This window comes from Nocardia sp. NPDC050713, assembly GCF_040654315.1.
Taxonomy (GTDB): domain Bacteria; phylum Actinomycetota; class Actinomycetes; order Mycobacteriales; family Mycobacteriaceae; genus Nocardia.
This window is the reverse complement of sequence record NZ_JBFAHS010000007.1, coordinates 114,557-171,518: the sequence shown is the minus strand read 5'-3', so window position 1 is coordinate 171,518 and position 56,962 is coordinate 114,557. Positions and strand designations below refer to the sequence as shown.

The window sequence follows — 56,962 nt, the reverse complement described above, 5'->3', positions numbered from 1 at the left end:
TGTCCGGCCTCGCCTTCGCGCACGCGGGCTGGGTGGGTCTGGTCGGGATCGTCGGCGCGCTGCTCGCGGCCGGGGCGGTCCTGTTCGCCGTCGCGACGATCCGTTCTCGCGACGCCGTTCCGTCCGCCGCGGCGTCGCCGGTGGAGTCGCGCGCCACGGCGAAACTCTGCCGATAGACCCGCAGACATTCTTCGACAACGGATTCGACTCCGGCGACCGGAGCGATCGTCAGGTCGACTCCCGATTCTCCAACCCAACCGCATCGGCCAATTCGGCTCGGTGGCGGCGCAATTCGGGGTGGTCGGCGCTGAGCTCGTCCATCAGGTCCGCCATCGCGTCGGCGATCGCGTTGAGCTTCTGCTGTAGTGCTTCGTCGGAGCGCGATTCGGTGTTCTGCAACAGGGCCACCATGAGGAAGGTGATGATCGTGGTGGCGGTGTTGATCACCAGCTGCCAGGTGTCGATCGAGGGCAGCACCAGGAACGTCGGCGCCCACAGCACCACGAGCAGCACGCAGAACATGAAGAATCCGGCCCGCGACGCCACACTGCTCGCCGCGGTGGCGAACTTGTCGAACACCGACAGCTTGCCGCTCACCTCGGACGGCATCGCGCCCCGCTCACCCTTGGCTTTCGCCTTCTCGTCCACTACGGAAACCAGCCCTTCCACATCCCGGTGCGGCCACGTCGGCTACCTGCGGGATATCCCCCGCCGTTGAGCCCAAACGGGGCGGATCGGCGATGCCACGGCGCACGGGCCAAAAGGCAGGAGGCCGAACACGATCCGGCCGCTCACCAGCGCGCGGTCAGCGCCCCCAACGCGCCGAGCGCGACCGCGGCCGCGGTGGACGTGCGCAGCACCGTCGGCCCGAGCAGTACGACATCCGCTCCGGCCGTACCGAGTTCGGCCAGCTCGGCGTCGTCGATTCCGCCTTCGGGGCCCACGATCAGCACCACCTCCGGCGCGTCCCCGAACGGCAGCTCGGTGAAACGACCGCCGCCGGATTCGTGCAGCGCGGCCACGATCCCGCCTTCGGCCTTGGTCTTGCGCACCAGCTCGAGCAGATCGCGGGTGCGGTGCAGATCGGCGACCTCAGGAATGTAGGCGCGGCGGGACTGGCGGGCCGCCGAGCGCGCCGCGGCACGCCACTTGTCGACGGCCTTGGCGGCCTTGCCCTCCCAGTTCGCCACGCAGCGCGCGGCCTGCCACGGCACGATGACATCGGCGCCCGCCTCGGTCATCAGCTCGACGGCCAGCTCCGATCGGTCCGACTTCGGCAGCGCCTGCACCACCGTCACGCGCGGCGAAACCGGCCGCGCCACGGACTTGTTCAACACCTTCAGGTCGAGCCGGTCGCGCTGGGCGGCGACGACCTCCGATTCGGCGAGCACACCGCGTCCGTCGGACAGGGTGATCGGCTCGCCGACCCGGATGCGCCGCACGGTCGCGGCGTGCCGCCCCTCCGGACCGTCGAGCACCGCGATCGCTCCGGGCTCGGGAATGTCGTCGAGGTAGAAGACCGTGGCGGCCAACGACTCAGCGCCCGCTGAACGAGGCGCGCAACCGCGCGAACAGGCCGCTGTTGTGCTCGGACTGCGCCGTCATCACCTCGGCGCGGTCGCGTTCGCGCATGCCCTTGTACTTGCGCAGCAGGTCGGTCTGCTTGCTGTCCAGCTTGGTCGGCACCACGATGTCCAGGTGCGCGATCAGGTCACCGCGGGCGCCCGAGCGCAGCCGGGGCATGCCGTGTCCGCGCAGCACGGAGACTTCGTTGGGCTGGGTGCCAGGGGCGATGGTCAGCTCGGTGGGGCCGTCCAGGATCGTGTCGATGACCACGGTGGTGCCGAGCGCGGCGTCCACCATCGGCACCCGGATGGTGCAGTGCAGGTCGTCGCCGTCGCGGACGAACACGTCGTGCGGCTGCTCCACGATCTCCACGTACAGATCGCCCGCGTGGCCGCCGCCCGGACCGACCTCGCCCTGCGCGGCCAGCCGGACCCGCATGCCGTTGGCCACACCCGCCGGGATGGGCGCGGCGATCTCGCGACGGGCGCGAACCCGGCCGTCGCCGCCGCACTTGTGGCAGGGGTCGGGGATGGTCTCGCCCGCGCCGCGACAGGTCGGGCACGGCCGCGAGGTGAGCACCTGGCCGAGGAACGAGCGCTGCACGGACTGGACTTCGCCCGCGCCGCCACAGGTTTCGCAGCGAACCGGCTTGGAGTTGCCGTTGGTGCCCGCGCCGTGGCAGTTGTCGCACAGGATGGCGGTGTCGACGGTCAGGTGCTTGGTGACGCCCACCGCGCATTCGGCGAGGCTGAGGCGGGTGCGCAGCAGCGAGTCGGCGCCGGGCTGCACCCGGCCGCGCGGCTTGCGCTGACCGCCGCCCGCGCCGCTCATGCCGCCGAAGAACGCCTCGAACACGTCGCCGAGGCCGCCGAAGCCCGCGCCGGAGAACCCCGCGCCGCCACCGCCGGACTCGAGCGGGTCGCCGCCCATGTCGACGATCCGGCGCTTCTCCGGATCGGAGAGCACCTCGTAGGCCGCCGACACGTCCTTGAACTTGGCCTGGGCGGCCTCGTCGGGGTTGACGTCCGGGTGGAGTTCGCGGGCCAGCTTGCGGTAGGCGCGCTTGATCTCCTGGTCCGTCGCGTTCTTCGCGACGCCGAGCAGTCCGTAGTAGTCCCGTGCCACTTGAGTTCTCTAGTCCTTGGTCGCTGTGACTCGCCTGTGCCGCTCCAACCGAATGCCGACACCATCGGCATTAGTCGGATGCACTCAACTTTATCCGGCCAGAGGTTCGAGGGTAGCAGCGCCGTTGGCACGGTTCGGCGTCAGCGCTCGGCCAGCACCTCGCCGATGTAGCGCGCCACGGCCGCGACCGAGGCGATGGTGCCCGGATAGTCCATCCGCGTGGGGCCGAGCACACCCATACCGCCGAGCAACGTGCCCTCGACGCCGTAGCCGGTCGACACCACCGACGTGGTGCGCATCTGCTCGACTTGAGTCTCCTCGCCGATCCGCACCGTCACCGTGCCGGGATGCTGTGCGGCGGCGAGCAGTTTGAGCACGATCACCTGCTCCTCCAGCGCCTCCAGCACCTGACGCAGCGAGCCGGGCAGACCGAAATCGCCGGCGTTGCGGGTGAGGTTCGCGGTGCCGCCGAGCACCAGCCGCTCCTCGGGATGTTCGACCAGGGTCTCCACCAGGACGGTCGACACCCGGATCAGCACGTCGCGCAGCTGGCGCGGGGCGCGCTCGGGAAGTTCGGCGACCGAGGCCGAGGCGGCGGCCAGGCGCTTGCCGTCCATCGCGCCGCCGAGCATGGCGCGCAACGCGGCCAAGTCCTCGTCATCGATCACCGCGCCTAGCTCGACCAGGCGCTGATCGACGCGGCCGGTGTCGGTGATCACCACGAGCAGCAGCCGCGCCGGATTCAGCGCGACGACCTCGATGTGGCGCACCGTCGACGCCGACACCGTCGGGTACTGCACCACCGCGACCTGCCTGGTCAGCTGAGCGAGCAGCCGCACGCCGCGGCGCAGCACGTCGTCGAGATCGACGCCGGATTCCAGAAACTCCATGATCGCGCGCCGTTCGGCGGGCGAGAGCGGCTTCACCTCGGAGATCCGGTCGACGAACTGCCGGTAGCCCTTGTCGGTCGGGATGCGCCCGGAGCTGGTGTGCGGCTGGGTGATGTAGCCCTCGGCCTCGAGCACCGCCATGTCGTTGCGGACCGTCGCGCTGGAGACACCCAGATTGTGCCGTTCCACCAAGGTTTTCGAGCCGATCGGCTCCTTGGTGGCGACATAGTCCGCGACGATCGCGCGTAGGACCTCGAAGCGCCGATCCTCGGTGCTCGACATCGGCCCCACCTCCTCGCCTTCTCGATACTCCGCGGGCCCGCCGACGCATCCGGGGGCGCGTGAAACGCCGCGGCCGCCCGGTCGTCTGAGTATCCAGTTTAGTTGCCGACCCGCCAATCGCCCGTCCCGCGGGGCACGCGACAGGGCCGCAGGCAGGCATTGTCGGCGAAGATGTCGCGAACCGCAACGGGCACGGTCGGACAGCCCGGCCGCCCACGCCGGGCATCGGACGGTAGTGCCGCCCGGTTCGCGACGCTCAGCGGCTGTCGAAACCCTTGGCGCGCTTGCCCGCCATGGCGTCGAGCCCGAGCATGGCGAGCAGGGACTCGCAATCGGCGGCATCTTGGGCGTATCCGGCGACCGTGCGGGCGGCGATGGCGTGCTGGCGTGCGCTCTCCGCCTTTTCGGCGGCCCTCGCCTCGGCGAATTCACCATGAACCGGAAACTGATCGACGTCTCGTGCCTGTGGCATAGGACTCCTCGGTGTCGAGCCGGAGCCTACGCGGGTTCTCCGATCTGCGATAGTTCTCACAACAGGACGTTCTCGGACACGTGTCACACCTCGGGTCACCACATCGTCGTCTCGGCGTAGGAATCGACATGGAGGAGTCACCGGATGCGAATCGCAGTAGTGGGCGCGAGCGGGCGGATCGGCCACGAAGTGGTCGACGCGCTGAGGGACCAGGGCCACGAGGTGGTGGCGATCAGTCGTGGTGCGGGCGTGGACGTCTACACCGGCGCGGGATTGGCCGGCGCGCTGGCCGGGGTGGACATCGTGGTCGACGCGGTCAACGCGAACACCACCGACACCGCGGCCGTGACGGACTATTTCCGCACCATCGCGCGCAACGTGCAGCAGGAAGCGGCCGCGGCTGGCGTGCGGCGGATCGCGGTCCTCTCGATCATCGGCATCGATGAGTTCACCGCGGGGCACTACGCCGGGAAGCTCGCGCACGAGGCGGCCTACCGCGAAGGACCGGTGCCGGTGCGGGTCCTGCGCGCGGCGCAGTTCCACGAGTTCACCGAGATGATGCTCGACTGGACCACCCGCGACGACGCGGCCTACGTGCCGCGCTACCGCGCACAGCTCGTCGCGGCGCGCGTCGTCGCCGAAGAACTGGCCGCGCTCGCCGTCGCCGACGAGTCGTCCGACCTAGTCGAGATCGCGGGCCCCGAGGAGTTGAACCTCGCCGCGGCAGTGACGAAACTCGCCGCACGCCTGGGCAAACCGTCCCGCGTCGAGGAGATCGTCGACACCGAGGACCCCGACCACGAGCTCCAAGCCGCGGGTGCGCTGCTCCCCGGACCGAACGCGATCCTGGCGGGGCCGACGTTCGACGAATGGCTGGACCGCAAGTACCCGGCGCGGTAGTCGCCGCGAAATGCACTGCGGCCATGCAGGTTTGAAGCCCTAGTCCAGTCGAACAGCTGCGGCCCTTCGGCTTCCGGCATCTCTACTGCTGCGCGTCCAGGCTTGTGGGAACGCTTGCGCGAGCGAGTGATCGGCGAGCCTGTCGCGCAGGCGGAGCGGAAGGTGTTGTGGCCGCGGGGTTCAGGCGAGGAGGTCGCGCACCACACCGTCGGCGAGCAGGCGACCGCGGTCGGTGAGGACCAGGTGGTCGTCGGATCGGAAGGCCAAGCCGTCGGCGATGACTCGGTCGACGGCGGGCGCGGCGGAGGGGGCGAGATCGGCCAGTGGGAGGCCGGTGCGGAGGCGCACTGTCAGCATGACGCGTTCGAGGTAGCGCTCGTCGTCGGTGAGGGCTTCCCAGCCTGCGGCGGGCAGTCCACCGCGGGCGACGCGCTCGGCGTACCGGGCCGGATGCTTGATGTTCCACCAGCGCACCCCGCCGAGGTGGCTGTGCGCGCCCGGACCGGCGCCGAGCCAGTCGCCGCCGTCCCAGTAGCCGAGGTTGTGCCTGCACCGAGCGGAATCGTTCGCCGCCCAATTGGATACCTCGTACCAGTCGAGTCCGGCGGCGGTGAGACGGGAGTCGATGCGTTCGTAGCGGCCGGCGAGCACGTCCTCGTCCGGCGCGGGCAGTTCGCCGCGGCGCACCTTGCGGGCCAGCGCGGTGCCGTCCTCGACGATGAGCGAATAGGCGGAGACGTGATCGACTCCGGCCTCGAGCACCGCGTCCAGGCTGGCGTCGAGATCGGCGTCGCGCTCGCCGGGCGTTCCGTAGATCAGATCCAGGTTGACATGTTCGAAGCCCGCGGCGCGCGCCTCGTGGGCGGCGGCGACCGCGCGGCCCGGCGTGTGGGTGCGGTCCAGCACGGCGAGCACGTGCCGGGCGGCCGACTGCATCCCCAGCGAGACGCGGGTGTACCCGGCCGCCCTGATGCGCGCGAAGAACTCCGGCGACGTGGATTCCGGATTCGATTCGGTGGTCACCTCGGCGTCGGGCGCGAGGGTGAACGCCGAGCGAACGGCGTCGAGCACCTCGGCGAGACCATCGCCACCGAGCAGCGACGGCGTGCCGCCGCCGACGAAGACGGTCGAGACCTCGGGCGTGGCCGAGGGCAGCCTGCCGAACTGCTCGGCGGCTTCGATCAGTTCGCCGCGCAGCGCCGCGAGCCACGACTGCGGCGAGGCCGAACTGCCCAGCTCACCGGCGGTGTAGGTGTTGAAATCGCAGTATCCGCAGCGCGTCGCGCAGAACGGCACGTGCACGTACACGCCGAACGGGCCGCCGCCGAAGTCGCGCAGCACGGGCGCGTCGGCGTCGATCTCCGAGAGGGGTACGGCGGAACTCACCTGTCCAGTGTGCCCGCCGAACCGCGAGACCCTCCGGCCGGGGACCATCGGGCGCCCCGGATGTGCCGACGATCTCCGGTATCCGCCCGGTAACCGACTGACAAAAAAGTGCCTTCTTCCCAGTTCAGACGCGGTGCCCGAAGATCATCTCGGTTACCAGGAGTAACCGAGATGCTCATCAGGAACCGAGAAAGGACCGGCAATGCACGGCGACAAGAAGGCAGTGGTCACGGGCGGCACCCACGGCATGGGCTTGGCCATCGTCGAGGCCTTGCTCGACCAGAACGCGGAGGTGGTGCTGACCGGCCGCAATCAGAAGACGATCGAGCAGGCGCGCGAGCGGCTGGCCGGACGGAAGGCACACGTGGTCGCCTCCGACGCGGCCGACATGGGCGACATCGAGGCGCTCGGCGCCCTGGTCGAGGAGCGGCTCGGGCGCGTCGACGCGCTGTTCGTCAATCACGGGACCGCCGAGTTCCAGACTCTCGAGGAGGCCACCGAGGAGTCGTTCGACCGGCAGTTCGCCATCAACACCAAGGGCGCGTTCTTCACGGTGCGCAGGCTGGCCCCGCTGCTCGCCGACGGCGGCTCGATCGTCTTCACCACGGTGGCCAACGACGTCATCTTCCCCGGCCTCAGCGCGTACTCCGGGTCGAAGGAGGCGCTGCGCGCGATATCCCAGGTGCTGGCCGCCGAGCTGCTGCCGCGCCGGATCCGGGTCAACGCCGTGGCGCCGGGCTTCATCGAGACCCCCACGATGGGCGTGGTCGGCCTCACCGCCGAACAGCGCGCCGATTTCCTGCGGCAAGGCGAGCAGAGCACGCCGCTGCGCCGTAACGGCACCGTCGACGAGGTCGCCAAGGCAGCGCTCTTCCTCGCCTTCGACGCCACGTTCACCACGGGCGTCGAACTGCCGGTCGACGGCGGCTGGGGCCAGGGCCTCGGCGGCACCCATCAGGACGAGGCGGCCTGAGCGCACGGCGGCGCGAAACACCTCGCGCCGCCTCCGATTCGAAAGGCCTTGCGGCACCGCGTCGCCGGGCTGGCGCGGACAGCGCCCCGGCGGATGCGGCACCGAAGACTACGCGAAGCGAACGTCCGCGGTGGCGAGACCGAACACCTTGCGCCCCGCGGACTTCGCGACGATGACCACGACAGCGCTCCTGCTCTCGGGGTCGACCGACTTGATACGCCCGGTGAACTCGACGCTCCCGGCGGAACCGGCTTCGACGACGGTGTAGTTCGACAGCCGGACCGCGTACTTGGTGATCGCGCCCGGGTCACCGAGCCAACCGGTGACGAAGCCTGCTCCCAGGCCCATGGTGAGCATGCCGTGCGCGATCACATCGGGCAGACCCGCGAGCGCGGCCACCCCGTCGTGCCAGTGGATCGGGTTCGCATCTCCGGAGACTCCGGCGTAATTCACCAGATCGCCCCGCGTCAGCCGCACGATCCGACTGGGAAGCTCGTCGCCGACGGCGATGTCCTCGAATCGGATCGCGGTATGCGGGACGCGCGTCCGCGAGATCGAGGACAGGAGTGAGCCGGTCTCGGAAACCGGGTTCGCCCCGGTTTGCGCTGGTGCCGCCGAGGCCGCGGGACGAGAAGCCATGTCGATACCGTGCATGACCACACGATCGATCGCCTCGCCGATACCGGCGTCGATGTCGTCGCCGGTGATGCCGACGATGGTCGTATGCATGATCTGCACGACCTCGCCGGTCTGATCGACGAAGGTGTTGGTGACGGTGAGCAGGTCCTTGCCCGCGATGCGGCGAACACCGGACAGTTCGACATCGCTGACCAGCCGGTCGCCGGTGAGCACCGGCTTGTACATCTCGAAGACCTGATCGGTCTGCACGAACACGTCGTAGCCGGTGATGACCGTTTCGAAGAGCTTGCGGTTGGCCAGCATCGCGGGAGTCGAGATGAACGTGGTCGGCGCGACCAAACCGGCGTACCCGAGATCGCCCGCGGCGTCCTCGCTCCAGTGCGCCGGATGGAAGTCCTGCACGGCTCGCGCGTACTCGCGGATCTTCTCCCGACCCACTTCGTAGTAGTCGTCCGTACGGTAGCGATGCCCTACCAGTCCGGCCACATCGAACGTCGCTTCCACCAAGCCGCTCCTCGCTCCGAGTTCCCGACGCGCGCTCAGCGTCCTGACGACCGAACTCACGCGACACCACCCTCCCACATGACACGGCGCCGTGGCCGCGCGAACCGAACGACGCCGCGCGACCACGAACGAACCGGGTTCACTCCGCCATGATCGGCGTGTTCTGGTTCGCGGTGAGCAGCCAGCGGCCGTCTTCCTTGGCCATCACGTACATCGGGGTGCCCTCGCTCTCCAGAACGCCATCGTTGGTGAAGTACCGCTGGCGCACCTTCACCGCGGCCACGTCGGGGCGGATGAACAGCACGTGCTCGAGTTCGTAGGTCGCCTTGCCGTGCGCGGTCGCGCCGGGCAGCACCGCGGCGGTGAACTCGGCGATGGCGTCGCGGCCGAAAAGGCGCTTGCCGTGACCGGTGGTCCAGATGGCATCCTCGCGGAACAGCGCGACGAATTCGTCGACGAGTTCGTGCTGCTGCACGTGCTCCACGGTGGCGACGATCTGACGGATGGCGGCTACTTCGACTTCTGCGTCGACAGGTGCGGTACTCATGGGACACACACTCGTACCTCGAGGTAACTCGAGGTCAATGGAGCGTGCCGCGGTTCACATCGGACACTTCGGGCGAATCACCGGCCGCATTCGCGCCGGGAAATATGACGACCGTCACAAATAGACCCCGCGGTCCAGGGAATTTCCCCCTATTTCGCGGGGAATACCGGGATGACGGTCTGAACGCCCTTTCTGACGTGGCACAATGGCCTTCATGCGCGCATCGGGAGTACGACTTGTGGCACGTCGCCACGTCGACTACAAGCGCGTCTGTAGCGCCTGCTGTCTGCCCGGCTCTCACCGGTAGCTCAGCGGCGCCCTTCTTCCGGTCTCCCGGCGATCCCATCGCATCGGTCCGCTGATACCGCGGACGCGAGTTCCGCCCAGCCCCTACCCGCCCCGCCGGCTTCGCCGGCTGCCATCCCCGATGCGCCCTCAGCACGGATGTACCACCCACCCAGCAGGAGCGACCTCATGACGTCGAGCACCGACGCCGGTCCCAGCGATCAGCCGACCCCCCGGCAGGCGCGTCCCGAACGCCCGGCCACCGAGCGCCGCGTACGGCCGGACCGCCCGCGTCCCGAGGCGTCGACGGCGCCGCGCGCCCGCACCGGCAAGCCCGTACGCCGCAAGTCGGAGGGTCAGTGGGCCCTCGGCTACCGGGAGCCGCTGAACCCGAACGAGCAGAGCAAGAAGGACGACAACCCGCTCAACGTCCGCGCCCGCATCGAGAACATCTACGCCAAGGGCGGATTCGACAGCATCGACAAGGCCGACCTGCGCGGCCGGTTCCGCTGGTGGGGCCTCTACACCCAGCGCGAGCAGGGCTACGACGGCACCTTCACCGGCGACGAGAACATCGACTTGCTCGAGGCCAAGTACTTCATGATGCGGGTGCGCTGCGACGGCGGCGCGCTGAACGTCGCGCAGCTGCGCACGCTCGGCCAGATCTCCACCGAGTTCGGCCGCGACACCGCCGACCTGTCCGACCGCGAGAACGTCCAGTACCACTGGATCGAGATCGAGAACGTGCCGGAGATCTGGCGGCGGCTCGAGGAGGTCGGCCTGCAGACCACCGAGGCGTGCGGCGACTGCCCGCGCGTCGTGCTCGGCTCGCCGCTGGCCGGTGAATCGCTGGACGAGATCATCGACACCACCCCGGCGATCCAGGAGATCGTGCGCCGCTACATCGGCGACAAGAAGTACTCGAACCTGCCGCGCAAGTTCAAGACCGCGATCTCGGGTCAGCAGGACGTGGTGCACGAGATCAACGACGTCGCGTTCATCGGCGTCGAGCACCCGGAACACGGTCCCGGACTGGATCTTTGGGTGGGCGGTGGCCTGTCCACCAACCCGATGCTCGCTCAGCGCGTCGGCGCCTGGGTTCCGCTGGACGAGGTGCCGGACGTGTGGGAGGCCGTCGTCTCCCTCTACCGCGACTACGGCTACCGTCGCCTGCGCACCAAGGCGCGGCTGAAGTTCCTGGTCAAGGACTGGGGCATCGAGAAGTTCCGCGAGGTGCTCGAGGAGAAGTACCTGAAGCGCAAGCTGATCGACGGCCCCGCGCCCGAGCAGCCCGCCAAGCCGATCGATCACGTGGGCGTGCAGCGACTGCGCAACGGCCTCAACGCCGTCGGCTTCTCCCCCATCGCGGGGCGCGTCTCCGGCACCGTCCTGACCAAGGTGGCCGACGCCGTCGAGAAGATCGGCGCCGACCGGATCCGCTTCACCCCGTACCAGAAGCTGATCGTGCTCGACGTCGCCGACGACAAGATCGAACAGCTCATCACCGAACTGGAACCGCTCGGCCTGCAGGCCCGTCCGTCCATCTGGCGGCGAAACCTGCTGGCGTGCAGTGGCATCGAGTTCTGCAAGCTCTCCTTCGTCGAGACGCGCAAGCGCTCCCAGGTGCTCGCGCCGGAGCTCGAGCAGCGGCTCGCCGACGTCAACGCCCAGCTGGACGTGCCGATCACGGTGAACATCAACGGCTGCCCGAACTCCTGCGGCCGGTCCCAGATCGCCGACATCGGCTTCAAGGGCCAGCTGGTGGACGACGGCGAGGGGAATCAAGTCGAGGGCTTCCAGGTTCACCTCGGTGGCAGCCTCGGACTCGACAGCGGCTTCGGCCGAAAGCTGCGCCAGCACAAGGTGACCAGCGCCGAACTCGGCGACTACATCGAGCGCGTGGTGCGCAACTTCGTCAAGAACCGGAACGCGGACGAGCGGTTCGCCCAATGGGCGGTGCGCGCCGACGAGGCCGACCTGCGATGAGCAAGATCGTGACTCGGCTGACGGGAGATCAACTGTGACAACCAAACTCGCGAACAAGCTCGCCGAAGACGAGCTGCGGGCGATCGCCGAACGCGGTGCGGCCGAACTCGGCCCCGACGCCTCGGCGGCCGACCTGCTGCGCTGGACCGAGGAGACCTTCGGCTCCAGCTACATCGTCGCCTCCAACATGCAGGACGGTGTGCTCGTGCACCTCGCCGCGCAGGTCCGTTCCGGCGTCGACGTGCTGTTCCTGGACACCGGCTACCACTTCGCGGAGACCATCGGCACCCGCGACGCGGTCGAGGCCGTGTACGGGGTCAACGTGGTCAACGTCCGCCCGGAGCACACCGTCGCCGAACAGGACGAGCTGCTCGGCAAGGACCTGTTCGCGCGTGACGCGGGCGAGTGCTGCCGCCTGCGCAAGGTCGTACCGCTGAAGAAGTCGCTGGCGGGCTACAACGCCTGGGTCACCGGCATCCGCCGGGTGGAGGCTCCCACCCGCGCCAACGCGCCGCTGATCTCCTACGACGAAGCCTTCGGCCTGGTGAAGATCAATCCGATCGCGCCGTGGTCCGACGACGAGATGCAGTCCTACATCGAACAGCACGGCATCCTCGTCAATCCCCTGGTGGAGGAGGGATATCCGTCCATCGGCTGCGCTCCGTGCACACGGAAGCCGGAGCCGGGATCCGATCCGCGAAGCGGCCGTTGGGCCGGCCTCGCCAAGACCGAATGCGGGTTGCACCAATCATGACCGAGATCATCAGTGAACGCTCCCTTGGCATCACCGACTTCGACACCCTCGCGGCGTTGGAGTCGGAGGCCATCCACATCTTCCGCGAGGTGGCGGGCGAGTTCGAGCGGCCGGTGATCCTGTTCTCCGGCGGCAAGGACTCCACGGTGCTGCTGCACTTGGCGCTCAAGGCCTTCTGGCCCGCGCCGCTGCCCTTCGCGCTGCTGCACGTGGACACCGGCCACAACCTGCCCGAGGTGCTGGAGTTCCGTGACAAGGTGGTCGAGAAGTACGGGCTGCGCCTGCACGTCGCCAGCGTCGAGGACTACCTGGCCGACGGCAGGCTCACCGAGCGCCCGGACGGCATCCGCAACCCGCTGCAGACCGTGCCGCTGCTGGACGCCATTACCGAGAACCGTTTCGACGCGGTGTTCGGCGGCGGCCGCCGCGACGAGGAGCGCTCCCGCGCCAAGGAGCGAATCTTCTCGCTGCGCAACGCCTTCGGTCAGTGGGACCCGAAGCGCCAGCGCCCCGAGCTGTGGAACCTGTACAACGGCAGGCACGCTCCTGGCGAGCACGTGCGCGTGTTCCCGCTGAGCAACTGGACCGAGCTCGACATCTGGCGCTACATCGCCAGGGAGAACGTCGAACTCGCGACCATCTACTACGCGCACGAGCGCCCGGTGTACCAGCGCGACGGCATGTGGATGACGCCGGGCGTCTGGGGCGGCCCGCGCGAGGGCGAGGTGCTGGAGACCCGTTCGGTGCGGTACCGCACCGTCGGCGACGGATCCACCACCGGCGCCATCATTTCCGACGCGGCCGACAACGAGGCGATCCTCGCCGAGGTAGCCGCGTCCCGATTGACCGAACGTGGCGCCACCCGCGGTGACGACCGGGTTTCCGAAGCCGCGATGGAAGACCGCAAGCGAGAGGGTTATTTCTGACATGTCCGACCTATTGAGGCTGGCCACCGCCGGTTCTGTCGACGACGGTAAGTCCACCTTGGTCGGACGGCTGCTCTACGACACGAAGTCCGTGCTGGCCGACCAGATCGACGCCGTCACCCGCGCGTCGGTGGACAAGGGTCTGGCCACCCCGGATCTCTCGCTGCTCGTGGACGGGCTGCGCGCGGAGCGGGAGCAGGGCATCACCATCGATGTCGCCTACCGCTACTTCGCAACGCCGAAGCGGTCTTTCGTGCTCGCGGACACCCCCGGGCACGTGCAGTACACCCGCAACACCGTTTCCGGCGCGTCCACCGCGCAGCTGGTGATCCTGCTCGTCGACGCGCGCAAGGGCGTCATCGAGCAGACCCGCAGGCACGCGGCGGTGCTCGCGCTGCTCGGCGTGCCGAAGCTGGTGCTCGCGGTGAACAAGATCGATCTGGTGGACGACCCCGCCACGGTGTTCGCCGAGATCTCCGCCGAGTTCAACAAGCTCACCAGCACCCTGGGCTGGGCGGCCGAGGACGTGCTGGAGATCCCGGTCTCCGCGTTGCACGGCGACAACATCGCCAGCCGCTCCGAGAACACCCCGTACTACGACGGGCCGTCGCTCATCGAGCACCTGGAGTCGGTGCCGGTCGACGCCGACAGCACCGGCGCGCACTCGCTCGGTCTGCGTTTCCCGGTGCAGTACGTGATCCGCCCGCGCACCGCCGAATACCCCGACTACCGCGGCTACGCGGGTCAGATCGCGGCCGGTTCGGTGGCGCCCGGCGACGAGATCGTGGTGCTGCCCTCCGGTGTGCGCACGACGGTGGAGCGCATCGACACCCCGGACGGCGAGCTCGCCGTCGCGCAGGCCGGGCGCAGCGTGACGCTGATCCTGACCGACGAGGTCGACATCTCCCGCGGCGACATCATCGCCGCCGTGGCCGACGCGCCGGAGCCGATCGACAGCTTCGACGCGACGGTCTGCTGGCTGGGTGACAAGCCGCTGCGCCCCGGCGCCCGACTGCTGCTCAAGCACGGCACCCGCACCACCCAGGCCATCGTCGGGGCGCTCATCGAACGCTTCGACGAGCAGCGGCTCGCCGCGGACCCGAACCCGGAAGCGTTGGAGCTCAACGACATCGGGCGCATCTCGGTGCGGGTCGCCGAGCCGATCGCGGCCGACGACTACCGGGCAAACCGGCACACCGGCAGCTTCCTGCTGATCGACCCCGCGGGCGGCAATACGCTCGGCGCGGGCCTGGTCGGCGATGTGCTGACCGCGGTCGAGGTCGGCACCGGAGCCTGAGGATGACCGACGTGTTCGCCGCGCGCGGCATCGGCGCGCCGCCGGTGCCGCCGCGCGGCGACCGTCGATTCACCGCTCCAGCGCGAATCGCTACCGCACCCGCGTTGATAGCGGTCGCGCACGGCAGCCGTGATCCACGCTCGGCCGCCACCATGGCGGCCGTGGTCGCCGAGATCGCGGCCGCCCGGCCCGATCTCGATGTCCACCTCGCTTTTCTCGATCTGAGCGCGCCCTCGGTCGAGCAGGTGGTGGACGCCGTCGCGGCGCAGGGGCATACCCATGCGATCGTGGCGCCGCTGTTGTTGGGCAGCGCCTTTCACGCGCGGATCGACCTGCCCGGTCTGCTGGACGAGTGCCGCGCCAGGCACCCGCGCCTGCGGCTCACGCAGGCGGACGTTCTCGGCCCCGATCCGCGCCTCATCGAGGCGTTGAAGGATCGCGCGGTGGAAGCCCTCGGGACAACGGACGGTCACAACACTCCGGCGGCACCGGACGTCCCGAACACCTCTCGGTCCCAGGCTGTTCCGGAACAAGACACACGCCTCGGCATCGCGGTGGCCGCCGTCGGCTCCTCGTCCCACGCCGCCAACGCACGCAGCGCCGACGTCGCCCGCCACCTGTCCGCGATGACCGGCTGGCCCACCGAAATCTGCTTCGCCACCACGGAACCCACCGTCCACGAAGCGGTTTCCCGCCTGCGCGCACGCGGCGCCGATCGCATCCTGTTCGCCCCGTGGTTCCTCGCCCCCGGCTTGCTCACCGACCGGCTGGCGGCCGCGGCCCCCGACCTCGTGTACGCGAACGTCATCGGCGCGCACCCCGCCATGACCGAGATCGTCTGGGACCGCTACGACGCGGCACACGCCGCCACCCTCTCCCTCTCCGCCTGAGCCTCGGCACGACTTCCGCAGCGCAAGTGCGTGGCAGCGTCGCGGACGGGCGCTCTTCAGCCGTTTCCCCTTCGCGCCGACACTCTTTCACGTCAGTAGGCGGTCGACGATCGCGCGGGCGGTGTGCACTGTGGTTTCGTCGCCGAGCTGGCGCGCCGTGCTGACCGCGCTGATGATGGCGTCCAGTTCGAAAGCGAGCGCGTCCGCGTCGCGGCCGGGCAGCTCACCCTGATCCTGGGCTTTGCGAATCTCGGTGGTGAGGAACTCGATCCAGTCCTCGTGGTCGGCGGCGACAGCGTCGCGCACCGGGCCCGGCCTGCTGTCGAATTCGACCAGGGTGGCGGTGCGGAAGCAGCCGCCGGGGAAGACCGGTTCGGTCACGTGGGTGAACCAGCGGTCGACCAACGCGCGGAGCCGCGGCACACCGCGCGGCACGCCGAGACTCGGCTCGATCACCCTGGCCGTGAAGACCTCGCGCGCGGCCTGCACCGCGGCGAGCTGGAGGGATTCCTTCGACCCGAAGAGCGTGGCGATGCCGCTCTTGCTGATCCCGAGGTCGGCGGCGAGTCGCCCGATGCTCACACCGTTGAGCCCTTCGACCGACGCCACATCGGCGGCGTGCCGGGCGATCGATGCACGGGAGCGGGCGCCTTTGGCCAGGCGCTGATCGGTTGTCGTCTCGGCCATGCCCCCATTGTTCCACCATAGTCTTGCAAATACGAACGGTCGGTCGTATTTTATTTGCACGAACGGTCGTACGTTTTGTTCTCTCTGCTGCCAAAGGATCTCCCCATGACCGAGATGTCCACCCGGACCGCCAGTCCCCCCGCGACGAGCGCCACAACCACGCTGCTGATCGCCTGCGGCGCGGCGTTCATCGCCTTTCTCGACCTCTCCGTGGTCAACATCGCCTTCCCCGCCATCGCGCGCGACTACTCCGGCACCGCGGCGACCACGCTGACCTGGGTCGTCAGCGGTTACGCCGTCGCGTTCGCCGCACTGCTCACCCCCGGCGGTCGGTTCGCCGACGCGCTCGGGCGGCGCAGGCTTTTCCTCGTCGCGCTGGCCGGTTTCGCGCTCACCTCGCTGCTGTGCGGGTTGGCGCCGACCGCGGCGTGGCTCATCGCCGGACGCCTGCTCCAGGGCGCGACGGCCGCGCTCATGGTGCCCGCGGCGCTCGGCTTGGTCCTGAGCGTGACCCCGCGCGAGCGGATCGGCGCGGCCATCGGCGCGTGGTCTGCCGCGGGCGGATTCGCCGCGGTCGTCGGCCCTGCGATCGGCGGTGGCCTGGTGGAGGCCTTCGGCTGGCGCTCGGTCTTCGTGATCAACGTGCCGCTCGCGCTCGCGCTCGTCTTGGCGGGCCTGCGCATTCCGGTGTCCGATCCGCGACCCGTCGGCAGCGCGCTGCCGGACCCGCTCGGCACCGTGGCCGTCGCGCTCGGATTCGGCGGACTGGTCGCCGGAGTCACCGAAGGACAGCGGTGGGGCTGGTCCGCACCGGGCACGCTGACCGTCCTGGGCGTCGGTGCGGCGCTGCTCGTCGCCGCGCTGGTTCGTTCGGCGCGGCACCACAATCCGGCGATCGCCGTCGAACTCTGGCGCAGCAGGCCGTACGCGCTGGCCAACGCCGCGTCGTTCGTCTTCGGCGCGGCGATGTTCGCCTGGCTGCTGGCCGGACCGCTGTTCCTGGACGGGATCTGGGGCTACTCGGTGCTCGGCTCGGCGGCCGCGCTGACCATCGGCGCCGTCGCGTCGATGGTCAGCGCCACCCTGGCGGGACGGGTCACCGCGCCCGCGGCGCGCCGCTGGGTCGGGGTGCTCGGTGCGCTGATGTTCGCCGCGACCCTCGTCTGGATGAGCACCGACGCGTTCGGGCCGACGCCCGCGCTGTGGTCGGCGTGGATCCCCGCCGGACTGCTCGGCGGCGGCGCGGTCGGCATCGTGGTGACGACGCTGGGCACCGCCGCGGCGAGTTCGCTTCCGCCGCAGCAGTTCGCGGCGGGCATCGGCATGAACCTGACGGCGCGGCAGGTCGGCGGCGCGCTGGGCGTCGCCGTGCTCGCGGCGGTGTTCGCCGCCCATCCCGGTGACGCGCTCGCTGGCTTCCACACCCTCTTCGCGACCTGCGCGGGCATCGCCGTGGTGGCGGCCTGCCTGTGCGCGGTACCGACCCGCCAGCCCGATCCGGCCGCCACCGCTGTCCCCACCGACTAGGAGTCCTCGTGACGCACAACGACATTCACACCGAAGCCGACGACCCGATGCTGCTGAGCCCCGACGCCGCACGCACACTGCTCAGGGACGTGCCGTGGCGCCGCTTCGCCGTACTCGGCGACTCCATCGCCCAGGGCGTCGGGGACCCGAGTCCCGGATACGAAGCCGTGGGCTGGGCCGATCGCCTCGCCGCCGTGCTCAGGGCCGTGCGGCCCGGTCTCGCCTACCTCAACACCGGACGCATCGGAGCGACCACCACCCAGGTGCGCGACGAACAACTCCAGCGGGTACTGGATTTCGAGCCGGATCTGGTCCACGTGAGCTGCGGTGGCAACGATCTGTTCCTGCCCGGCGGCGATGTCGACGAGATGCGGGCGAACCTCGACGGATTGTTCGCCGCGGTGAGCCGCGGCGGCGCGCAGGTCTCGACGTTCACCCTCGCCGACGTCTGGGATGTCGAGCGGATGGCGCCGATGCGGCCGATGCGCGAGCGGATGGCCGTGCTCAACGACATCATCCGGGAGGTGGCCGATCGCTACGACGCGGTGCTCGTCGACTTCTGGGAGCACCCCCTGCGGCTGCGACCGCAGCTGATGAGCGCCGACCTGATCCACTTCACCACGAGCGGCCACGCGGTGGTCGCCACGGAAATGGTGCGCGCGCTGAGCGCGCGTGTTCTCGCCGACTCCGCGGCGAACTGAGCCGCCGACAACGAACTGGGCCGTGCCCAGGGCTTTTCGCCCCGGGACACGGCCCAGTGGTCGGCACGGTTCTGCGGAACCGCGCTCAGCCGTCGATCAGGGCAGCACCTGCGGCACCGACTCCGGCGCGATGGCGCCGACGAGCAGGCCGACGACCGTACCGATGATCGCACCGTTGATCGCGCCCGCGATGCCGCACGGCACCGCCATGACGAGGAAGCCCGGCAGGCACGACGCCGCGGCGAGCACACCCGAACCCGCCGCACCTGCGGCAGCGCCCGCGGCCGCGCCGTTGGCCAGCGGGTCGGAGTTCTTCGCCTCCGGGTTCGTCGCGATCTCCTCGAGCGGAATGCCCGAACCCGCCGCGACGAACTGCACCGGCTCGGCGACCTGCTGCACGACCGGAGCGGGCGCCTGCACCGGAGCCGCCTGCGCGGGGGCGGCGACCCCGACGAGTGCGACTGCGGCCGCGAACGGCAGCACACCGGCGATCATCTTGCGGCCTGCGTTCTTGAAGGTCCCACGGACCATATTGGTTCCCATCTCTCCCCGACCCCCGATAAATATCGAATGTCATTGCGGTACATGACTGCTCCGCCTCGACTTGGAGCGAGGTGGAGCAAGATCATCTTGTCGCCGCATTCCCCAGGAGCGCAAAAACAGTGATGCGGATCACGGTTGGAAAAGGTTTAGGGACGGGCGTAGTCGGTCATGCAGGCATCCTGCCGGGCGACTCAGAACACGAAGTGCGGGCCGTAGCCAGTCGTTTGCACGATGCCGTTGCGGGCGTCGGCACGCACAGTGAGGAAAGGAATGGCCGATGCCGGGGACAGGCATCCGTTGACATTCAGCGCGGTGTTGGAGTGCGTAAAAGTGAAGGGGAATATCGAATCCTCTTCCAATTCCGCCTCGACGATCGGCACGACGGTCACGCTGCCCGGGTTCAAGCTCACGGTGATCTCACCGCCGACTTCACCGAAGACCCCGAAGGAGACTTCCCCACCGAGATCGAGATCGAGAGCGATATCGGGCGGCATGTCCAGATCGAGGCCGAGACCGAGGCCGAGAAGCCCGGGCGTCACCTGGATGTCGGCGCCGGTGGCCGCGGCGATGCTGATATCGATGCCCTCGGAGATGTCGACCGCGCAGCCGACCAGATATCCGGCCACGAGCAGGCCCTCGCGCAGCGTCGAGGCTCCGTCGAGAGTAGCCGTGAAGTTTCCGGATACCTTGGCGGAATGCGCGAAAGGCACCCCCAAGGCGAGATCACCGGTGGACACGACGACATTGGTGTCCACCGCCGCGACCAGTCGCATCCCTCCCCCACTGGCCTCTCCCGGTTCGGCGTAGGCCGCGCTGCCGGAAACGGTGAAAGCGCCTGCGAAGGCCATCATCACCGCGGTGATCCCGGCCAGGACATGTGAATGCTTGCGGTTCATCGCGCTCCAGTCGAACGTCATCGAAACGGAACTTTCACAAACGAACTCGCACAACGACCGCGGATCGTATTCGGCGTGTGCGGGAAGGGCACGCAATCGATCGGGTTCAGCGCTGGTAACCGTACAGCAACGGTGAGTTGCCGATGAAGGCGGCACGCGGTACCGCGAGGAACCGCACCGGCTCGGCGAGCGGCGCACGACCGGCGCGAACGCCCGAACCAGCGCCGAGCAGCCGGTCGGTGGCCCCGAAGTGCGCCTCGAGTGCTGGCCACGCAGCGCCCCCTTCGGCTGAAAAGGGTTGGTTCGCAGCCGGTTCAGGCTACGGGGCCGACCCGTATCGTTGGACCAGTTCCGCACCGAGCGACGCGAGCTGCTCGCACACCTCCGGCGGGCCGAGCACCTCGATGTCCGCACCCCATCCCGCCAGCTGCTGGGCGATCATCCGCGGCGTCGGCGCGGTGACCCGAACCTGGACCCGCCCGTCGGCCACCGGACCGTCGACTTCGCAGTGCCTGCCCTGCTGATCACGCAGCACCGGGAGCAGTTCGGGCGCGATCAGGGCTGTGGCCGCGGTGGCCGCGCGCCGCTGCTCCATCGCCCCGACGACCTCCTCCCATGCCCCGGACAGGTCGAATTCGGACGGACGGTCGAAGGTTTCGTCGGTGCGGGACGCGTCCACGATCCGGTCCACCCGGAAGGTCCTGCCGCCCCGTTCGGTGCCCGCGATCAGGTACCAGATGGCGTCTTTGTCGACCAAGCCCCACGGGTCGACCATCCGCGTGGTGCGCACACCCGCCCGCTCGTACTCCAGCCGCACCCGGCGCCGCTGAACAACCGCGCGCTGCAACAGATCCACCACGCCGGGCCGGTTCCGGTCGCGTTGCCCCCACCGCGCTGGATCGATGATCACCGCGTCGGCCGCCGCCTCGGCGTCGGCGCGGAAGGTCTGCGGCAGGGCCCGAACGAGCTTGCGCAGCGCGGATTTCACCTCCGGGTTCGCGCTGGCCGACGCGCCCGCCAGCAGGAACAGTGCCCGCGCCTCGGGTTCGGACAGACCGCTGAGATCCGTGCGCGCACCGCCTATCAGCGACCAGCCGCCGCCCCGGCCCGGCTGCGGATAGACCGGGATGCCCGCCGCGGAGAGCGCCTCGAGGTCGCGGCGAGCCGTCGCGACCGAGACCTCCAGCTCCTCGGCGACCTCCGCGGCGGTCACCCGGCCGCGGGCCTGCATCAGCAGCAAGGTGGCCACCAGACGATCCGCTCGCATATCCGAGATTCTGCCGCAAAAAGTGCTCAGTTGGTGACCACTTTACCCGCGAGAATGGTTTCACCAGCGAAAACAGATCAGTGAAGACGAACCGAAGGAGCACCGACATGTTGCGTGGAATGGCCACCGTCACCTACTACGCCGACGACCTCGAGGCCGCGAAGGACTGGTACGCCGAATTCCTCGGCGTCGCGCCGTACTACCACGTACCGAACGGGTACTACGAGTTCCGCATCGGCGACTACCAGGCCGAGCTCGGCATCGTGAACCGCGCCTACGCGCCGCGGGGGGCGCACAACGAGCCGGGCGGCGGCGGCATCCTGAACTGGCACGTGGACGATCTGGAAGCCACCTTCCAGCGGCTGCTCGATCTCGGCGCCGAGGAGTACGACCCGATCACCCCGCGCGGCAACGGCGAAGGTTTCGTCACCGCCGCGGTGGTGGACCCGTTCGGCAACATCATCGGGATCATGTCCAACCCGCACTACCGCGAGGTCGTCGCCAAGACCGGCGGCGTGTAGGTCAGCGGAACCAGCGCTCCAGCACGGTGGCGACACCGTCGGCGGCGACGTCGCCGGTCACCTCGTCGGCCAGCGCGCGGATGTCGTCCGCCGCGTTGGCCATGGCGACGGAATACCCGGCCCAGCGCAGCATTTCGCGGTCGTTGTAGCCGTCGCCGATGGCCAGCGTCGCGGCGTGCGGAATGCCGAGGGCGAGGCGCAGTCGTTCCAGCGCCCATCCCTTGGACACCCCGCGCCGCGACACAGTCAGCCACGGGCCGAATTCCCCGTGAACCCAGCTCGCGTCGGGCACCTTGAAGGTCTGCAACAGAGCCAGCATCTCGTCCAGCGTCCCGTCCGGCCACCAGCCGTTGAGGCGGGGCGTCGGCTCGCTGCTCAGTGCGCCGTGGTCCACGAGAAGGTATTCGCCGATGGAGAATTCGCCGGGACTGTCACCGGTGGCCCAGGTGCCGACCCCGACCTTCTCCACCGCGAAGATCATCTTCGGGAACAGGGCGCGCAACGCGGCGACCGCGGGCGCCGGATCGAACGCCTGCACCGCCACCGGCACGCCCTTGGCGACATCGATGTGCACCGCGCCGTTGGAACACAGCGCGTGCCCCTCGACCAACCCGAGTTCGGCGAGCACCGGACGCGTCGTCAACAGCGTGCGTCCGGTCGTCACCACGACGTGCGCCCCGGCCGCGACGGCCGCCGCCACCGCCGCGGCCACCCGCGCACTGACCGGCGATCCCGTCTCGAGCAGCGTGCCGTCCACATCCAACGCGATCAGCCGCGGCCCTCCCCCATGCGCTTTCACCTGCCCATTGTGCCGTGTGGGGCGAACGCGCGTCCGCGGTTCGAACACGGTCCGATGCCGTGCGGGTCCATCGTGGCGCGATGACAGTCGTTGCCCCGCAGGGCCGCACGCGCGTGCGATGGCGTGCGTCGAACCCACCGAGGCTTCTGTCGACGGCAACGACAATGCCTGGCCGTGGGGTCCCGCTGATCAACGGCGCGAGTTTCCCCCGCCGCCAGCGGGACCTCGAGCCGCCGCCCGCGCCACCGGAACCGGCCGCACCACCGGGACCGCCGGGCTTGGAACCCTCGCCCCCGCCAACGGCGTCCTCGGATCCGCCGACCGGTACTTCGTTCGCGGACAACGACAATGGGCTCGATGTGGCGGCCACTGGCTGCTCAGCGGCGCGCGCCACCGCCGCCACCAGCACCACCACCGGAACCGCCAGCGCCCCCGCCGACCTTGGAGCCGCCACCGACCTTGGAGCCGCCGCTCGCGCCACCGGAACCGCCCGCGCCGCCCGCACCTCCGGAACGGCCGGAACCGCCGGGCTTGGAGTCGGATCTGGAGCTGCCGCCCGAGCCGCCGGAAGACACACCGCCGGAGGAGATTCCGCCGGAGCGGCCCGAGGAGGAGGTGCCGCTGGAGGATGCGCCTCCACTCGAGGAGGCGCCGCCGCCCGCGGAGGTACCGCCGCCCGACGACGTGCCGCCGCGGGAAGACGCACCGCCACCGGAAGCACCGCCGGACGAAGCACCGCTACTCGATGACGTTCCGCCACCGGACGACGCACCGCCACTGGAAGACGCTCCGCCACCGGAAGACGCTCCACCACCCGAAGCACCATCACCCGACGCACCGCCCGATGACGCTCCACCCCCGGAAGACGCTCCGCCACTCGAAGAGTCACCGCCGGACGAAGCTCCTCCTCCGCCAGTGGACGCACCGCCGCCCGAAGCACCACCGGACGCACCGCCGTCCGAACCACCGCCGGACGCACCACCCGACGAGGCGCCACCGGAGCTACCGTCAGCACCGCCTGTGCCGTCCGACGCTCCCCCGGTGCCGCCCCCGGCCGCACCATCGTCGCCGCCGGAAGTTCCTCCCGAAGACGCCCCACCCGTGCCGCCGGAAGTGTCCCCGCCCGGCGACGAATTCCCGTCCGTCCCTCCGGAACCTGACCCGTCCGTGGGCGTATCGGTCCCACCGGGCGGCGTCGAGCCCCCGGTGGTCGGCCCGCCCGAGCCGGGCGTGGACGGTGTGCCCGAGCCGGGCTGAGTGTTGCCCGGGGCCGAGGGATCCACCGGCGTCGAAGGGTTCGGAGCGGGCGGATTCGGCGCCGGATTGGTGTTGGGTTCCGACGGCAGACCGACGCCAGGAAGCGACGGGTTCAGCCGCTCCCACGACGGGAGGCTCACCCGCGGCACGCGCTTGGTGAAGGGCAGTGGGTTGCTGAACTGGGCGGGGTCGGCGTACTGGGTCCCCGCGCCCCCGCAGCAGGTTCGGGAATCGTTGTGCGATCCGCCGCGCGACTCGTCGATCGACGGTCCGATCGGCGCGCTGTACCCGACCGAAGAGACGAACCGGCCGTAACCGCCGCCGGAGAAGGCGTAGGAGGCGTACTGTGCCGCGGGCGCCGGGAGGCCCTGCCGCACCGCCTGGTCGAAGGCGGTGTCGCCATTGGGTTCGTAGAGCAGCGCGTCGCCGGGTAGCGGCGCGGCGGCCGGGAAGCGATCGAGCACCGGAAGCAGACCGGTGTCGCCGGAGCCGCCGAAGACGGTGGCCGCCGACATGGCGAGCGCCGAAGCCACGGCGGCGCTGGAGAATACGGCCACGCGTGGGGCGGGCCGCTCCCCCGTGCTCGCCGGGGCGAAGGTGCGGGCCGCGAACCGCGCTGCCCCGACGGCGATCACCTGACCCGGATCGGCCGACCGCACCACCGGACAGCCGAGTTCGGCCAGGGTCCCGGCTACTTCGGCGGGCCGGGACGCGCCGCCGACCACCAGGACGCGTCCGATGTCGGAGAGGCTGCGGCCGGTGGAGCGCAGGCACGCGCGCACCACCTCGAAGGAATCCCTGATGTGTTCGGCGCGCAGGCCGTCGACGTCGACGATGGAGGTCATCGACACCGTGGCGGCGGGCACGCCGGTGCGGGCGTACCGCGCGATCATGTCGCCGAGCGGGCGACCACCGAAATCGTAGGAGCGCTGCGGTTTTCCGACGATGGGATGGTTGTCCCAGTCCGGCCCCACGCGCACGACGGACACGTCGAGGCTGGTGCCGCCGAGGTCGTAGACGAGGACGAAGCCGGTCTCCAGCGGACCCTGCTCGTATTCGAGCCATTCGGCCGCGGCCACCGGTTCGGGTATCAGCATGACGTGTCGGGCGCCGTTGAGATCGAGCGCCTGGCGTAGTAGAGCGAGCTGTTTGTCGGTGTAGATCGCCGGATAGGTGGCCACCACGCCCGCGCTCGGCTCGGCCGCCTCCAGCAGTCCGGTCACCACCGCGGCGACGAGGTTCGCCGGGGAGAAGATCCTGCCGCCGACGACCAAGGGTTCCGGGTCGCGCGCCAGGTCGGCGAAATCGGTGATGGCCGAACTGAACTGGGGAATGCCGCCGATTCGGGCGCCGCCCGCGTCGTCGAACGTGAGTGCCGTGCGCCTGGTGCGCACCGTGGGTCGAATCAGACCTTCGGTCACGGAAGCCGCTATGGAGTTCACTGAACCGATGCTGAAACCCAGACATGTAGTCATTCGCTATCCCGTCAACGCACCGTGACCACGTCCAGCACACAGTCGAGCCGTGTGGCCGCGGTCGTCTTCCAAACAGCCCCCACAGGTTAGCTGCTGGGGGAACTATCCGGATGCCGAATTGATATGGAACGTTTGGGTTTCGGCAACAATGACTCGAATGCCCAGGTAGATCGGGCCTTCGGGCAACGATTCAGCCCCCTCGACACGCCGGGGAACGCCTGCGCGACACCCGATTCCGCTACCGCACAGCGACTTCGTGTCGCTACCGGAAACTAGCCGAAACGGACCATCGGGGCGCGACAGGCATATCGGTCGGCACACACCGACTGGTCGGTAACCAATACTTAGCCAGAGTCATCAACTTCACGCAGCGCGGCATCCCGGCCGAATAGATGACACATCAAACGCCGCGTCCGATTACCGCCAGCGATGCCGTCGCACCCTCGGTTGACTGACTACGGCGGCAACGTCCGCCACAGCGAAAAGGCTAGAACGGGAAGGAAAGTGGGCACAGATGTCGACACGGTTCGCGGAGCAGGTCGCGGTGATCACGGGCGCCAGCTCGGGCGTAGGCAAAGCGGTGGCACTGCGGCTGGCCGCCGAGGGCGCCGCGGTGGTGCTCGGCGCGCGCGGCAAGGACGCCGGTGAGCGAGTCGCCGAGGAGATCCGCGGGGCGGGCGGCCGAGCGCTGTTCGTCCCGACCGACGTCACGGTGGAGGCCGACGTCGCCAGGCTGACCGAAGCGGCCGTCGGCGAATACGGCCGTTTGGACGTGGCGTTCAACAACGCGGGGGCGGTGCGGGCGTTCGGTCCGGTGGCCGAGATCGACGAGACCGGCTGGCGCGCGGATCTGGAACTCAACCTCACGGCCGTGTTCTACGGCCTGCGCCACCAGATTCCGGCGCTCGTCGCCTCGGGCGGCGGCGCGATCCTGAACAACGCGTCGAACCTGGGCGTGGTCGGCATGGCGTCGGTGGCGCCGTACGTGGCCGCCAAGCACGGCGTCGTCGGGCTGACCAAGGCCGTCGCATTGGAGTCGGCCGAACAGGGCGTTCGGGTGAACGCGCTGGTATCCGGCGCGGTCGACACCCCGGCGTTTCGACAGTCGATGGGCGCCACACCCGAAGGCGAGGCGGCCATCGCGGCGTTGCACCCGCTCGGCCGGATTGCCACACCGGACGAGATCGCCTCGTTCTGCGCCTATCTGCTGAGCAGGGAGGCGAGCTTCGTCACCGGCGCGGCCCTCGCGATCGACGGCGGTTTCACCGCACGCTGAACGCCGAACGCCGAACGCCGAACGCCGAACGCCGAACGCCGAACGCCACGACGATACACATCGCATTGTCGTGGCGTTCGACGGAAATCGGCTCTGTCCTGATCGGCGCTGCTGGACGTAGACCGCCCTCAGCGAGCGCATTGCCGCAGCGGCAAAGGTACGACGCACCTCATCGCGCGACCGAGCCCGCGGTCCGTCAGACCCGGGCGAGCAGCCTGCGCAACGGCTTCGGCTGCGCGACCACGTTGCCGCCCGCGACGACCTCGGGCCTGCGGCCGCGCACCAACCGATCGAAATCGGCGGCGCTGCCCGCGGGTTCGGGCAGGCGACCGGCGTTGTAGTCGTCGGCAAGCTGCCGCACGGTCTCCTGCGCGCAGGACTTGTTGGTGCCGATGAAGCCGGTGGGACCGCGCTTGATCCAGCCGGTGACGTAGGCGCCGGACAGCACCGCGCCACCCGCTTCGCCGAGCACCCGGCCGTTCTCGTTCGGGATCACACCCGCCCGCTCGTCGAAGGGCAGCCCGGGCAACGGCACGCCGCGGTAGCCGACCGAGGTGAGCACGAGCCCGGCCTCGATCCGCTCGGTCTCGCCGGTGGCGACGGCCGTGGTGCGTCCGTCGGCCTCGGTGACGAGCTCGTTGCGGCCGATCTCCAGACCGGTCACCCGTTCGTCGCCGAGCACTGCGGCGGGAGCGGCCAAGTAGCGGAACACGATTCGCTTGCGGTCGCCGAACGGGCGATCGGCGACGCTGTGCAGCAGCCGCAGCTTCTGCTCGATCTTGTACGGCAGCTCCGCGGTGATCTCCGGCAGCTCGCCCTCGACCGCGATGTCCACATCGGAGCCGAGCAGACCCACGAATTCGGGGACGGTGAAAGCGGATTCGGCCGGACCGCGGCGGCCGAGCACGACCACCTCTTCGATCTTGCTCTCGCGCAATGCCCGCAGCGCGTGCGGCGCGATGTCGGTGCCGACCAGCGTCTCCGGGTCGCTGGCCAGGATGCGGGCCACGTCCAGCGCCACGTTGCCGTTGCCGACGATCACCGCGCGCTTCTGCGACAGATCGAACCGGGCGTCGGCGTGATCGGGATGACCGTTGTACCAGGCGACGAAGTCGGTGGCCGAGACATTGCCGGGCAGGCCCTCACCGGGGACGCCGAGCTTGCGGTCCGAGGACGCGCCGACAGCGTAGATCACCGCGTGGAAGTGGCCGAGCAGCTCCTCGTGCGTCACGTGCGAGCCGACTTCGACATTCAGGTACGAACCGAAGCCGGGCTGCGCCGAGATCACGTCGAACAGCCTGCTGACCTGCCTGGTCTTGGCGTGGTCCGGCGCGACGCCGTGCCGGGCCAGACCGTAGGGCACGGGCAGCCGGTCGAACACGGTGACGGACACGTTCGGCTGGGTCAGCAGTTCGTCGGCGGCGTACATCGCCGACGGGCCCGAACCGATGATCGCCACCCGAAGCGGCGCGCGCTCCGCGCGAATCTCCGCGGCGGGCACCGGCCGGGCCAGCAACGGGCGCGGCCGGGTCTGCCGGTAGAAGTCGGCGTTGATCTCGATGAAGGGCTTCTGCTCCTCGGTCAGCTTCTTCGACGAGGTGATGGCGTCGACGGGGCAGGCCGTGGCGCACGCGCCGCAGTCCACGCAGGCCTTCGGGTCGACGTACAGCATCTCCGCCGTGCGGAAGTCCGGCTCGTCGGGCGTGGGATGGATGCAGTTGACCGGGCAGGCGTACACGCAAGACGCGTCGCTGCAACAAGATTGGGTGACGACGTAGGGCATGGTGGACCGCCGCTCAGCTCGCGTGCACGACGCGCAGCGGCTCCGAGCGGTAGCGGCTCATCGGGCCGTCGATGCCGAGCAGCCTCCACACCCGCTTGGAGATCGGGTTGATCAGGCCGAGGTCCTTGGCCAGCGCCCGCACGTCCACGAAGTAGTCGGCGAAGACCTGCTTGGCCTCCTTGGAACCGTAGAACAGCTCCTTGCGGACCTTCTCCGGGATGTCGAACTCCTTGAAGAACGTCTTCGGCGGGGTCGCGATGGAACGGCCGAGGATCCACATGATGACCGGCATCGCGAGGGAGAGCACGAACCGGTTGAGCTTGCCCTGCTCGGGCACGTGGTTCTTGAGGAACTCGTGCGCGAAGGAGATGTGGCGCGCCTCCTCGGCGACGTGGATGGCCATCACACCGAGCATGATCGGGTGGACCTCTTCGCCGGAGCGCAGGATCTCCTTCTGGATGTGGTCGATCGGCTCCTCGCCGGCGAGCACGGCCATGAAGAACAGGTTCGGCATCTTCGCGGCGACCGGCGCGGCGAGGTACTTGAACATGCTCACCAGCGGGCCCATGCCGGGCACGTCGATGCCGATCCGGTTCACCATCTCCTGGAACATCAGGGTGTGGTTGTGCTCCTCGATCATCTCGTGGGAGCAGTACCGGAATTCGGGCGAGCCGTTGGGCAGGCCGAAGTTGTGAATGACCATGCCGCTGATCAGGATCGACTCGAACTGGAGACCGACCTTGGCGACGTTGGCCTGGCGGTATTTGCCGAGCGCGATCTGCTGATCCTTCGGCAGGGCCAGGTACCAGGGGTGGCGGCCGAGCGGGTCGGCCGAGTGCGGCAGGATCCAGCGCTCTTCGCCCGCGTCGGCGGCGTAGTCGGGGTTGTCCCAGTCGATGTCCTCGAACGGGTCGAAGTGCTTGTTCACCGAGCCCTCGGACAGCAGCAGCAGCTTCGCGGCGTATTTCTGCGCCTGCTCGAGATCGGGATCGATAGCGTGCTTCTCGGCTGTCGACATCGTCGTCACTGCCTTCCTCGGGGGACGTATTACCTGTACCCCATAGTTACACCTACGGCGAGTGACGTCAACTCACGATGTCGCTCCGCGCCACATGAAACGGCGGCGGCCGGGTGATCCACCCGACCGCCGCCGTTGTGACCAGGGTCAGAGCAGTCCGAGCGGTGCCAGCCCCGCGACCGCGCCGTCTGCGGGCAGCGCGAAAGCGAGCACGGCACCGCCCGCGGACAACGCCGCGGCCGACGCCACCCTGGTCGGCTTGCGCCGCGAGCGCAGCAGGCCCTTGGCCCTGCGGTGCGCGCCCGCATCCTCGGCGGACGCCGCCGTCTGCCGCGCGAGCAGCGCCGCGCCGTCCGCGATCGTGCGTTCCGGATCGGGCGCGACCACCACCGGTCGCGCCAATTCCGCGGCGAGCACGCCGGCGACCTCCGGCGGCCGGGCCGCGCCGCCCGCCACCAGCACGCAGTCGACGTCGGCCATGGTGACGTCGGCCGTGCTCAGGCAGCGGTAGACCAGCTCGAGCGACGCGCGTGCGTGCTCGGCGCGCGACTGGTCGGCGAGACCGGTTCCCGCCACCGAGGATTCGCCGCTCCCCCGCGCCGCGAGCAGCGCGCCGAACGCGCGCCCCCCGAACTCCGCGGAACGCAACGGCACTCCGACGATCGGATCGCGCGGCCTGCCCGCGCCGACCCGGACCAGCGCGACATCCAGACTCGCGCCGCCGAGGTCGTAGACCAGGGCGAGGCCGGGCATCAGCGGACCGTGCGCCGCCTCCAGCCAAGCCGCCGCGGCGACCGGCTCGGCGACAAGCGCGACGCGATGCAGTCCGATCGCGTCCAGCGCGCCGCGTAGCTCGGCAAGCACCTCGGCCCCGTAGGCCGCCGGGTGGGTCAGCACTACCTCCGCACCGACCGCCTTCCGGTCGTTCATCGCCTCGGTGATGAGGCAGTCGGTGACCACCGCGACGAGATCCGCGGGCGCGAGCGTGCGGTGCCCGACCCTGGCCGTCGTGCCGTCGCGCAGGCCGAGATCGGCGAATTCGGTGATGGCGCGACCGTGCCGGGGAATCAGGCCGACGCGCGCCGAGCCGCTGCTGTCGAAGGTCAAGGTGGTGCGCCGGGCGACGGAGGGCGTCGGGCGCGGGTGCCGTCGGTGTCCGAGCAGACCCGGCGGCGCTTTTGCCGATGCCGTGTCCGCCAGCGCGGTCACCGAATTGACCGTGCCGATGCTCAAACCAAGACCAACTGCCATCGCGATTCACCCGATCGACGAGCCGATGTGCTTCGAACACCGACCACGCAACCACCCCGCGACCGCCGTGCCAACCACCGGACAGCCGGTTGTCCGCACCCCGCCGCTTGCCGCGTGCTAGCCGCCGTCCCGGTCCCGATGGCATCCGACCTGCCCGATCTGCCCTGAGACACGCACGTAGTACGGAATACATCCGGGCGTGTCCCGAACCGCCGATCGCCGGTCGACATTTGCCGGGCGACAGGCGATTCGGCAGAACCGCGATCAACTCACCGCGCGCTACAGCTGATCCAGCAATGCCCTAGCAGCCCGCGGTAACCGTCCGAACCGCCTCGAACCCGTTCTCGCACAGCGTGTCCCACGCCGATACCCGTCACGGCGTATCCGCGACTCACCGGTGCGCCCGTGCCGGACAAGGAGTCGCCGCTACCGCCCACACCATCCGCACGCTTCGCGCACCGCACAACCTGGCGACGCGCGCGGAAGGTTGCGAAAACCCGGCCCCGCGCGGGGATCAGCTTTCGGGCAGCTCCGGGATCCGGGTGGCGCGGGCGTACACCGTCTCGCCCTCGGACAGCCGCAACGCCTCGGCGTCACCGCGGGTGACCTGCGCGGCGAAGTGATCGCCGGTGGCCGCGTTGCGCAGCTCCACCCGCACCTCGAAGCCGAGGTGCACCACCCGCTCGACGGTCGCGCGGGTGACCCCCGCCGATTCCGCGGTGCCCTCGTGCGCGGCGAGCGCCATGCTCGAGTCGCGGCCGACGCGAATGTCGTGCGGGCGCACCAGATGTCCGTTCAGGCGCGCGACATCGCCGAGGAAGGACATGACGAACTCGTTGGACGGCCGGTCGTAGACGTCCTCGGGGGTGCCGATCTGTTCGATGCGCCCCTTGTTCATCACCGCGATGCGGTCGGCGACGTCGAGCGCCTCCTCCTGGTCGTGGGTCACCAGCACGGTGGTCACGTGGACCTCCTCGTGCAGGCGCCGCAGCCAGGTGCGCAGATCGGCGCGGACCTTGGCGTCCAGCGCGCCGAACGGCTCGTCGAGCAGCAGCACCTGCGGGTCCACCGCGAGCGCGCGGGCGAGAGCCATGCGCTGGCGCTGGCCGCCGGAGAGCTGCGCAGGATAGCGGTGCTGGAAGCCGTCCAAACCGACGATGCCGAGCAGCTCGTCGACCCGCTTCGCGATCTCGGCCTTGGGGCGCTTGCGGATCTTCAGGCCGAAGGCCACGTTGTCGCGCACGGTCATGTGCTTGAACGCGGCGTAGTGCTGGAAGACGAAGCCGATGTCGCGCTTCTGCGGCGCCACGTTGGTCACGTCCTTGCCCGCGATCGTGACGATGCCGGCGTCCAGCGACTCCAGCCCGGCGATGGAGCGCAGCAGCGTCGACTTGCCGGAACCGGACGGACCGAGCAGCGCGGTCAGCTCGCCGGACGGGATGTCGATGGTGACGTCGTCCAGCGCGGCGAAGCTGCCGTAGTTCTTTCGGGCGTTGGTCACGGTGATCATTTGGCGTCCCGCTTGCGTTCGAGGAGGGTCATGAGCAGAAGAACGACGAGGGCCATGCCCATCAGCAGCGTCGCGGCGCAGTAGGCGCCGAAGCTGTTGTGGTCGTTGATGTAGCGGCCGTGCACCAGCAGCGTCAGCGTCAGCGACTGGCCGGGCAACGCCGAGGACACCATGATGACCGCGCCGAACTCGCCGAGCGCACGCGCGACGGTCAGCACGACGCCGTAGGTCAGGCCCCACCGGATCGCGGGCAGCGTGATCCGCCAGAACGTCTGCCACCGTGACGCGCCGAGCGTGGCCGCGGCCTGCTCCTGGTCGTCGCCGATCTCGTGCAGCACCGGTTCGACTTCGCGCACCACGAACGGCAGCGTCACGAAGATGGTGGCGATCACCATGCCAGGCAGGTTGAAGATGACCTTCAGGCCCAGGTCCTCGATACCGCCGAGCCAGCCGCCCGCGCCCCAGAACAGGATCAGCGCGACGCCGACGACGACCGGCGAGACCGCGAACGGCAGGTCGACGATGCCCTGCACCAGATTGCGGCCGGGGAATCGGCCGCGCACCAGCGCGATGGCGGTGACCACACCGAAGACCACGTTCACCGGCACCACGATCGCCACGATGAGCAGCGACAGCTGGAAGGCCGAGATGGCGGCGGGCGTGGTGATCGAATCGAGGAACGCGCCGATGCCGTTCTCGAAGGTGCGCCACAGAATGATGATCAGCGGAAGCAGCAGCAGGACGAACAGGTAGCCCAGTGCCACCGTCCGCAACGAAATGCGGGTCAGGGCGGACGGTTTCATCGGCTCGCCTGCTCCTTACGCGCGCTGCGGTCCGCGAGCAGACGCAGCACGAGCAGCGTCACGAACGAGATCGCCAGCAGCGCCACCGACACGGCCGCGGCGTTCACCGGCCGGTCGATCTCGATCTGCTTCTGGATGTACTGCGAGGCCATCTCGGTCTCGCGCGGGATCGCGCCGCCGATCAGGACGACCGAGCCGTACTCGCCGATGGCGCGGGCGAAGGCCAGGCCGCCGCCGCTGATGATGGCGGGCGTCAGCGTCGGAAGCACGATCCGGCGAAACGTCGTCCAGTTGTCCGCGCCCAGCGAGAGCGCGGCCTGTTCGACCTCGCGGTCGGCCTCCATCAGCACCGGCTGCACCGAGCGCACCACGAACGGCAACGTGACGAACGCCAGCGCCACCACCAGACCGGGCTGGGTCGCGTTGAGGTGGATGTCGATCGGGCTCTGCGGGCCGTACAGCGACAACAGCACGATGCTGGCGACGATGGTCGGCAGCGCGAACGGCAGGTCGATCAGCGCGTTGACGATGCCCTTGCCGGGGAAGTCGTCGCGTACCAGCACCCAGGCGATGAGGGTGCCCATCACCACGTTGATCAGCGCGACGACCACCGAGACGAAGACGGTGATGCGTAGCGAGTCGAGCGCGGCGGGCGCGGTGACCGCGTCCCAGAAGCCGGACCAGCCTTCCTCGAAGGAGGTCACGGTCAGCGCGGCCAGCGGCAGCAGCACGATGATGCTGAGCCACAGCACCGTGGTCGCGATGCCGAGCGGCCCGACCGAGCCGCTCACCCGCAGCCACGACCACGGCGAGCGCCTGGGACGTGCCGGTTCTTTGGTTACGCCTGGACCGGGGGCGGCCTCGGTCCCGGCGGTACTGCTGTCAGTCACAATCGTCCAGTATCCCGTGTGCTGTGGGTCACCCAGCTACTTGGTGGCGTTGTCGTAGATGACCGCGACCTTGCCGGTGTCGGGGGCGAACAGTTCCTTGTCCACGGTCTTCCAGCCGCCGAGGTCGTCGATCGTCCACAGCTTCTGCGGGGTCGGGAAGTCCTTGGCGAACTCACTGGCGACCGCGGGGTCGACCGGACGGAAACCGGCCTCGGCCCAGGCGCGCTGACCGGCGGGGGTGAACAGGAAGTCGCGGAAGGCGACGGCCTTCTCCGGGTTCTTGCTGGTCTTCAGCACCGCGACCGGGTTCTCGATCTTGAACGTGGTCGGCGGGATGACGTGCTCGATCGGGTCGCCCTTGCGCTCGGAGAAGAGGGCCTCGTTCTCGTAGCTCAGCAGCACGTCACCGGTGCCCTGCAGGAAGGTCTCGGTGGCTTCCCGGCCGGACTTGGGCTGCACCTTGATGTGCTCGGGGGAAACCAGCTGGCTCAGATAGTCCAGACCGGCCTGCGGGTTCTTGCCGCCGTCGGACTTGGCCGCATAGGGCGCGAGCAGGTTCCACTTGGCGGAGCCGGAGCTGAACGGGTTGGGGGTGACCACCTCGACGCCCGGCTTCAGCAGGTCGTCCCAGTCCTTGATGCCCTTCGGGTTGCCGGGGCGCACCACGATCGCGACCACGGAGCCGAATGGAATTCCCTTGTTGGCGTCGGCATTCCAGTTGGCGTCGACCAGACCCGCGTCGACGAGACGGGTGATGTCGGGCTCCACCGAGAAGTTCACGATGTCGGCCTCGGCGCCGTCCTTGACCTTGCGGGACTGGTCGCCCGAGGCGCCGTAGGACGGCTGGATCTGCACGCCCTTGCCCGCCTCGGTCTTGTTGAACTCGGGCACGACCTTGTCGAATCCGGGCTTGGGGACGGCGTAGGCGTACAGGTTCAGGGTGCCGCCGCTGCCGTCGGCCCCACCCCCGCCCACGGTGTCGCTGGCTCCGCCGCCGCAGGCGGTGAGCACGACCGCCGCTACCGCGGTCAGCGCGGCGGCGGCATAGCGTCGGCGCGAGGAGAGCCAAGTGTTGCGAGACATCGGGGTGGGACCTTTCCTGCGGACCACCACACGGATCGAAAAGAACCGCGGGGGCTGAGATTTCGTGTCGATCGTGGTAGACCTGCCGCCGATGAACGCGGCAGTGGCGCGACTACCGGCCGGAAACGGCCGACGCGGGGGTCGGGGACGTCTGCGAAAAATTGCACGCCAGTCTACGGGGCAGGGACGCGCGGACGTGCCCGGTCACCGATCAACGACAGAGAATGTCCGCGACCGCGAGATTGCCGACAGCGATCAACGCCAATTCATGGCGGACCTGCGGGACGGCACTCGAAGACACGGGCAGACTGTAGCAGAGCTCAGCGCACGAGTTCGAATCGTAGAATTCCTGAACAGAGGGGGGTTTCATCCCATGACGATCAGTCCGGATCGGGTCCGCACGCGGCTGCCCGGCATCAGCACCCGCGCGTGGGAACATCCCGCCGACCGCACCGCCCTGGTGGCGCTGCGCTCGCTCGCGGGATTCGACACCGTCTTGCGGACCCTGTCCGGTTTGCTCCAAGAACGCCAGCACCGGTTGCTCTACCTGGCCACCGCGGTGCGGGTCGACGAGCGCCAGTTCCGCACGCTGCACGACCTGCGCGCGGACTGCGTGGAGATCCTGGACGCGCGCACCACGCCGGAGATGTTCGTGCTGCAGAGCCCGCACGTGAACGCCTTCACGATCGGCATGGACCGGCCGTTCATCGTGTTGACCACCGCGCTCATCGACCTCATGGACACCGAGGAGCTGCGCTTCGTGGTCGGCCACGAACTCGGGCACGCGCTGTCCGGGCACGCGGTGTACCGCACCATGCTCATGCACCTGCTGCGCCTCACCGCCAGCGTCGGCTGGATGCCGGTCGGCGGCTGGGCGCTGCGCGCCATCGTGGCCGCGCTGATGGAATGGAGCCGCAAGTCGGAGCTGTCCGGCGATCGAGCGGGACTGCTGTGCGGTCAGGACGTCGAGGCGTCGGTGCGAGTGCACATGAAGACCGCGGGCGGCGCGTGGGTGCGGGAGATGAACCACGGCGCGTTCCTGGCCCAGGCCGACGACTACGAGCGTTCCGGCGACCTGCGCGACGGCGTGCTCAAGCTGCTGAACCTGGAACTCCAGTCGCATCCGTTCTCGGTGCTGCGCGCCGCCGAACTGCGCCGCTGGATCCAGAGCGGCGAGTACAACCGCGTGCTGGCGGGCGACTACCCGCGCCGCGAGCACGACAAGAACGCCAGCATCAGCGCGGAGATCAAGGAGGCGGCGCGCACCTACCGGCAGAACTTCGACCAGTCCGAGGATGCGCTCGTCCGCACGGTGCGCAACCTCGGCCGCGATGTGGGCGCGGCGGTCGGCACGGTCGGGCAAGAGGTCGGCGAGACCGTGTCCAAGATCGGCAAGCGGCTGGCCGACTGGCGCAACGGCGACGGGCAGAACTGAGCGCCGGGGCCTTTCGCACGCCTCGCAGATCTGGACGACAAAGCCGGACGTAGTCCGCGCATGCGGTACGCCCGGACGGTCTGCGAGGTGTCGAAAGACCTCGGAAGTGTCAGCGGGTGAAGAACCAAGCGACTACGACGAGCACGAGCAGGGCGAGCAGGGCCAGTTGGACCCGGGAGCGCGGCATCAACGCGCTCCGCTCTGCACGGGCCTGCGGTCGACGACCGACTCCTCGACCAGGACCGGGGCGGGCTCGGCGAGCACCGCGGCGTCGGCGACCCGGTTGTCGCGCCCGAGCGCCTGAAGCGCGGCGCGCAGCGTGCGATCGAGCAGGTACGCGATGGCGAAGCTCACCGGGACCATGCCGACGAGGACCACGAGGAACTGCGGGATGAACGGCAATCCCGCGACCCACAGCTCGAAACCATCCCACCAACCTGCAACGCGATGCACGAATACCAGCCTACTGGCCCGAGCCGGGCAACCGACCGGCGCATTCGGTGGACGGCGGGCGGGGGTGGCACACATCATGGGGTATGGCGTCAACGGATGATCTGACCGTCGAAGAGCCCGACGACCTGCCTGTGCTCAGCGCGCTCACCCAGTCCAGGCATCGCGGCGCCCATCCGCCCATCGATGACTACGCCTTCCTCTCCGACTGCGAGACCAACTGCCTGGTCGCGAGCAACGGCGCGGTCGAGTGGATGTGCGTGCCGCGCCCCGACTCCCCCAGCGTCTTCGGCGCGATGCTGGATCGCAGCGCCGGGCACTTCCGGATCGGCCCGTACGGCGTGAACGTGCCCGCCGCGCGCCGCTACCTGCCGGGCGGCATGATCCTGGAGACCACCTGGCAGACCGACACCGGCTGGCTCATCGTGCGCGACGCGCTGGTGCTGGGGCCGTGGCACAACAACGTGCAGCGCAGCAAGACGCACCGCCGCACGCCGATGGACTGGGACGCCGAGCACATGCTGCTGCGCACGGTGAAGTGCGTGAACGGCACGGTCGAGCTGGAGATGAGCTGCGAACCGTCCTTCGACTACCACCGCGCCACCGCGCGCTGGGAGTACACCGGCAAGGTCTACGAAGAAGCCACCGCGGTCCGGGGCGTCGATTCCAGCGCCGGCCCCAACCTAGTGCTCACCACCGATCTGCGCCTCGGTCTGGAGGGACGCGAGGCGCGGGCCCGCACCAGAATGCGCGAGGGCGACCAGATCTACGTCGCGCTCACCTGGGCGGAGCTGCCCGCCCCCAAGACATTCGAAGAAGCGGCCGAGAAGATGTGGATGACCACCGAGTGCTGGCGGCAGTGGATCACGCTCGGAAAATTCCCGGATCATCCGTGGCGCAACTACTTACAGCGCAGCGCGTTGACGCTCAAGGGCCTGACCTACGCCCCGACCGGCGCGCTGATGGCGGCGGCCACCACCTCGTTGCCGGAAACCCCGGGCGGCGAACGCAATTGGGACTACCGCTTCAGCTGGGTCCGCGACTCCAGCTTCGCGCTGTGGGGCCTGTACACGCTCGGGCTCGACCGCGAGGCCGACGACTTCTTCTGCTTCCTCAACGACGCGACAACCGGTTCGAACGGCGAACCCGTTCCGCTGCAAGTGCTCTACGGCATCGGCGGGGAACGCGAGCTCGTCGAGAGCGAACTGGCCCACCTGAAGGGCTACGAGGGCGCCCAGCCCGTGCGCATCGGCAACGGCGCGTACAACCAGAACCAGCACGACATCTGGGGCACCATGCTGGACGCGGTGTACTTGCACGTGAAGTCGCGCCAGCAGGTGCCCGAGACGCTGTGGCCGCTGCTCGAGCGGCAGGTGAACGCCGCGATCGCGCACTGGCGCGAGCCGGACCGCGGCATCTGGGAGGTGCGCGGCGAACCGCAGCACTTCACCTCCTCGAAGGTGATGTGCTGGGTGGCGCTGGACCGCGGCGGCAAACTCGCCGAGCTGCACGGCCAGTTCGAGCGCGCCAACGAGTGGTACACGATCGCCGAGGAGATCCGGGACGACGTGCTCGCCAACGGCGTGACCAGCGACGGCGTCTTCACCCAGACCTACGGCGGGGACACGCTGGACGCCTCGCTGCTGCTCGTGGTGCTGACCCGTTTCCTGCCGCCCGACGACCACCGCGTGCGCGCCACGGTGCTGGCCATCGCCGACCACCTCACCGAGAACGGCTTGGTGCTGCGCTATCGCACCGAGACCACCGACGACGGTCTCAGCGGCGAGGAGGGCACCTTCACCATCTGCTCGTTCTGGCTGGTCTCCGCGCTGGTCGAGATCGGAGAACTACAGCGGGCCAGGCACCTGTGCGAGCGCCTGCTCGGCTTCGCCAGTCCGCTGCGGCTCTACGCCGAGGAGATCGACCCGCGCAGCGGACGGCACCTGGGCAACTACCCGCAGGCATTCACCCACCTGGCGCTGATCAACGCGGTCACCCACGTGATCAGGGCCGAGGACCAGCGCGCGGCCGGGCAGTTCCAGCCCGCGCACTCCCCGCCGATCAGTCCCGTGTAGGCGGACCACCGCCTCCGGCCGGGTCCATTTCCCCCGGCAGTGCGGCTCAGGCGGCGAGGGTGTCGGCGCGATCGCGGACGGCCCGCAGCTTGCCGAGGTTGCTGTCGAGTTCGGCGATGCGGTCCTCGCGACGATCGCCGTACTTGCCGTAGGCGTCCTCCGCGACGCGCAGCGCCTCGTCGGCCGTTCGCAGCGTGTCGGTGGCGATGTCGGTGAAGTGGTCGCGCAGCGTTCGCTGCATGGCGCGCAACCGGTTTCGCGATTCCTTGCTCACCTGGAAGATCACGTCGTCCATCAGCCTGGCCACGGCGACCTTGGCCTCGGCGCGGCGGCGCAGCTTGCGGTTCTTGCGGTCGTCCCAGATCGCGTTGACGCCGAGCAGCACGCCCGCGCCCGCCGAGTACCAGTTCACCAGCGACATGCCGAGCAGGCTGGTGGCGAGACCGACCATCAGGATACCGCCGTAGGAACCGCGCAGACCGGACAGAACCTGTTCGGTCACACCGGCTTTCGCGCTGTCCAGCGACTCCAGCGGAGCCACCGCCTCCAGCACCTCGCCCGGGTTGGTCAGGCGTAGGTCCGGTAGCGGCGGGGTGCGGTTGTCGGCGGGGAACTTCGCGGCCACCTGCTCGCACAGCTCCACCGACCGGTAGTGCGCCATGACGAAGTTCTCCTCGACGGCCTCGCAGATGCGCGCGTCGAGGTCGGCGCCGAAGTCCTTCCAGCCGCGCGCCGGATCGGTCTGCGTGATCTCGGCCTCGGCGTCGCGCACCAGGCTGCGCAGCCGGTGGCGCAGGTCGTGCTCGATATCGGCCATCAGCTCGGTGGCGCCGTCGGCCAGGGCGACCTGCCAGTTGGCGGTGCGCTGGCGCAGCTGGTCGGCCTCGTCGCGGGCCGCGATCAGCTGCTCGGTGATCTGCGCGCGGCGACGCGGATCGCGCAGCGCCTCGGCCTCGGTGTACAGGGTGACCGCGAGATGGTCGGCCACCAGCCGGATGTCGCGCAGCGCCGCGTCGCGGGCCACCGCGTCGGCGCGCGCCACCACGTAGTCGCGTAGGTGGTCGACCAGCTGCGGCACACCGGACTCGATATCGCGCTGGTAGTTGCCCGCCTGGCGGTGCAGCAGCGCGGACACCGGCGCCACCGCGAAGCCGAGACCGGCCGCGTCGAGCAGATCGCGGTTGCGCTGCTGCACGTGCGACCACTGCGGGTGCACGTCGATCTTGTTGAGTACGCAGATGACCGTCGGACAGAGCTGCTGCACCCGTTGCAGATACTCCAGCTGCGCCGGGCTCAGCTCGGCGGACGCCTCGGCGACGTAGAGCACCGCGTCGGCGGCCGCGATCATCGACCAGCGGGTGTGCTCGTCGCCGGAGCCCGGCGCGTCCATCAGGACGATGCCGTCGGCGAGCAGCGAACTCGGCTCGGTGAACTCAGCGCGGATCACACCGTGCGCGGCCAGCGCGGGTCCGGGATTCAGCGGGTCCACCGGCTGGCGCTCGGTGCGGCCCGTCCCGGTCGACCTGACCAGCGTGGCGGTCGGCTCGGGGCCGTACTCCACGATCACCGGTGCGCTCAGCGCGGTCTCCGTGGCGCTCACCTGTGCCCCGACCAGGCTGTTGACCAGCGTGCTCATGCCGTTCTTCGGATCGCCGACGACGACGAGACGGACCCGAGGGTCGCCGATTCTGGCGCGAACCATGCTCAGCCGACCGCCGAGGTCGTCGCGGCCCGCGGAGCGAGCCATCTCCCGCAGTTCGTCCAGTACCCGGATGAGCGGCGCCATCGCGTCCGGGTGTTTCACCGTCGCGGACTCCAGCCCGGCTGCGGCAGACAAGCCTCCTCCTAACTCCTCGTTCTAGTTCTCGCGCTCGACGAATGCGGCGTGCGTGCTCCCGGACCGCTGATCCGGTTCAGACCAGCGTCACGTCCGGGCCCGCGATCGGGTGGTGCGTCTCGGCCATGGCGGTCCCCGGCAGCAGCCCCGCCCCCAGTCCGCCGTGCTCGATCGGCATCTGCGCGACCACCTGGTGGTAGCTCGCGTGGTCGAGCTCGTCGCTGATCGGGCGCGTCTTCGGCGGATCGACCAGGACCGGCGGCTTGACCGGCGTGACCGGCGTCGGCACGACGACCGACGGCGCGTCGACATCGACAGAAGGAACGGTAGGCGCCTGCGTCGGCGCGTCGTACGTCGGGGGCTGCGAAGGCACCGAGACCGTGGGGACGTCGGGGGTCCCCTGGCCGCCGGTCGGGTAGGTCGTGCCCGGGTTGGTCGTGCCGCCGGTGCCGGTTCCGGCGCCGCCACCGGTGTTGCCGCCCGTTGTCCCGGTGCTGCCGCCGGTCGTTCCGGTGCTTCCGCCAGTCGTTCCGGTGCTGCCGCCGGTGGTTCCGGTGCCGCTACCCGGGGTGGTGACGTCGAGGTCCGGGGTGGACGGCTTCGGGGTCACCGTGACGCCGGGCAGCTTGGTCACGTCGGAGCCGGTGCCCGGCGTGGGCAGGACGGTCACGCCCGGCACCTTGGTGACGCCCGGTTCCAGGGTCGGCACCGTGCCGGTGTCCGGCTTGGTGGGTGTCGGGACGCCGGGCGTCGGCACCGAATTGGTGATCGTGGTCGGCGAGGTGGTCCCGGGGTAGGTGTCGGTCGGCATCGGGATGTCGGTCACCGGCGACGGGCTGGTGGTCGGCCGCACGTGCTGATCGAACAGCGCGGGCACCGCGGCCGCGGGTGCGGTCAGCGGGGACGGACCCGCGGGCGTGCCGAAGACGTTGGCGATGGGCGTCGTCGCGGCCTCCGGCTGGATGGTGGTCTGCAGCGGAGTGGCCGCCACCGGAGCGGCGACAGCGGCGGGCGCGGCGACGGCCACCGGCGCGGCCACCGCGGGCGCCACAGGCGCGGGCGCCGCGGCATGAGCCACGGGCGCGACGGGAGCGGCGGCCACCGCGGGAGCGACCGGCTGCGGTGCCGCGAGCGCGGGCGCCGCGTGCGCGACCGGCGCGGGTGCGGGTGCGGGTGTGGCGGGCGTCGAGAGACCGCTCGCGAAACCGGTGCCACCGGCGGTCGCGCCGGGCTGCTGCTGGTCCGCACCGCGGGCGGCGCCGCTCTCCGGGCGCGAGCCCTCCAGCCAGTCCGAGAAGTCGTCGAGCTGGTCGCCGATGTTGGTGCCCGCCGCCGTCTTCACGGTGAGTCCAGCGGACGCCTCGATCCCCAAATCGGTCGTCAGGTACACGCCTTCGGGGGTGATGCCGAAATCGATGTCCAAGTGGGACCAGATCTCCACACCCGCATCGACACCCAGGTACACGCCGACGTCCCCCGGCGCGGCCCCAACCCCGTCGAACATGTCGCCAGGCCGGAACGGGTCGCCGGCGGACAGGGTGCTGTCACCGGCGGACGCGCTCTCGCTCGCCTCCATGGCGGCGGGCACCTTCGGCATCGTGAACGGATTGGAACCCGGCGCGAGGAAGCCGTCGCTACCCGGCATATTGAAACCGTGTCCGGCCGGGCCGAGCCCGTGACCGGGTAGGCCGAAGCCTTGGGGCTCCCACCATTCGTACGGCGACGCCGAACCGGGCGCGGACTCGGCGGGCGCGCTCGGACTCAGGTTGGGCTGCCCGTACTCCGGAGTCTCGGAGAATCCCGGCGTCGGGGCGAAGCCGGGGCTCGGGGTGCCCTGGCTGTCCCACCACTCGTACGGCGACTCGGTCTCCGTTTCGCCGGGGCGGTTGTTGGTCCAGTAGTCCTCGGACGGCCGTGGCGCGGGCTCGAGGCGGAACTCGGGCACGGACGGCTGCGGCGCGGTCACGGCGTTGGGCGGACCCGCGGTGAACGGCTGCGCGGGCGGCATGGCATCGGGGTCCGGATCCGGAAAGGTGACCACCGGGCTCGGCAGATCGGGTTCCGGATCGGTGGTCTGCGCCCAGCCCGCGTTCCAGCTGTCCAGACGCTGGCCATCCGGTTGGGCCGGAACTCCGCCGCCGTTGGAGGCGATCAGCGCGCCACCGGTCACATACGCTCCGGCCCGCGCGACGCGCGCGACGCCGGTCGCCACACGGTAGGCGGTGTCCCCCTCGGGCTCGGCGATCTCGGTGTCGTCGTCGAAAGGCAGGTCACGCGTCATGCAAGCTCCACATCTCGGGTTTCCAGCAATCCTCACCACACCGGGAAGACCGAGTGAAGATCACTCGAGGATATTTCCGGAAAACCCAGTTGTCACATTCTCCAGGACAGCGGAGCGTATGACGGTGACGAGCACAACAACCTTGCCATCCTGCCAACCCGAACGGAAGCCCCCTTTTCACGGGCATAGCGGACTGGACGACCACTCAGTCCGCGCCCGAAAACGCTGCTACTTCTTCTCTTTCGGCTTGTCCGACTGAGCATCCGAGGAGAGGGCCGCGACGAAGGCTTCCTGGGGGACGTCCACGCGACCGATGGTCTTCATGCGCTTCTTGCCCTCCTTCTGCTTCTCCAGCAGCTTGCGCTTACGGCTGATGTCACCGCCGTAGCACTTGGCGAGCACGTCCTTGCGGATGGCGCGGATGTTCTCGCGGGCAATGATCTTCGAGCCGATCGCGGCCTGGATGGGCACCTCGAACTGCTGTCGTGGGATCAGTTCGCGCAGCTTGGTGGTCATCTTGTTGCCGTAGGCCTGGGCGGCGTCCTTGTGCACGATGGCACTGAACGCGTCCACGGCCTCACCCTGCAGCAGGATGTCCACCTTCACCAGCGCGGCCTCCTGCTCGCCCGCCTCTTCGTAATCGAGGCTGGCGTAGCCGCGGGTGCGCGACTTCAGCGAGTCGAAGAAGTCGAAGATGATCTCCGCCATCGGCAGCATGTAGCGCATCTCGACGCGGGTCTCGGACAGGTAGTCCATGCCGAGCAGCTCACCACGCCGCGACTGGCACAGTTCCATGATGGTGCCGATGAACTCACTCGGCGCGATCACGGTGCACTTGGTGACCGGCTCGAAGGCCTGGCGCACCTTGCCTTCCGGCCAGTACGAGGGGTTGGTGACGATGTGCTCGCGCCCGTCCTCCATGACCACGCGGTAGATCACGTTGGGCGCGGTGGAGATCAGGTCCAGACCGAACTCCCGCTGCAGGCGCTCGCGGGTGATCTCCATGTGCAGCAGCCCCAGGAAGCCGCAGCGGAAGCCGAAGCCCAGCGCCACCGAGGTCTCCGGGACGTAGGTCAGCGCGGCGTCGTTGAGCTGCAGCTTGTCCAGAGCGTCACGCAGATCCGGGTAGTCCGAACCGTCGACGGGGTACAGACCGGAGTAGACCATCGGCCGCGGTTCGCGGTAACCGGTCAGAGCCTCGGTCGCGCCCTCGCGCGCGGTGGTGACAGTGTCACCGACCTTGGACTGACGCACGTCCTTCACGCCGGTGATCAGATAACCCACCTCACCGACGCCGAGGCCTTGGGTCGGCTTGGGCTCGGGCGAGACGATGCCGATCTCCAGCAGCTCGTGGGTGGCGCCGGTGGACATCATCTTGATCTTCTGGCGCGGGGTCAGCTTGCCGTCGACCACACGCACATAGGTGACCACGCCGCGATAGGTGTCGTAGACCGAGTCGAAGATCAGGGCGCGCGCGGGCGCGTCGGCCTGGCCTACCGGGGGCGGGACCTGCTCGATCACCTTGTCGAGCAGCTCCGGCACGCCCACTCCGGTCTTGCCCGAGACGCGCAGCACGTCCTCCGGCTCACAGCCCACGATGTGGGCGAGCTCGGCGGCGTAGCGATCCGGATCGGCGGCCGGTAGGTCGATCTTGTTCAGCACCGGGATGATGGTCAGATCCCGCTCCATGGCCAGGTACAAGTTGGCCAGGGTCTGCGCTTCGATACCCTGCGCGGCGTCGACCAGCAGGATCGCGCCCTCACAGGCCTCCAAGGCGCGCGACACCTCGTAGGTGAAGTCGACGTGGCCCGGGGTGTCGATGAGGTGCAGCACGTACTCGGTGTCGTCCACCTGCCACGGCAGCCGCACGTTCTGCGCCTTGATGGTGATGCCGCGTTCGCGCTCGATGTCCATCCGGTCCAGGTACTGGGCGCGCATCGCCCGCTCCTCGACCACACCGGTGAGCTGCAGCATCCGGTCGGCCAGCGTCGACTTGCCGTGGTCGATGTGCGCGATGATGCAGAAGTTCCGGATCCGCGACGGATCGGTGAACGTCTTGTCGGCGAAGCTGGCGGGCACTCCACTCCTCAGCTGGGTATCGGCAAACTGCCCTCTATCGTCCCATGGGTGCGGGCGGACGCGGTCCACTGGTCCGTCCCCGGCGACGCGCCGTCCCGGTTCGCACCGCCACGCGCCGTTTTCCCGTGACTGTCTCCCGCTGCCTCTAGTCGTCCGAGCGCCCGCGATCCCTACCGCAAATCCTCAGCTGTGCCAAGTCGATTGCGTGCCGGATGAGAAGTCGTCACCACACCGTTATCCTCCAACGATGGCCCGAAGTTGGAACTCTCTCGGCAAGCAGTTGAGCCTGATCGCGAAGGAGCAGGGTCCCAAGATCGTCCGCCAGCAGGGACCTCGACTGGTGGATCGACTGGTCGGCTCGCTCGCGCAGCGCCGCAACGGAGGCGTGTCCGTGCGTCCCGCCGCGTCGACGCCGGTGCCGACCGCGCAGCGGGCCAGGCAGATCGTCTACTGCCCGCACCTGGATGGACGTGCCGATCCCGGCGAGATCGTCTGGACCTGGGTGCCCTACGAGGAGGACCCGGGCAACGGCAAGGACCGCCCGGTGCTCGTGGTCGGCCGCGATCGCCGCACGCTGCTGGGCCTGATGCTCTCGTCGAATCCCGAACGCGCACACGACCGCAACTGGCTCGGCATAGGCAGCGGGAGCTGGGATCACGACGGCCGGCCGAGCTGGGTGCGCCTGGACCGGGTGCTCGACGTTCCCGAGGCGGGCATTCGCCGTGAGGGCGCCATCCTCGCCCGCAAGACCTTCGATCTGGTCGCCCACCGGCTCGTCGTCGAGTACCACTGGAGCTAGCGCGCGAGCCGGTCGGCTGCCGACCGAAGGGACCGTCAGCCGCCCGACCCGACCGAAGGCCGGCTTCGGTCGGCAGGCATTTCCCGAACGAAGGTGACGTCCAGTCGATATCGCGGGCTCACGGTCACCTTCGGTCGGAAGATGTCTACGAGGCGTCAGCTGATCATTTCCCGGCTCCGGCCGTACAGCAGGCCGTAGACCAGCGCGCCGAGCACGCCGCCGATCAGCGGGAAGACGATGAACGCCCACACCTGCCCGGCGGCGCCCTCCTGATAGAACGCGACGCCGAGGCTGCGCGCGGGGTTCACCGAGGTGTTGTCGACCGGGATGGAGATCAGGTGGATCACCGCGAGAGTGACGCCGATGGACAGACCGGCCAGCGGGACGTCGGAGATCTGGTCGGTGGAGGCGAGCACCACGAAGACCAACAGTGCGGTCAACATCACCTCGATGATGATCATCGCGGCCATGCCGTAGCCGTTCTGCACGACGACCTGGCCCAGCGGCCCGGTCTTGGCCGACGGGCTGTGCGCGCCCCAGCCGTTGGCGCCGAGGCCGTCTACCTTGCGGTCGTAGGAGGGCAGATTCTTCGCGATCGCGAACAGCACGAGCCCGGAGATGAACGCGCCGACCAGCTGCGCGATCACGTAGCCGCCCGCGTTGATCGGGGTCAGCCTGCCCATGATGAGCTGGCCCAGGGTGACCGCCGGGTTGACGTGGCAGCCCGAGATCGGCCCGATCGCGTAGACCAGGAACATCAGCGTGAGACCGAAGGCGAGCGCCACCCCGAGCGCGCCGACCCGCTCACCGGCCAGCACCGCGGTGCCGACACCGCCCATCACCAGAACGAACGTGCCGAGCGCCTCGGCCGCCCATTTCTTCACGTCGGGAATCGGCCTGTCCTCGGCCAGTTCTTCGACGACTTCCTGCGCCGTGGGAGACATACAGACACACCTTCCGCCATCTCGAGCCATTGCTACCGGTAGACGAGGTATTGCCGCGAACTCCGACCATTCAAGATCAAGCGGTGCTTGCAGTGGGGACGCTACGCCAGACGGGTGATCTCTACAACGACTTCGCAGCCGCGACCGGATGCTTCCGGTCGCGCAGGTGGGAGGGGATGCCCCGAGGTTGCTCGCCCATTGTCGCCGACTCGTCCCGAGGCCCGCATCGCGCTCGGTACCGGTCGACCCGACCCGACGCGGCGATTTCGTGTGCCGCGCGGCGGCTGGTACCCTCGATCTTCGGCGTCGCGATACCCGTTCACACCGGGTGTGTCGCACGCGCAAGACTTCTCAGTACATACCACCAGCGACAGGAACACGAGGAAACAGGCGTGGCCAACATCAAGTCCCAGATGAAGCGGATCCGTACCAACGAGGCGGCGCGCAAGCGCAACCAGTCGGTCAAGTCCGCGCTGCGCACCGCGATCCGCAGCTTCCGGGAAGCCGCTGCCGCCGGCGACAAGGAGCAGGCCGGCGCGCGTCTCCAGTTCGCCAGCCGCAAGCTGGACAAGGCCGCTTCGAAGGGCGTCATCCACGCCAACCAGGCCGCCAACAAGAAGTCGGCGCTCGCGCTGGCCTACAACAAGCTCGGCTGATTCGCCGGTCCCGGCATCCGGGATCGAATTCTTCTGACGCCAGCCGCCGCGGCCTCGATGACCACGGCGGCTTTTGTCGTGTCCGCTTCGAATCCGAGCTTCGTCGACGAGTTCACCGGACCGTAGCCGAGATGTCGGTGTCGGGGGCTACGATTCCGCGCATGGTAACCGTGTACGCGAATCAGACCGTGGTCAGAGGCGAGGACCTGCCGGAGGTCATCCGCGCCGCCGAGGTGCTCGGGCTCGGCCTGAAGATCGAGAACGTCATGGTCCCCGACGACGACGGTGGTTACTCGCTGGAGTGGATCGTGACCCGGGAAGACGAAGTGCCCGTGTACGACGAATGGGAAGGCCGATTCGAGGAGTCGGACGAGGACGACGACGAGCTGCTGCTCAGCTCGGCGGACTGAGCGACTGGCTGCTCAGCTCCTCAGGTCTCGGTTCTACAGACAGCTCAGCTCGGCGGGCTCAGTTCCGCCGCGCTCGGCTTCCTTGCCGCGACTCCGGCCGTCAGGCGGTCCAGCGCCACCTGCGAGTCGGCGTCGGCGGCCCGATAGATGATGATCCGCTGGTCGGGATCCTGCACGGGCATCAGCACCTCGTAGGTGACGACCAGCGGCCCGACCTCGGGATGGCACAGCGGCTTGTTCCCGCGCCCCTGCACCTTCACGTCGTGCCGGTCCCATGCCCGCGCGAACTCCTCGCTGTACGCCGCGAACTCGCCGATCAGCTCGGCCAGTCGCCGATCGTCCGGATGCGCCGCCCATGCCGCGCGCAGGTCCGCGACGCCCTCCCGAATGATGCGCTCGCGCTCGGCGTACAACTCGCGCAGCGCCGGATCGAGCAGGCACAACCACATCGAATTGCGCCGCCGTTCCGGTAGCGCCTCGAAATCTGTGATCAGACAGGCCATTTCGCGATTCCACGCCAGAATGTCGTAGCGGTGGTCGACCAGCATGGCGGGCAGCGGCGACAGGTGCTCGACCAGCATGAGCAGTGCCGGATCGGGGGCGGTGGCCGGTGTGCCGTTGCCAGGCATCCGCTGTCTGGCCAGGTCGAACAGGTAGGCGCGTTCGTCGGCGTCCAATCGCAGCGCCCGCGCCAGTGCCTCGACGACCTCGGCGGAGGGGCGGAGTCCGCGGCCCTGCTCCAGCCGGACGATGTAGTCGGTGCTGACCCCGGCCAGCTCGGCCACCTCCTCGCGGCGCAGACCCGGCGTGCGGCGAACTTGCCGACGGACCGTCAGGCCGACGTCGTCGGGGTGCAAGCGCGCGCGGCGGGCGCGTAGGAAGGCCGCCAGTTCCTGGGTCGCGTTCACGGTGCGGGTCATCGTCTTCGATGGTACGGCCAGGGTGGTACTGGCTTTCCCAGGAAATTCCTTCCCTTACCGCCTCATTCGCCCCGCTCCAGACTGTGTTTCGAACGACGACGAAACATCACGACAGGAGCGACCATGTCCGGAACACGGACCCTCGACACCTACCGCCTGCTCGGCCGCTCGGGCCTGCGGGTGTCCCCGCTCTCGCTGGGCACCATGACCTTCGGCGCCGACTGGGGATGGGGCGCGGACCGCGACGAGGCCCGCAAGATCTTCGACACCTACGTCGACCGCGGCGGCAACTTCATCGACACCGCCAGCCAGTACACCGACGGCACCTCCGAACGGTTGCTCGGCGAGTTCACCGCGGACAACCGTGAGAGCCTGGTGCTCGGCACGAAGTACACCATGCTGCGCAGGCCGGGCGATCCCAACTCCGGCGGCAACCACCGCAAGAGCATGTTCGCCTCGGTGGAGGCCAGCTTGCGGCGGCTGAACACCGATTACATCGACCTGCTCTACCTGCACGCCTGGGATTTCCTGACCCCGGTCGAGGAGATCCTGCGCGGCATGGACGACCTGGTCCGCTCCGGCAAGGTGCTCTACGTCGGCATCTCCGACGCGCCCGCCTGGCAGATCTCCCGCATGCAGACCATCGCCGACCTGCGCGGCTGGTCGCCGCTGATCGCGTTGCAGATCGAGTACAGCCTCATCGAGCGGACCGTGGAGCGCGATCTCGTCCCGATGGCGCGGGAGCTGGGTCTCGGCGTCATCCCGTGGTCGCCGCTCGGCAGCGGCGTGCTCACCGGCAAGTACGGGCGCGCCGATCTCGGCATGCGGACCGAGGCGTCCGCCGCGGGCACCCGCAAGAACGTGGCCGCCGCCAGCGGGGCGCTCACCGAGCGCGGTCTCGTCATCGCCGACGTGGTGAAAGAGGTCGCGGCGCAGCTCGGAAGGACGCCGTCCCAGGTCGCCATCGCCTGGACCCTGCACAACCCCGGCGTCACCTCGCCGATCATCGGCGCGCGCACGGCGGCGCAACTGGAGGACAACCTCGGCGCACTCGACATCGAGTTCGACACGGATCAGATCGACCGCTTGGAGCGCGCCACGTCCGTCGATCTCGGGTTTCCGCACGAGTTCCTGGCCCGGCCGCTGACCAGGAGCGTCACCTTCGGCGATCTGAAGATCGAGGCGCGGGTCTGAGTCTTCCCTTGGCACCGCGATACCTTCCGGCCGCCCGCCCCGATGACCAGTACCGCGCCCCGAACGGTCGATGCGGTAACCGACCGAAGGCCACCTTCATACCGCCAGAGGAGGCGACCTTCGTTCACCCGACCTACGTGCCCGGTGAACCGATCGAGGGTGACCTTGATCGCGGTGGGCCGACCGACGGTGGCCTTCGGTCGGATTGCGTGTCCAACCTTTATGGACGCGGCACTAGTTCACGCAAGGGATGTCGCTGCCCGTGATGGTGGCGTCCACTGGTTTGCCGACGTCCGGTGTCGAGGTCGGCGCCTGAGTGGTTGGCGTGAGTCGGGTGGTCGGCGTGGCCGTGCCGGTGGTCGAGGCGCCGGTCAGGGCCGGGGGCATGGTGAAGTCCGAGCCGAGGACGACTCTGATGCGGCCCTCGGGCACGGTCACGGACTCGAGGGCGGGGAGGCCGAGAGTGTCGGCGAGCCGGGCGGCTTCGGTCTCGTCGCCCGGGCCGTAGTACACCGCCGAGGCCCAGCCGTCCGAGGACGCGGCGTAGCCGACCGTCCCCTTGCGGTAGCCGCGGCTCGCCAGGGCGGTGGAAACCTTTGCGGTGTAACCCTCTTCGCTTCCGGCGTCGAATACGTCGATCGTGCTGGACGGGCTCTGCGACGCGGTCGGCTCGGGCTCGCCGAAGGCGCGGCGCACCTCGCGGCGGATGGCGGCCGGGTCGATGATGTTCACGTCCTGCCCGTTGATCACGTCGTAGCGCAGCACCGGCAGGGTGCGGAACTCGACGGTGGGGCTGGCTGCGGAGCCGACGGTGCGCAGGAAGTCGACGAGGTTCCAGCCGTCGGAGAGCACGATGTTGCGGTGCGCGACGTCCATCAAGGCCGAGAGCTTGCCGACGTCGGTGAACGTACCCGCGTTGCGCAGCTCCTTGGCGACCGAAGTGAGGAAGGCCTGCTGCCGATGGGTGCGGTCCAGATCGCCGTTCTCCAGGCCGTGACGCTGACGAACGAAGGCCAGCGACTGGGCCGGATCCAAGCGCTGGCGACCGGCGGGGAAATCGGCGCCGGAGTACTCGACGTCTTGGACCGGCTTGCGCAGGCACACCTCGACGCCGTTCAGCGCCTTGGCCAGATCGTAGAAACCGGCGAGGGTGATCTCGGCGAACCGGTCGATCGGAACGCCGGTCAGATTGCGCACAGCCTGCACGATGGCGGCGCGGCCCGCCTCCCGGCCCACGCGTTCCAGCTTCGCGCGATCGGTCACGCCCTGGGCCTCGAGCCGCTCCTGCACCACGGCTTTCTTCAGGCCGTACGCCTCCTTGATCTTCATGTGGGTGTAGCCAGGGATGCCCGAGACGGCCACGTAGTTGTCGCGCGGGATGGAGACCGCGGTGATCTTCTTCAGGTCGGCGGGGATGTGCACCAGGATCAGCGTGTTGGCGTTGTAACCGCCCTGATCGCCGTCTCCCGCGTGCAGCTGATCGAGTATTTCTCGCGGGAGGTCGTTGCCGTTCTGGTCTTTTCGGGTGTCGAGGCCGATCAGCAAAATGTTCATCGCGCCGTCCAGCGATCGCGGCGCGTCGTCCAGCGCGTGGGAGCGGCCGAAACCGTCGTCGAAGCCGTTCTCGGTGGTCCAGCCCGCCGCGGTGCCGGCGAGGACGAGTGCCGACAGTCCGCCCGCGACCGCCTTCGCCACGGTGCGGACGACGTCGCGGCGCGGGGTCGGCAGCCGGTGCGCGCCGCCGATCGCACGACGTCGTCCGGAAGCGTCGACGCCGGGAACTCGCGCTGTTGGCTCGTCCACCCAATCCAGTTTGACACGGATCGGGTAACTAGGTATTCGCCGATTGCGCGGCTATCCCCGATCAGCCCGCGCCGTGCAGGTCGAGAATGCTCATGAGAGCGTGTTCCAAGGCGTAGCTGGAGTCCGCCGCGCCGCCCTTCACGTCGGCGTTCAAGGTCGCGACCACCTGCATGGCCGAGCCGATGGTGGCCGGGGTCCAGCCGCGCGCTTGGGCCTGCGCCTTCTTCACCTTCCATGGCGGCATGCCCAACTGCTGGGCGAGCTTGAACGGGTCGCCGCGCCCCGCCGAGCCGACCCGCGCGATCGTGTGCACCGAATCGGCGAGCGCGTCGGCGAGCAGCACGTGCGGAACACCGCGGTCGTTAGCCCACCGCAGCGCCTCCATCGCGCCGGGCCGGTCGCCCGCGACGGCGAGCTCCGCCACGTCGAATCCCGACACCTCCGCCTTGCCCGAGTAGTACTGCCGCACCGCGGCGACATCGATCTTGCCGCCGGTGTCGGCCGCCAATTGCGAACAGGCGGCGGCCAATTCGCGCAGGTCCGAGCCGACCGCCTCCAACACCACCTGCACTACGTCCCCCGCGACCCGCACCCCCGCGGCACGGAACTCACCGCGCACGAACTCCACCCGCTCGGCGGCCTTGGTCAGCTTCGCGCAGTTGTGCACCGTCGCCCCGGCCTTCTGCAGCGCGGGCGCCAGCGCCTTGGCCCGTCCGCCACCCGAGTGCAGCACCACCAGCACCACACCGTCGGGCGGATCCGCCGCCGCCTCCGTGATCACCGCGACGGCGTCCTTCCCCGCCTCCGCCGCCGACTCCAGAACGATCACCCGGTCCTCCGCGAACAGCGACGGACTCAACAACTCCGCCAACTCCGCGGTACTCGCGTCCCCCGCCCGCAGCCGATCGACCGGCACCGCCTCCGGATCCGGCGCCCCCACCCTGACCTGCGCGGTAATCCCCGCCACCGCGCGCTCGATCAACAGCTCTTCCTCCCCGAGGACCAGATGCACCGCCGCAGACCGTTCACTCACGCGCCCGATCCTACGTCCCCCCACCGACACTCCTTCCCAGCCTCACAGACTCCCCCTCGGGACCACCCACTCGTGCACGAACTCCGGGACGACATGAGCGATGTGTTCGAAGTCGGAGTCGTAGTGCACCACGATCGCCCCGTACTGCACCGCCGCAGCGGCGACGGTTACATCGATTACGCCGACCGACCGCTTGCGACCGCAATGCCACAGTCGTCCCTGGATGTCCACGGCGATCTCATGCGTGCGCCGAGTATGAGGCAGCAGCGAGTGTTGCCCCAGCTCCGTGCGAAGCGCGTCCCATTTGGCCGGGTTTCGTGCGGTGAACAGCATCTCCAGGATCTGAGCGGTCGTGGTGACGAGCACTGCGCGGTCGCCCACGTAGCGACTCAGCACCTTCTGCTCATCGAGTTGCCCCGCCTTCATCCGAGACCACGCGCTGCAGTCCAGCAGAAATCTCTTCTCGACCGCGGGACTCAGCGGATCGAGCGGCAGCGTCAGCCGCGCGCCCTCGCCCGAAAATCCTTGTCCAGCAGCTTCGGCAGATCCGTGCCGAGCTCGAGGATTCGTCCTACCGAAATGCGCTGGCGCCGCTGCGTCAGAGCCAGTTTGACCAGCTCCAGCAGCATCTCCTGTTTCGTTGCGAACCCGAGCTCGTCCTTCGCCGCCTCCAAGAACCCCTCGGGGGCTCGCACGGTGGTCGCCTTCATGTTTGCCATGGGCATGCCCCTCATTGATAGCCGACTCCTCTCGTAATTCTAGGGTGATCAACTTCGGTCGTTCACGGATTGCGGGTGTGGATGCGCAGGTGGGGTGGGGTGCCGGCGATGAGGATGTCGCCGTGTTGGTCGGTGCGGGCGATGGTGGTGCCGAGGGAGTGGAGGGCGGTGAGGATTTTGGGGTGGGGGTGGCCGAAGGTGTTGTTCGTGCCGGAGCTGATGATGGCCAGGCGGGGGTGGACGGCGGTGAGAAATTCTTTTGTCGTGGTTTGGGATCCGTGGTGGGGGACCTTGAGGATGTCGGCGCGCAAGGGAGTCGGGTTGCGGAGTAGGCGGAGTTGGGCTGGGGATTCGATGTCGCCGGTGAGCAGAATTCGACCGGCCGGGGTGGCGGCGGTGAGGACGAGGGAGCGGTCGTTCGGTTCGGCGGTGGGGTGTCGTGGGCGGGGTTGGGTGGCGATCGGCGACAGGACGGTCAATTCGACTGCGCCGAACTGCATTACATGACCGGCTGACAGTTCGAGTACCGGGATCTTTGCCGCGGTCGCGATCTCGGCGATCTGCGCGGGCGCGGTGATGGGCGTGCGGTCGTCGGGGGCGCGTGGGTGCTGGCTCGGAGCGGCGTTGCCGTCTGCATCGAGGTTGGTCGCGGCTTCTCCGAGGCGATCGGCCCCGGGGCTGTCCACATCGAGGCGCTGGGCGTCGGGTAGGTCGACCTCCCCTGATTTCGACTGCACGCTCCGGGTCGCCTGGTGCTCAGCACTTTTGCTGTCGGCGGCGGTTCGTGAGGAACTTTCGTGTCCGTCGAGTTCGCCGGGCGCGATGGCGATCGCGGCGACGGTGCGGCCGTGGATCGCGCCGGTCAGGCCGCCGATGTGGTCGGCGTGGGGGTGGGTGAGGGCGAGGAGCGCGATGTGGTGGATGCGGAGGCGGTCCAGGCAGGTGCGCATGGTGCGCGGGTCGGGTCCGACGTCGATGACGATGGCCGTTCCGTGGCCTACGGAGAGGGCCAAGCCGTCGCCTTGGCCGATGTCGCAAGCCGCGAGAACCCAATCGGACGGGGGCCAGCCCGGATTCCAGAGCCGGACGGGCAGCAGGACGGCCGTCGAGGACAGCACGATGACGACCGTGATTCGGCGCACCAGAGCGCTGCGCAGCGCACACACCGCGACGATGACGAACGCGGCGGCGGTCAGACCGCCGATCAACCCGCCGGGCACGGTGAGCGTCGCCCCCGGTAGTGCGGCGGTGTGCTCGGCGACGGTGAGCAACCACCACAGCGGCGGGCCCGCACATCGCAGGACCAGTTCGGCGAGCGGTGGCCACACCGAGGCGCAGGCGGCACCGAGAGCGCCGACTACGGTGAGCGGCGCGATCACCGGTGCGACAAGCACATTCGCCAGGATCGCGACGACGCTGACCCGGCCGGTCAGGGCGACCATGATCGGCACGGTGACCGTGAAGGCGGCTGCCGAGACAGCGACCAGCTCGGCGGGCAGCCGCCACCAGCCGCGGTCCCGCAGCCAATCGGCCCAGCTCGGCGCGAGCAGGATCAGCCCGGCCGTCGCGAGCACCGACAGCGCGAATCCGGCGTTCACCGCGAGTTCCGGCCAGATCGACAGCAAACCGATCACCGCTACGCACAAGGCGGGAAGTGCCTGTTTGCGACGGCCCGTGACCAGCGCGAGCAGTGTGACCGCGCCCATCGCGGCCGCGCGCAGAACACTCGGGTCCGGCCGAGCGACGACCACGAACATGAGTATCGCGCCCACTGCGGTCGCCGCCGCCGCGCGCGGACCCAACGTGAGTGTGCGCACGACGAACAACACGACCGCGAGAAGAATCGTGAAGTTCGCTCCGCTCACCACGCAAAGGTGCTGTAGTCCAGCGGTTTTGAAGTCCTCACGCACCGGTTCGGGTAGGCCCGAAGTATCACCAAGCACCAACGCGGGAATCAGCCCGGCGGCATCCGGGGACAGCGCGGCGGTGGCCGCGTCCGCGAAGTCGTGACGCACCGACGCGGCCGCTCGCTGCCACCACGGCGGTGGTGCGACAGGCTTGGGAGGCCCGAGCGCGTGCAGGGCGGCGACCGTCAGATCGCGGTTCTGCGGCGGCTGCGGCTGCGCCCGGAATTCGACCGGCTGTCCGGGCAATAGGTCGGCCCACTCTGGCCCCGAGGCGAAGACGACCACCCGGCCGCCGGAACGCACCGTCGCATCGGCGCGGTGATACTCCCGCAGCGCGGCCCGGACGACCCAGCGCCGCTCCCCACCGAAGGAACTGCTCGGCAACGGTTTCGGATCATCGGTCGGCGTGGCGACGATTCGCATCGAAAGGCCGTACGCCGCACGCATCGGATGCGTCGCGACGCGATATTCCCGCCACGCCGCCGCCACCGCGAAACCCGTGCCGAGAAGTACAGCAGCCAGCAACGTCAAGGCCACCGCCCGATGCACCGTGGAACTCTCGCGCCACCCTCCCGTCGATGCCACCACGGCCGCAATCGACACGACCGCGACAGTCACCGCGACTGCCATCGCAGCCCCAACACCCGCGACGACGGTGGCTCCGACTCCGAGCAACACGGCGGCGAGAAGCATTACCGCCAGGACCCGTCGCACGAAATGCTCCGAACGCCAGGCCAGCGACATCGCCGCCAACCCGGCTGCTGCCACGGCCGTTCCGAGAGCCACCGCGATACCGACCAACCAGCCCGAGACCAGCACGACGATCGTCACTGCCCAGCAGCACAGTGCGGCGGGAAGCAGACGGGCGTCCACGATCTTCACGCGTTCGGCCTCCCGCGAATCGAGTGCGGAGGTCATACCGTCACCAGATCGCGCAGGCGAGCCAGGCGGGCCGGACCGATGCCGTCGACCTCACCGAGCTGTTCGAGGTCGGTGAAGCGGCCGTTCGCCTTGCGCCAAGCGGTGATCGCACCGGCGGTGACGGGCCCGATGCCGGGCAGGGCGTCCAGCTCCGCTTCGGTGGCTTTGTTGAGGTCGACCTTGCCGGTAGGTCCGGCGTTGGGACGGGAGGTGGCAGCCCCGCCGGTCGCGGTGATCGTGGTGCTGCCGGGCTGGAGCGGCGTTCCCGGAGCCGGGGCGGTGGCCCCGACGAGGATCTGGTCGCCGTCCTGAACGCGCTGGGCCAGGTTGATACCGGTCAGATCCGCGCCGTCGCGGGCGCCGCCCGCCGCGGCGAGCGCGTCCGCGACCCGAGCCCCCTCGGGCAGCCGCACCAATCCACCGCGCTGGACCAAGCCGACCACGCTGACGACCAGCTCGGCGGCCTCGGGTGCGGGCAGCGCTCCCGTCGCGGCGGGAACCGGTTGCGCCGAAACCGGGGGCGTACCAAGCGGAGTCGCACTGGTGCGTACCACAGGCAACGGCGGCACCGCGTGCGCCACCGGACGCTCCTGAAAAACCATCACCATCGCGACGACCACGGCCGCCACACCGACCATCGCCAGAGTCAGCACTCCCCGGCGGCCGGGATTGATTCGCGCACCGTGAAAACGTTCCGGGACAAGACGTTCCCGCCAGCCCGGACCGCGTGGCGGTTCGTCCAACCAGCGCGGGGTATGCACCTCACCGACCGGCTCTTCGTCGTCCACCG

53 protein-coding genes (2 of these 53 cut by a window edge) are annotated in these 56,962 nt (G+C 69.2%); 19 read left to right on the top strand and 34 right to left on the bottom strand.

Going from position 1 to position 56,962, the window contains the following annotated elements:
• Positions 1-176: the 3' end of an MFS transporter gene (locus AB0H49_RS15940; RefSeq protein WP_357251849.1), read on the top strand. The gene continues 1,096 nt to the left of window position 1, outside the view; the window shows 176 of its 1,272 coding nt (coding positions 1,097-1,272); its start codon lies off the left edge, out of view; it ends in the stop codon at positions 174-176.
• Between the two features lie 52 nt (positions 177-228).
• On the opposite strand, the gene AB0H49_RS15935 is transcribed toward AB0H49_RS15940, so the two are convergent.
• The 5 genes from AB0H49_RS15935 to AB0H49_RS15915 all read right to left on the bottom strand — a co-directional run bounded on the left by AB0H49_RS15935 (position 229) and on the right by AB0H49_RS15915 (position 4,335).
• Positions 229-609, bottom strand: a complete 381-nt coding sequence (locus AB0H49_RS15935; protein ID WP_355001146.1) for a low affinity iron permease family protein — start codon at positions 607-609, stop codon at positions 229-231.
• 182 nt (positions 610-791) lie between these two features.
• Positions 792-1,532: a 16S rRNA (uracil(1498)-N(3))-methyltransferase gene (locus AB0H49_RS15930; protein ID WP_357251846.1), complete on the bottom strand. Its 741-nt coding sequence runs from the start codon at positions 1,530-1,532 to the stop codon at positions 792-794.
• A gap of 4 nt (positions 1,533-1,536) precedes the next feature.
• Entirely contained in the window at positions 1,537-2,691 is a 1,155-nt protein-coding gene (gene dnaJ, locus AB0H49_RS15925; RefSeq protein ID WP_355000755.1) for a molecular chaperone DnaJ, read from the bottom strand.
• Positions 2,692-2,831: 140 nt separating this feature from the next.
• Positions 2,832-3,863 (bottom strand): heat-inducible transcriptional repressor HrcA, encoded by a 1,032-nt coding sequence (gene hrcA, locus AB0H49_RS15920; protein ID WP_355000756.1) that lies wholly within the window; start codon positions 3,861-3,863, stop codon positions 2,832-2,834.
• Between the two features lie 256 nt (positions 3,864-4,119).
• The gene (locus AB0H49_RS15915) at positions 4,120-4,335 is read right to left on the bottom strand and encodes a hypothetical protein (protein WP_355000757.1); all 216 of its coding nucleotides are present in this window, start codon (positions 4,333-4,335) and stop codon (positions 4,120-4,122) included.
• Between the two features lie 144 nt (positions 4,336-4,479).
• Between AB0H49_RS15915 and AB0H49_RS15910 the strand changes: the two genes are divergently transcribed.
• Positions 4,480-5,235: an NAD(P)H-binding protein gene (locus AB0H49_RS15910; protein WP_357251840.1), complete on the top strand. Its 756-nt coding sequence runs from the start codon at positions 4,480-4,482 to the stop codon at positions 5,233-5,235.
• Between the two features lie 180 nt (positions 5,236-5,415).
• Here AB0H49_RS15910 and hemW read toward each other — a convergent pair whose 3' ends face one another.
• Entirely contained in the window at positions 5,416-6,594 is a 1,179-nt protein-coding gene (hemW, locus tag AB0H49_RS15905; protein WP_357252129.1) for a radical SAM family heme chaperone HemW, read from the bottom strand.
• 229 nt (positions 6,595-6,823) lie between these two features.
• Here hemW and AB0H49_RS15900 point away from each other — a divergent pair, with 229 nt between their 5' ends.
• Positions 6,824-7,594 (top strand): SDR family oxidoreductase, encoded by a 771-nt coding sequence (locus AB0H49_RS15900; RefSeq protein WP_357251837.1) that lies wholly within the window; start codon positions 6,824-6,826, stop codon positions 7,592-7,594.
• Between the two features lie 108 nt (positions 7,595-7,702).
• Here AB0H49_RS15900 and AB0H49_RS15895 read toward each other — a convergent pair whose 3' ends face one another.
• Together AB0H49_RS15895 and AB0H49_RS15890 are read right to left on the bottom strand one after the other, a co-directional pair.
• Positions 7,703-8,740 (bottom strand): fused (3R)-hydroxyacyl-ACP dehydratase subunits HadA/HadB, encoded by a 1,038-nt coding sequence (locus tag AB0H49_RS15895; protein WP_355001148.1) that lies wholly within the window; start codon positions 8,738-8,740, stop codon positions 7,703-7,705.
• A gap of 136 nt (positions 8,741-8,876) precedes the next feature.
• Complete coding sequence (locus tag AB0H49_RS15890) at positions 8,877-9,284, bottom strand: SgcJ/EcaC family oxidoreductase (RefSeq protein WP_357251833.1); 408 nt, start codon at positions 9,282-9,284, stop codon at positions 8,877-8,879.
• A gap of 205 nt (positions 9,285-9,489) precedes the next feature.
• On the opposite strand from AB0H49_RS15890, the gene AB0H49_RS15885 reads away from it, so the two are divergent.
• The 6 genes from AB0H49_RS15885 (at position 9,490) to AB0H49_RS15860 (ending at position 15,422) form a co-directional block, all read left to right on the top strand.
• The gene (locus AB0H49_RS15885) at positions 9,490-9,591 is read left to right on the top strand and encodes an Ms4527A family Cys-rich leader peptide (protein ID WP_357251830.1); all 102 of its coding nucleotides are present in this window, start codon (positions 9,490-9,492) and stop codon (positions 9,589-9,591) included.
• Between the two features lie 167 nt (positions 9,592-9,758).
• Complete coding sequence (locus AB0H49_RS15880) at positions 9,759-11,555, top strand: nitrite/sulfite reductase (RefSeq protein ID WP_355000762.1); 1,797 nt, start codon at positions 9,759-9,761, stop codon at positions 11,553-11,555.
• A 34-nt stretch (positions 11,556-11,589) separates the two neighbouring features.
• On the top strand, positions 11,590-12,309 hold the full coding sequence (locus AB0H49_RS15875) for a phosphoadenylyl-sulfate reductase (RefSeq protein ID WP_355000763.1): 720 nt from the start codon (positions 11,590-11,592) through the stop codon (positions 12,307-12,309).
• Positions 12,306-13,235, top strand: coding sequence for a sulfate adenylyltransferase subunit CysD (gene cysD / locus AB0H49_RS15870; protein ID WP_355000764.1), 930 nt, complete (start codon positions 12,306-12,308; stop codon positions 13,233-13,235). The genes AB0H49_RS15875 and cysD overlap by 4 nt, the downstream gene beginning before the upstream one ends.
• Position 13,236: 1 nt before the next feature.
• Positions 13,237-14,532 carry a GTP-binding protein gene (locus tag AB0H49_RS15865; RefSeq protein ID WP_357251825.1) on the top strand — a complete coding sequence of 432 codons (1,296 nt, stop codon included), beginning with the start codon at positions 13,237-13,239 and terminating at the stop codon, positions 14,530-14,532.
• A gap of 2 nt (positions 14,533-14,534) precedes the next feature.
• The gene (locus AB0H49_RS15860; RefSeq protein ID WP_357251821.1) at positions 14,535-15,422 is read left to right on the top strand and encodes a sirohydrochlorin chelatase; all 888 of its coding nucleotides are present in this window, start codon (positions 14,535-14,537) and stop codon (positions 15,420-15,422) included.
• Positions 15,423-15,509: 87 nt separating this feature from the next.
• On the opposite strand, the gene AB0H49_RS15855 is transcribed toward AB0H49_RS15860, so the two are convergent.
• The gene (locus tag AB0H49_RS15855; RefSeq protein ID WP_357251819.1) at positions 15,510-16,109 is read right to left on the bottom strand and encodes a TetR/AcrR family transcriptional regulator; all 600 of its coding nucleotides are present in this window, start codon (positions 16,107-16,109) and stop codon (positions 15,510-15,512) included.
• A gap of 105 nt (positions 16,110-16,214) precedes the next feature.
• Between AB0H49_RS15855 and AB0H49_RS15850 the strand changes: the two genes are divergently transcribed.
• Together AB0H49_RS15850 and AB0H49_RS15845 are read left to right on the top strand one after the other, a co-directional pair.
• Positions 16,215-17,636, top strand: coding sequence for an MFS transporter (locus AB0H49_RS15850; RefSeq protein ID WP_357251816.1), 1,422 nt, complete (start codon positions 16,215-16,217; stop codon positions 17,634-17,636).
• 8 nt (positions 17,637-17,644) lie between these two features.
• Positions 17,645-18,337 carry an SGNH/GDSL hydrolase family protein gene (locus AB0H49_RS15845; RefSeq protein WP_357251813.1) on the top strand — a complete coding sequence of 231 codons (693 nt, stop codon included), beginning with the start codon at positions 17,645-17,647 and terminating at the stop codon, positions 18,335-18,337.
• A 96-nt stretch (positions 18,338-18,433) separates the two neighbouring features.
• Here AB0H49_RS15845 and AB0H49_RS15840 read toward each other — a convergent pair whose 3' ends face one another.
• The 3 genes from AB0H49_RS15840 to AB0H49_RS15830 form a co-directional block, all read right to left on the bottom strand.
• Positions 18,434-18,880, bottom strand: coding sequence for a hypothetical protein (locus AB0H49_RS15840; protein WP_355000770.1), 447 nt, complete (start codon positions 18,878-18,880; stop codon positions 18,434-18,436).
• A 191-nt stretch (positions 18,881-19,071) separates the two neighbouring features.
• The gene (locus tag AB0H49_RS15835; protein ID WP_357251809.1) at positions 19,072-19,932 is read right to left on the bottom strand and encodes an MspA family porin; all 861 of its coding nucleotides are present in this window, start codon (positions 19,930-19,932) and stop codon (positions 19,072-19,074) included.
• 163 nt (positions 19,933-20,095) lie between these two features.
• Positions 20,096-21,043 carry a WYL domain-containing protein gene (locus tag AB0H49_RS15830; RefSeq protein ID WP_357251806.1) on the bottom strand — a complete coding sequence of 316 codons (948 nt, stop codon included), beginning with the start codon at positions 21,041-21,043 and terminating at the stop codon, positions 20,096-20,098.
• 107 nt (positions 21,044-21,150) lie between these two features.
• Between AB0H49_RS15830 and AB0H49_RS15825 the strand changes: the two genes are divergently transcribed.
• Positions 21,151-21,564 (top strand): VOC family protein, encoded by a 414-nt coding sequence (locus AB0H49_RS15825; RefSeq protein ID WP_355000773.1) that lies wholly within the window; start codon positions 21,151-21,153, stop codon positions 21,562-21,564.
• Position 21,565: 1 nt separating this feature from the next.
• Here AB0H49_RS15825 and AB0H49_RS15820 read toward each other — a convergent pair whose 3' ends face one another.
• Both AB0H49_RS15820 and AB0H49_RS15815 read right to left on the bottom strand, forming a co-directional pair.
• Positions 21,566-22,363 carry an HAD hydrolase family protein gene (locus tag AB0H49_RS15820; protein ID WP_357251803.1) on the bottom strand — a complete coding sequence of 266 codons (798 nt, stop codon included), beginning with the start codon at positions 22,361-22,363 and terminating at the stop codon, positions 21,566-21,568.
• A 377-nt stretch (positions 22,364-22,740) separates the two neighbouring features.
• On the bottom strand, positions 22,741-25,041 hold the full coding sequence (locus AB0H49_RS15815) for an Hsp70 family protein (RefSeq protein ID WP_357251800.1): 2,301 nt from the start codon (positions 25,039-25,041) through the stop codon (positions 22,741-22,743).
• Between the two features lie 568 nt (positions 25,042-25,609).
• Between AB0H49_RS15815 and AB0H49_RS15810 the strand changes: the two genes are divergently transcribed.
• Positions 25,610-26,371 (top strand): glucose 1-dehydrogenase, encoded by a 762-nt coding sequence (locus AB0H49_RS15810; RefSeq protein ID WP_357251797.1) that lies wholly within the window; start codon positions 25,610-25,612, stop codon positions 26,369-26,371.
• Positions 26,372-26,567: 196 nt separating this feature from the next.
• On the opposite strand, the gene AB0H49_RS15805 is transcribed toward AB0H49_RS15810, so the two are convergent.
• From AB0H49_RS15805 to AB0H49_RS15770, 8 genes are all read right to left on the bottom strand, one after another.
• On the bottom strand, positions 26,568-28,154 hold the full coding sequence (locus tag AB0H49_RS15805) for an FAD-dependent oxidoreductase (RefSeq protein ID WP_357251795.1): 1,587 nt from the start codon (positions 28,152-28,154) through the stop codon (positions 26,568-26,570).
• 13 nt (positions 28,155-28,167) lie between these two features.
• A complete protein-coding gene (locus AB0H49_RS15800; RefSeq protein WP_357251792.1) occupies positions 28,168-29,172 on the bottom strand; it encodes a diiron oxygenase in 1,005 nt (334 codons plus the stop codon).
• A gap of 147 nt (positions 29,173-29,319) precedes the next feature.
• On the bottom strand, positions 29,320-30,423 hold the full coding sequence (locus AB0H49_RS15795) for an Hsp70 family protein (RefSeq protein WP_357251789.1): 1,104 nt from the start codon (positions 30,421-30,423) through the stop codon (positions 29,320-29,322).
• A gap of 514 nt (positions 30,424-30,937) precedes the next feature.
• The gene (locus AB0H49_RS15790) at positions 30,938-31,933 is read right to left on the bottom strand and encodes a sulfate ABC transporter ATP-binding protein (protein ID WP_357251786.1); all 996 of its coding nucleotides are present in this window, start codon (positions 31,931-31,933) and stop codon (positions 30,938-30,940) included.
• Complete coding sequence (gene cysW, locus AB0H49_RS15785; protein WP_355000781.1) at positions 31,930-32,736, bottom strand: sulfate ABC transporter permease subunit CysW; 807 nt, start codon at positions 32,734-32,736, stop codon at positions 31,930-31,932. The genes AB0H49_RS15790 and cysW overlap by 4 nt, the downstream gene beginning before the upstream one ends.
• Positions 32,733-33,533, bottom strand: a complete 801-nt coding sequence (gene cysT / locus AB0H49_RS15780; protein WP_355001149.1) for a sulfate ABC transporter permease subunit CysT — start codon at positions 33,531-33,533, stop codon at positions 32,733-32,735. Before cysT ends, cysW begins: the two co-directional genes overlap by 4 nt.
• Before the next feature lie 129 nt (positions 33,534-33,662).
• Complete coding sequence (locus tag AB0H49_RS15775) at positions 33,663-34,709, bottom strand: sulfate ABC transporter substrate-binding protein (RefSeq protein ID WP_357251783.1); 1,047 nt, start codon at positions 34,707-34,709, stop codon at positions 33,663-33,665.
• A 211-nt stretch (positions 34,710-34,920) separates the two neighbouring features.
• Positions 34,921-35,010 carry an Ms4533A family Cys-rich leader peptide gene (locus tag AB0H49_RS15770; RefSeq protein WP_309546086.1) on the bottom strand — a complete coding sequence of 30 codons (90 nt, stop codon included), beginning with the start codon at positions 35,008-35,010 and terminating at the stop codon, positions 34,921-34,923.
• A 72-nt stretch (positions 35,011-35,082) separates the two neighbouring features.
• On the opposite strand from AB0H49_RS15770, the gene AB0H49_RS15765 reads away from it, so the two are divergent.
• Positions 35,083-36,144, top strand: coding sequence for a M48 family metallopeptidase (locus AB0H49_RS15765; protein ID WP_355000783.1), 1,062 nt, complete (start codon positions 35,083-35,085; stop codon positions 36,142-36,144).
• Between the two features lie 186 nt (positions 36,145-36,330).
• Here the strand turns inward: AB0H49_RS15765 and AB0H49_RS15760 are convergent, their stop codons facing one another.
• Complete coding sequence (locus AB0H49_RS15760; RefSeq protein ID WP_357251779.1) at positions 36,331-36,597, bottom strand: hypothetical protein; 267 nt, start codon at positions 36,595-36,597, stop codon at positions 36,331-36,333.
• A gap of 83 nt (positions 36,598-36,680) precedes the next feature.
• On the opposite strand from AB0H49_RS15760, the gene AB0H49_RS15755 reads away from it, so the two are divergent.
• Complete coding sequence (locus AB0H49_RS15755) at positions 36,681-38,669, top strand: glycoside hydrolase family 15 protein (RefSeq protein WP_355000785.1); 1,989 nt, start codon at positions 36,681-36,683, stop codon at positions 38,667-38,669.
• A 46-nt stretch (positions 38,670-38,715) separates the two neighbouring features.
• On the opposite strand, the gene AB0H49_RS15750 is transcribed toward AB0H49_RS15755, so the two are convergent.
• The 3 genes from AB0H49_RS15750 to lepA form a co-directional block, all read right to left on the bottom strand.
• Positions 38,716-40,506 carry a dynamin family protein gene (locus AB0H49_RS15750; protein WP_357251776.1) on the bottom strand — a complete coding sequence of 597 codons (1,791 nt, stop codon included), beginning with the start codon at positions 40,504-40,506 and terminating at the stop codon, positions 38,716-38,718.
• A 76-nt stretch (positions 40,507-40,582) separates the two neighbouring features.
• A complete protein-coding gene (locus AB0H49_RS15745; RefSeq protein ID WP_357251773.1) occupies positions 40,583-42,787 on the bottom strand; it encodes a hypothetical protein in 2,205 nt (734 codons plus the stop codon).
• Between the two features lie 228 nt (positions 42,788-43,015).
• A complete protein-coding gene (gene lepA / locus AB0H49_RS15740) occupies positions 43,016-44,866 on the bottom strand; it encodes a translation elongation factor 4 (RefSeq protein WP_355000788.1) in 1,851 nt (616 codons plus the stop codon).
• A gap of 247 nt (positions 44,867-45,113) precedes the next feature.
• Between lepA and AB0H49_RS15735 the strand changes: the two genes are divergently transcribed.
• Positions 45,114-45,665: a type II toxin-antitoxin system PemK/MazF family toxin gene (locus tag AB0H49_RS15735; RefSeq protein WP_357251770.1), complete on the top strand. Its 552-nt coding sequence runs from the start codon at positions 45,114-45,116 to the stop codon at positions 45,663-45,665.
• Between the two features lie 155 nt (positions 45,666-45,820).
• Here the strand turns inward: AB0H49_RS15735 and AB0H49_RS15730 are convergent, their stop codons facing one another.
• Positions 45,821-46,609, bottom strand: coding sequence for an aquaporin (locus AB0H49_RS15730; protein ID WP_355000790.1), 789 nt, complete (start codon positions 46,607-46,609; stop codon positions 45,821-45,823).
• Positions 46,610-47,001: 392 nt separating this feature from the next.
• Between AB0H49_RS15730 and rpsT the strand changes: the two genes are divergently transcribed.
• Positions 47,002-47,265, top strand: a complete 264-nt coding sequence (gene rpsT / locus AB0H49_RS15725; RefSeq protein ID WP_355000791.1) for a 30S ribosomal protein S20 — start codon at positions 47,002-47,004, stop codon at positions 47,263-47,265.
• Between the two features lie 161 nt (positions 47,266-47,426).
• Positions 47,427-47,675 (top strand): hypothetical protein, encoded by a 249-nt coding sequence (locus tag AB0H49_RS15720; RefSeq protein WP_245668855.1) that lies wholly within the window; start codon positions 47,427-47,429, stop codon positions 47,673-47,675.
• Between the two features lie 44 nt (positions 47,676-47,719).
• Here AB0H49_RS15720 and AB0H49_RS15715 read toward each other — a convergent pair whose 3' ends face one another.
• On the bottom strand, positions 47,720-48,595 hold the full coding sequence (locus AB0H49_RS15715) for a helix-turn-helix transcriptional regulator (RefSeq protein ID WP_357251765.1): 876 nt from the start codon (positions 48,593-48,595) through the stop codon (positions 47,720-47,722).
• Positions 48,596-48,718: 123 nt separating this feature from the next.
• On the opposite strand from AB0H49_RS15715, the gene AB0H49_RS15710 reads away from it, so the two are divergent.
• Positions 48,719-49,789, top strand: coding sequence for an aldo/keto reductase (locus tag AB0H49_RS15710; protein ID WP_357251762.1), 1,071 nt, complete (start codon positions 48,719-48,721; stop codon positions 49,787-49,789).
• A gap of 234 nt (positions 49,790-50,023) precedes the next feature.
• Here AB0H49_RS15710 and AB0H49_RS15705 read toward each other — a convergent pair whose 3' ends face one another.
• The 6 genes from AB0H49_RS15705 to AB0H49_RS15680 all read right to left on the bottom strand — a co-directional run.
• The gene (locus AB0H49_RS15705; RefSeq protein WP_357252126.1) at positions 50,024-51,535 is read right to left on the bottom strand and encodes an LCP family protein; all 1,512 of its coding nucleotides are present in this window, start codon (positions 51,533-51,535) and stop codon (positions 50,024-50,026) included.
• A 118-nt stretch (positions 51,536-51,653) separates the two neighbouring features.
• Positions 51,654-52,625, bottom strand: a complete 972-nt coding sequence (gene holA, locus AB0H49_RS15700) for a DNA polymerase III subunit delta (protein ID WP_357251759.1) — start codon at positions 52,623-52,625, stop codon at positions 51,654-51,656.
• A 42-nt stretch (positions 52,626-52,667) separates the two neighbouring features.
• Entirely contained in the window at positions 52,668-53,075 is a 408-nt protein-coding gene (locus AB0H49_RS15695; protein WP_357252123.1) for a PIN domain-containing protein, read from the bottom strand.
• Between the two features lie 47 nt (positions 53,076-53,122).
• The gene (locus tag AB0H49_RS15690) at positions 53,123-53,344 is read right to left on the bottom strand and encodes a hypothetical protein (protein WP_157107805.1); all 222 of its coding nucleotides are present in this window, start codon (positions 53,342-53,344) and stop codon (positions 53,123-53,125) included.
• A 62-nt stretch (positions 53,345-53,406) separates the two neighbouring features.
• On the bottom strand, positions 53,407-56,169 hold the full coding sequence (locus AB0H49_RS15685) for a ComEC/Rec2 family competence protein (protein WP_357251756.1): 2,763 nt from the start codon (positions 56,167-56,169) through the stop codon (positions 53,407-53,409).
• Positions 56,166-56,962: the 3' portion of a ComEA family DNA-binding protein gene (locus AB0H49_RS15680; protein WP_357251753.1), read on the bottom strand. It continues 76 nt past the right edge of the window; the window shows 797 of its 873 coding nt (coding positions 77-873); its start codon lies beyond the right edge, outside the window; it ends in the stop codon at positions 56,166-56,168. The genes AB0H49_RS15685 and AB0H49_RS15680 overlap by 4 nt, the downstream gene beginning before the upstream one ends.

What these genes read in the sequence shown, in the direction of transcription:
- AB0H49_RS15860 (WP_357251821.1), top strand. Translation starts at nt 14,535, where the DNA reads ATGACCGACGTGTTCGCCGCGCGCGGCATCGGCGCGCCGCCGGTGCCG.
- cysD (WP_355000764.1), top strand. Translation starts at nt 12,306, where the DNA reads ATGACCGAGATCATCAGTGAACGCTCCCTTGGCATCACCGACTTCGAC.
- AB0H49_RS15755 (WP_355000785.1), top strand. Translation starts at nt 36,681, where the DNA reads ATGGCGTCAACGGATGATCTGACCGTCGAAGAGCCCGACGACCTGCCT.
- AB0H49_RS15850 (WP_357251816.1), top strand. Translation starts at nt 16,215, where the DNA reads ATGACCGAGATGTCCACCCGGACCGCCAGTCCCCCCGCGACGAGCGCC.
- AB0H49_RS15885 (WP_357251830.1), top strand. Translation starts at nt 9,490, where the DNA reads ATGGCCTTCATGCGCGCATCGGGAGTACGACTTGTGGCACGTCGCCAC.
- hrcA (WP_355000756.1), bottom strand. Translation starts at nt 3,863, where the DNA reads ATGTCGAGCACCGAGGATCGGCGCTTCGAGGTCCTACGCGCGATCGTC.
- AB0H49_RS15900 (WP_357251837.1), top strand. Translation starts at nt 6,824, where the DNA reads ATGCACGGCGACAAGAAGGCAGTGGTCACGGGCGGCACCCACGGCATG.
- AB0H49_RS15730 (WP_355000790.1), bottom strand. Translation starts at nt 46,609, where the DNA reads ATGTCTCCCACGGCGCAGGAAGTCGTCGAAGAACTGGCCGAGGACAGG.
- AB0H49_RS15775 (WP_357251783.1), bottom strand. Translation starts at nt 34,709, where the DNA reads ATGTCTCGCAACACTTGGCTCTCCTCGCGCCGACGCTATGCCGCCGCC.
- AB0H49_RS15880 (WP_355000762.1), top strand. Translation starts at nt 9,759, where the DNA reads ATGACGTCGAGCACCGACGCCGGTCCCAGCGATCAGCCGACCCCCCGG.
- AB0H49_RS15935 (WP_355001146.1), bottom strand. Translation starts at nt 609, where the DNA reads ATGCCGTCCGAGGTGAGCGGCAAGCTGTCGGTGTTCGACAAGTTCGCC.
- AB0H49_RS15805 (WP_357251795.1), bottom strand. Translation starts at nt 28,154, where the DNA reads ATGCCCTACGTCGTCACCCAATCTTGTTGCAGCGACGCGTCTTGCGTG.
- AB0H49_RS15830 (WP_357251806.1), bottom strand. Translation starts at nt 21,043, where the DNA reads ATGCGAGCGGATCGTCTGGTGGCCACCTTGCTGCTGATGCAGGCCCGC.
- AB0H49_RS15855 (WP_357251819.1), bottom strand. Translation starts at nt 16,109, where the DNA reads ATGGCCGAGACGACAACCGATCAGCGCCTGGCCAAAGGCGCCCGCTCC.
- AB0H49_RS15765 (WP_355000783.1), top strand. Translation starts at nt 35,083, where the DNA reads ATGACGATCAGTCCGGATCGGGTCCGCACGCGGCTGCCCGGCATCAGC.
- AB0H49_RS15745 (WP_357251773.1), bottom strand. Translation starts at nt 42,787, where the DNA reads ATGACGCGTGACCTGCCTTTCGACGACGACACCGAGATCGCCGAGCCC.
- AB0H49_RS15915 (WP_355000757.1), bottom strand. Translation starts at nt 4,335, where the DNA reads ATGCCACAGGCACGAGACGTCGATCAGTTTCCGGTTCATGGTGAATTC.
- cysW (WP_355000781.1), bottom strand. Translation starts at nt 32,736, where the DNA reads ATGAAACCGTCCGCCCTGACCCGCATTTCGTTGCGGACGGTGGCACTG.
- AB0H49_RS15735 (WP_357251770.1), top strand. Translation starts at nt 45,114, where the DNA reads ATGGCCCGAAGTTGGAACTCTCTCGGCAAGCAGTTGAGCCTGATCGCG.
- AB0H49_RS15865 (WP_357251825.1), top strand. Translation starts at nt 13,237, where the DNA reads ATGTCCGACCTATTGAGGCTGGCCACCGCCGGTTCTGTCGACGACGGT.
- AB0H49_RS15890 (WP_357251833.1), bottom strand. Translation starts at nt 9,284, where the DNA reads ATGAGTACCGCACCTGTCGACGCAGAAGTCGAAGTAGCCGCCATCCGT.
- AB0H49_RS15790 (WP_357251786.1), bottom strand. Translation starts at nt 31,933, where the DNA reads ATGATCACCGTGACCAACGCCCGAAAGAACTACGGCAGCTTCGCCGCG.
- AB0H49_RS15810 (WP_357251797.1), top strand. Translation starts at nt 25,610, where the DNA reads ATGTCGACACGGTTCGCGGAGCAGGTCGCGGTGATCACGGGCGCCAGC.
- AB0H49_RS15720 (WP_245668855.1), top strand. Translation starts at nt 47,427, where the DNA reads ATGGTAACCGTGTACGCGAATCAGACCGTGGTCAGAGGCGAGGACCTG.
- AB0H49_RS15710 (WP_357251762.1), top strand. Translation starts at nt 48,719, where the DNA reads ATGTCCGGAACACGGACCCTCGACACCTACCGCCTGCTCGGCCGCTCG.
- AB0H49_RS15910 (WP_357251840.1), top strand. Translation starts at nt 4,480, where the DNA reads ATGCGAATCGCAGTAGTGGGCGCGAGCGGGCGGATCGGCCACGAAGTG.
- AB0H49_RS15795 (WP_357251789.1), bottom strand. Translation starts at nt 30,423, where the DNA reads ATGGCAGTTGGTCTTGGTTTGAGCATCGGCACGGTCAATTCGGTGACC.
- AB0H49_RS15685 (WP_357251756.1), bottom strand. Translation starts at nt 56,169, where the DNA reads ATGACCTCCGCACTCGATTCGCGGGAGGCCGAACGCGTGAAGATCGTG.
- AB0H49_RS15840 (WP_355000770.1), bottom strand. Translation starts at nt 18,880, where the DNA reads ATGGGAACCAATATGGTCCGTGGGACCTTCAAGAACGCAGGCCGCAAG.
- AB0H49_RS15690 (WP_157107805.1), bottom strand. Translation starts at nt 53,344, where the DNA reads ATGGCAAACATGAAGGCGACCACCGTGCGAGCCCCCGAGGGGTTCTTG.
- AB0H49_RS15800 (WP_357251792.1), bottom strand. Translation starts at nt 29,172, where the DNA reads ATGTCGACAGCCGAGAAGCACGCTATCGATCCCGATCTCGAGCAGGCG.
- AB0H49_RS15825 (WP_355000773.1), top strand. Translation starts at nt 21,151, where the DNA reads ATGTTGCGTGGAATGGCCACCGTCACCTACTACGCCGACGACCTCGAG.
- AB0H49_RS15715 (WP_357251765.1), bottom strand. Translation starts at nt 48,595, where the DNA reads ATGACCCGCACCGTGAACGCGACCCAGGAACTGGCGGCCTTCCTACGC.